General features: G+C 40.9%; 50 protein-coding genes, 1 tRNA gene and 1 pseudogene (2 of these 52 cut by a window edge). 27 read left to right on the top strand and 25 right to left on the bottom strand.

The window, feature by feature from the left end:
• On the bottom strand, window positions 1-3,667 hold the 5' portion of the coding sequence (locus tag PSYC_RS07170) for an ATP-binding protein (RefSeq protein ID WP_011280652.1). 269 nt of this gene lie to the left of the window's left edge; only the first 3,667 of its 3,936 coding nucleotides appear in the window; the start codon lies at window positions 3,665-3,667; its stop codon lies beyond the left edge, outside the window.
• Window positions 3,668-4,182: 515 nt separating this feature from the next.
• Between PSYC_RS07170 and PSYC_RS07165 the strand changes: the two genes are divergently transcribed.
• The 12 genes from PSYC_RS07165 (at window position 4,183) to PSYC_RS07110 (ending at window position 17,456) form a co-directional block, all read left to right on the top strand.
• Window positions 4,183-5,040, top strand: coding sequence for a PP2C family protein-serine/threonine phosphatase (locus PSYC_RS07165; RefSeq protein ID WP_011280651.1), 858 nt, complete (start codon window positions 4,183-4,185; stop codon window positions 5,038-5,040).
• Between the two features lie 52 nt (window positions 5,041-5,092).
• Window positions 5,093-6,184, top strand: coding sequence for a helix-turn-helix transcriptional regulator (locus tag PSYC_RS07160; protein WP_011280650.1), 1,092 nt, complete (start codon window positions 5,093-5,095; stop codon window positions 6,182-6,184).
• Between the two features lie 27 nt (window positions 6,185-6,211).
• Complete coding sequence (locus PSYC_RS07155) at window positions 6,212-6,889, top strand: hypothetical protein (RefSeq protein ID WP_011280649.1); 678 nt, start codon at window positions 6,212-6,214, stop codon at window positions 6,887-6,889.
• Between the two features lie 89 nt (window positions 6,890-6,978).
• Window positions 6,979-7,419 (top strand): DUF1810 domain-containing protein, encoded by a 441-nt coding sequence (locus PSYC_RS07150; protein ID WP_011280648.1) that lies wholly within the window; start codon window positions 6,979-6,981, stop codon window positions 7,417-7,419.
• Window positions 7,420-7,514: 95 nt separating this feature from the next.
• Window positions 7,515-8,141 carry a hypothetical protein gene (locus tag PSYC_RS07145; protein ID WP_011280647.1) on the top strand — a complete coding sequence of 209 codons (627 nt, stop codon included), beginning with the start codon at window positions 7,515-7,517 and terminating at the stop codon, window positions 8,139-8,141.
• A gap of 140 nt (window positions 8,142-8,281) precedes the next feature.
• Window positions 8,282-9,778, top strand: a complete 1,497-nt coding sequence (locus PSYC_RS07140; protein WP_011280646.1) for a DUF262 domain-containing protein — start codon at window positions 8,282-8,284, stop codon at window positions 9,776-9,778.
• A gap of 17 nt (window positions 9,779-9,795) precedes the next feature.
• Window positions 9,796-11,838 (top strand): GmrSD restriction endonuclease domain-containing protein, encoded by a 2,043-nt coding sequence (locus PSYC_RS07135; RefSeq protein WP_011280645.1) that lies wholly within the window; start codon window positions 9,796-9,798, stop codon window positions 11,836-11,838.
• 89 nt (window positions 11,839-11,927) lie between these two features.
• Window positions 11,928-12,677, top strand: coding sequence for an IS5 family transposase (locus PSYC_RS07130; RefSeq protein WP_011280644.1), 750 nt, complete (start codon window positions 11,928-11,930; stop codon window positions 12,675-12,677).
• A 157-nt stretch (window positions 12,678-12,834) separates the two neighbouring features.
• Window positions 12,835-13,935, top strand: coding sequence for a CBASS cGAMP-activated phospholipase (locus tag PSYC_RS07125; RefSeq protein WP_011280643.1), 1,101 nt, complete (start codon window positions 12,835-12,837; stop codon window positions 13,933-13,935).
• Window positions 13,932-15,236, top strand: coding sequence for a CBASS cGAMP synthase (locus PSYC_RS07120; protein ID WP_011280642.1), 1,305 nt, complete (start codon window positions 13,932-13,934; stop codon window positions 15,234-15,236). Before PSYC_RS07125 ends, PSYC_RS07120 begins: the two co-directional genes overlap by 4 nt.
• Window positions 15,236-17,005: an E2/UBC family protein gene (locus PSYC_RS07115; RefSeq protein WP_011280641.1), complete on the top strand. Its 1,770-nt coding sequence runs from the start codon at window positions 15,236-15,238 to the stop codon at window positions 17,003-17,005. Before PSYC_RS07120 ends, PSYC_RS07115 begins: the two co-directional genes overlap by 1 nt.
• On the top strand, window positions 16,995-17,456 hold the full coding sequence (locus PSYC_RS07110) for a CBASS system CD-NTase/cGAS isopeptidase Cap3 (protein ID WP_011280640.1): 462 nt from the start codon (window positions 16,995-16,997) through the stop codon (window positions 17,454-17,456). The genes PSYC_RS07115 and PSYC_RS07110 overlap by 11 nt, the downstream gene beginning before the upstream one ends.
• 204 nt (window positions 17,457-17,660) lie before the next feature.
• On the opposite strand, the gene PSYC_RS07105 is transcribed toward PSYC_RS07110, so the two are convergent.
• The 8 genes from PSYC_RS07105 to PSYC_RS07070 all read right to left on the bottom strand — a co-directional run bounded on the left by PSYC_RS07105 (window position 17,661) and on the right by PSYC_RS07070 (window position 28,499).
• Window positions 17,661-18,932, bottom strand: coding sequence for a tyrosine-type recombinase/integrase (locus PSYC_RS07105; protein ID WP_011280639.1), 1,272 nt, complete (start codon window positions 18,930-18,932; stop codon window positions 17,661-17,663).
• A 183-nt stretch (window positions 18,933-19,115) separates the two neighbouring features.
• Window positions 19,116-19,192: transfer RNA gene (locus PSYC_RS07100), tRNA-Ile, on the bottom strand.
• An 82-nt stretch (window positions 19,193-19,274) separates the two neighbouring features.
• On the bottom strand, window positions 19,275-20,078 hold the full coding sequence (locus PSYC_RS07095; protein ID WP_011280638.1) for a pteridine reductase: 804 nt from the start codon (window positions 20,076-20,078) through the stop codon (window positions 19,275-19,277).
• A 61-nt stretch (window positions 20,079-20,139) separates the two neighbouring features.
• Window positions 20,140-21,327 carry a tRNA nucleotidyltransferase gene (locus tag PSYC_RS07090; protein WP_011280637.1) on the bottom strand — a complete coding sequence of 396 codons (1,188 nt, stop codon included), beginning with the start codon at window positions 21,325-21,327 and terminating at the stop codon, window positions 20,140-20,142.
• Window positions 21,328-21,482: 155 nt separating this feature from the next.
• Window positions 21,483-23,810 carry an NADP-dependent malic enzyme gene (locus PSYC_RS07085; RefSeq protein WP_041757707.1) on the bottom strand — a complete coding sequence of 776 codons (2,328 nt, stop codon included), beginning with the start codon at window positions 23,808-23,810 and terminating at the stop codon, window positions 21,483-21,485.
• A gap of 454 nt (window positions 23,811-24,264) precedes the next feature.
• The gene (locus tag PSYC_RS07080) at window positions 24,265-25,737 is read right to left on the bottom strand and encodes a protein adenylyltransferase SelO (RefSeq protein WP_011280635.1); all 1,473 of its coding nucleotides are present in this window, start codon (window positions 25,735-25,737) and stop codon (window positions 24,265-24,267) included.
• Between the two features lie 405 nt (window positions 25,738-26,142).
• The gene (locus tag PSYC_RS07075) at window positions 26,143-27,321 is read right to left on the bottom strand and encodes an acyl-CoA desaturase (RefSeq protein WP_187147130.1); all 1,179 of its coding nucleotides are present in this window, start codon (window positions 27,319-27,321) and stop codon (window positions 26,143-26,145) included.
• A gap of 449 nt (window positions 27,322-27,770) precedes the next feature.
• Entirely contained in the window at window positions 27,771-28,499 is a 729-nt protein-coding gene (locus PSYC_RS07070) for a glycerophosphodiester phosphodiesterase (RefSeq protein WP_011280633.1), read from the bottom strand.
• Window positions 28,500-28,895: 396 nt separating this feature from the next.
• Between PSYC_RS07070 and PSYC_RS07065 the strand changes: the two genes are divergently transcribed.
• On the top strand, window positions 28,896-29,789 hold the full coding sequence (locus tag PSYC_RS07065) for a hypothetical protein (protein WP_011280632.1): 894 nt from the start codon (window positions 28,896-28,898) through the stop codon (window positions 29,787-29,789).
• A 102-nt stretch (window positions 29,790-29,891) separates the two neighbouring features.
• Here the strand turns inward: PSYC_RS07065 and PSYC_RS07060 are convergent, their stop codons facing one another.
• Window positions 29,892-30,536 carry a cob(I)yrinic acid a,c-diamide adenosyltransferase gene (locus tag PSYC_RS07060; RefSeq protein WP_011280631.1) on the bottom strand — a complete coding sequence of 215 codons (645 nt, stop codon included), beginning with the start codon at window positions 30,534-30,536 and terminating at the stop codon, window positions 29,892-29,894.
• Between the two features lie 361 nt (window positions 30,537-30,897).
• On the opposite strand from PSYC_RS07060, the gene cysS reads away from it, so the two are divergent.
• The 4 genes from cysS to pdxH all read left to right on the top strand — a co-directional run bounded on the left by cysS (window position 30,898) and on the right by pdxH (window position 36,556).
• Entirely contained in the window at window positions 30,898-32,364 is a 1,467-nt protein-coding gene (gene cysS, locus PSYC_RS07055; RefSeq protein ID WP_011280630.1) for a cysteine--tRNA ligase, read from the top strand.
• Window positions 32,365-32,776: 412 nt separating this feature from the next.
• Entirely contained in the window at window positions 32,777-34,249 is a 1,473-nt protein-coding gene (gene guaB / locus PSYC_RS07050) for an IMP dehydrogenase (protein ID WP_011280629.1), read from the top strand.
• A gap of 250 nt (window positions 34,250-34,499) precedes the next feature.
• Window positions 34,500-35,867, top strand: a complete 1,368-nt coding sequence (glmM, locus tag PSYC_RS07045; protein WP_011280628.1) for a phosphoglucosamine mutase — start codon at window positions 34,500-34,502, stop codon at window positions 35,865-35,867.
• Window positions 35,868-35,905: 38 nt separating this feature from the next.
• Window positions 35,906-36,556, top strand: coding sequence for a pyridoxamine 5'-phosphate oxidase (pdxH, locus tag PSYC_RS07040; RefSeq protein WP_011280627.1), 651 nt, complete (start codon window positions 35,906-35,908; stop codon window positions 36,554-36,556).
• Window positions 36,557-36,746: 190 nt separating this feature from the next.
• Here the strand turns inward: pdxH and PSYC_RS07035 are convergent, their stop codons facing one another.
• Window positions 36,747-38,150, bottom strand: coding sequence for an efflux RND transporter periplasmic adaptor subunit (locus PSYC_RS07035; protein ID WP_011280626.1), 1,404 nt, complete (start codon window positions 38,148-38,150; stop codon window positions 36,747-36,749).
• Window positions 38,151-38,251: 101 nt separating this feature from the next.
• Complete coding sequence (locus tag PSYC_RS07030; protein ID WP_011280625.1) at window positions 38,252-39,868, bottom strand: MFS transporter; 1,617 nt, start codon at window positions 39,866-39,868, stop codon at window positions 38,252-38,254.
• 208 nt (window positions 39,869-40,076) lie between these two features.
• On the opposite strand from PSYC_RS07030, the gene PSYC_RS07025 reads away from it, so the two are divergent.
• Entirely contained in the window at window positions 40,077-40,322 is a 246-nt protein-coding gene (locus PSYC_RS07025; protein WP_041757705.1) for a hypothetical protein, read from the top strand.
• 161 nt (window positions 40,323-40,483) lie between these two features.
• On the opposite strand, the gene PSYC_RS11425 is transcribed toward PSYC_RS07025, so the two are convergent.
• The 5 genes from PSYC_RS11425 to PSYC_RS07005 all read right to left on the bottom strand — a co-directional run bounded on the left by PSYC_RS11425 (window position 40,484) and on the right by PSYC_RS07005 (window position 43,810).
• Window positions 40,484-40,687, bottom strand: coding sequence for a hypothetical protein (locus PSYC_RS11425; protein ID WP_011280623.1), 204 nt, complete (start codon window positions 40,685-40,687; stop codon window positions 40,484-40,486).
• A gap of 8 nt (window positions 40,688-40,695) precedes the next feature.
• Window positions 40,696-40,785 carry a hypothetical protein gene (locus PSYC_RS11835; protein WP_264622154.1) on the bottom strand — a complete coding sequence of 30 codons (90 nt, stop codon included), beginning with the start codon at window positions 40,783-40,785 and terminating at the stop codon, window positions 40,696-40,698.
• Window positions 40,786-40,823: 38 nt separating this feature from the next.
• Complete coding sequence (locus PSYC_RS07015; protein WP_011280622.1) at window positions 40,824-41,501, bottom strand: type 1 glutamine amidotransferase domain-containing protein; 678 nt, start codon at window positions 41,499-41,501, stop codon at window positions 40,824-40,826.
• Window positions 41,502-41,599: 98 nt separating this feature from the next.
• Complete coding sequence (locus PSYC_RS07010; RefSeq protein WP_011280621.1) at window positions 41,600-42,832, bottom strand: iron-containing alcohol dehydrogenase; 1,233 nt, start codon at window positions 42,830-42,832, stop codon at window positions 41,600-41,602.
• Between the two features lie 339 nt (window positions 42,833-43,171).
• The gene (locus PSYC_RS07005; protein ID WP_011280620.1) at window positions 43,172-43,810 is read right to left on the bottom strand and encodes a TetR/AcrR family transcriptional regulator; all 639 of its coding nucleotides are present in this window, start codon (window positions 43,808-43,810) and stop codon (window positions 43,172-43,174) included.
• A gap of 277 nt (window positions 43,811-44,087) precedes the next feature.
• Here PSYC_RS07005 and PSYC_RS07000 point away from each other — a divergent pair, with 277 nt between their 5' ends.
• Window positions 44,088-45,578, top strand: coding sequence for an aldehyde dehydrogenase family protein (locus PSYC_RS07000; RefSeq protein WP_011280619.1), 1,491 nt, complete (start codon window positions 44,088-44,090; stop codon window positions 45,576-45,578).
• 83 nt (window positions 45,579-45,661) lie between these two features.
• On the opposite strand, the gene PSYC_RS06995 is transcribed toward PSYC_RS07000, so the two are convergent.
• On the bottom strand, window positions 45,662-45,901 hold the full coding sequence (locus PSYC_RS06995; RefSeq protein WP_011280618.1) for a hypothetical protein: 240 nt from the start codon (window positions 45,899-45,901) through the stop codon (window positions 45,662-45,664).
• Window positions 45,902-46,085: 184 nt separating this feature from the next.
• Between PSYC_RS06995 and PSYC_RS06990 the strand changes: the two genes are divergently transcribed.
• The 6 genes and pseudogenes from PSYC_RS06990 to PSYC_RS12030 all read left to right on the top strand — a co-directional run.
• Entirely contained in the window at window positions 46,086-47,339 is a 1,254-nt protein-coding gene (locus tag PSYC_RS06990; protein WP_011280617.1) for an NnrS family protein, read from the top strand.
• 194 nt (window positions 47,340-47,533) lie between these two features.
• Window positions 47,534-47,998: a UvrD-helicase domain-containing protein gene (locus PSYC_RS06985; protein WP_011280616.1), complete on the top strand. Its 465-nt coding sequence runs from the start codon at window positions 47,534-47,536 to the stop codon at window positions 47,996-47,998.
• Between the two features lie 294 nt (window positions 47,999-48,292).
• A complete protein-coding gene (locus tag PSYC_RS06980; RefSeq protein WP_011280615.1) occupies window positions 48,293-49,540 on the top strand; it encodes an NAD(P)/FAD-dependent oxidoreductase in 1,248 nt (415 codons plus the stop codon).
• Window positions 49,541-49,582: 42 nt separating this feature from the next.
• Window positions 49,583-49,921 carry a RidA family protein gene (locus PSYC_RS06975; RefSeq protein ID WP_011280614.1) on the top strand — a complete coding sequence of 113 codons (339 nt, stop codon included), beginning with the start codon at window positions 49,583-49,585 and terminating at the stop codon, window positions 49,919-49,921.
• A gap of 146 nt (window positions 49,922-50,067) precedes the next feature.
• Window positions 50,068-50,490, top strand: a complete 423-nt coding sequence (locus tag PSYC_RS11830; protein WP_011280613.1) for a hypothetical protein — start codon at window positions 50,068-50,070, stop codon at window positions 50,488-50,490.
• 3 nt (window positions 50,491-50,493) lie between these two features.
• Window positions 50,494-50,634: pseudogene (locus PSYC_RS12030) on the top strand (transposase); the annotation flags it as partial.
• A gap of 329 nt (window positions 50,635-50,963) precedes the next feature.
• On the opposite strand, the gene PSYC_RS06960 reads toward PSYC_RS12030, so the two are convergent.
• On the bottom strand, window positions 50,964-52,100 hold the full coding sequence (locus tag PSYC_RS06960) for a glycerate kinase (RefSeq protein WP_011280612.1): 1,137 nt from the start codon (window positions 52,098-52,100) through the stop codon (window positions 50,964-50,966).
• Between the two features lie 495 nt (window positions 52,101-52,595).
• Between PSYC_RS06960 and PSYC_RS12025 the strand changes: the two genes are divergently transcribed.
• Both PSYC_RS12025 and PSYC_RS11820 read left to right on the top strand, forming a co-directional pair.
• Entirely contained in the window at window positions 52,596-52,775 is a 180-nt protein-coding gene (locus PSYC_RS12025) for a histidine phosphatase family protein (RefSeq protein ID WP_406621519.1), read from the top strand.
• Window positions 52,729-52,866 (top strand): hypothetical protein, encoded by a 138-nt coding sequence (locus tag PSYC_RS11820; protein WP_227500384.1) that lies wholly within the window; start codon window positions 52,729-52,731, stop codon window positions 52,864-52,866. The genes PSYC_RS12025 and PSYC_RS11820 overlap by 47 nt, the downstream gene beginning before the upstream one ends.
• 68 nt (window positions 52,867-52,934) lie before the next feature.
• Here the strand turns inward: PSYC_RS11820 and PSYC_RS06945 are convergent, their stop codons facing one another.
• The 6 genes from PSYC_RS06945 to ppsA form a co-directional block, all read right to left on the bottom strand.
• Window positions 52,935-53,177, bottom strand: a complete 243-nt coding sequence (locus PSYC_RS06945; protein ID WP_011280611.1) for a hypothetical protein — start codon at window positions 53,175-53,177, stop codon at window positions 52,935-52,937.
• 148 nt (window positions 53,178-53,325) lie between these two features.
• Entirely contained in the window at window positions 53,326-53,826 is a 501-nt protein-coding gene (rplI, locus tag PSYC_RS06940) for a 50S ribosomal protein L9 (protein WP_011280610.1), read from the bottom strand.
• A gap of 20 nt (window positions 53,827-53,846) precedes the next feature.
• A complete protein-coding gene (gene rpsR, locus PSYC_RS06935; RefSeq protein ID WP_010198808.1) occupies window positions 53,847-54,077 on the bottom strand; it encodes a 30S ribosomal protein S18 in 231 nt (76 codons plus the stop codon).
• Between the two features lie 16 nt (window positions 54,078-54,093).
• The gene (rpsF, locus tag PSYC_RS06930) at window positions 54,094-54,492 is read right to left on the bottom strand and encodes a 30S ribosomal protein S6 (RefSeq protein ID WP_011280609.1); all 399 of its coding nucleotides are present in this window, start codon (window positions 54,490-54,492) and stop codon (window positions 54,094-54,096) included.
• Between the two features lie 290 nt (window positions 54,493-54,782).
• Window positions 54,783-55,754 carry an RDD family protein gene (locus PSYC_RS06925; RefSeq protein WP_201500643.1) on the bottom strand — a complete coding sequence of 324 codons (972 nt, stop codon included), beginning with the start codon at window positions 55,752-55,754 and terminating at the stop codon, window positions 54,783-54,785.
• 183 nt (window positions 55,755-55,937) lie between these two features.
• A protein-coding gene (ppsA, locus tag PSYC_RS06920) for a phosphoenolpyruvate synthase (protein WP_011280607.1) crosses the window boundary here: on the bottom strand, window positions 55,938-57,671 show its 3' portion. 651 nt of this gene lie beyond the right edge of the window; the window shows 1,734 of its 2,385 coding nt (coding positions 652-2,385); its start codon lies beyond the right edge, outside the window; the stop codon is at window positions 55,938-55,940.

Here is a 57,671-nt window from a genome sequence, read left to right as displayed (position 1 = left end):
TATCAGTGGTCGATATGACTGAGAGTAGGGCAATATAAATAATCAGCTGGGCAATACGCATGGTGCCATTTGAGCCGATATCAGGGAAAGATTTGGCACGGTCGGTATGCTGCTCCTCTTTACCTCTTTGTTTCACCGTCAAGCTGACAAAGAACTGTTCTGACAGTTTGATGTTCATTTTGTTTTGACCAATATAGCTTTGTACTTGGTCAAGCTTCATTAAAAGTTCTTCATCAGGCATACGATACCTGTCATGAATATCCTTGTTAACCCATTCTTCGAATGCCTCGGTAAAGGTATTGAGTACCGAATACCATTCGTTATCTCTAATACTAGAGGTTAGCGTAATCTTTAGATTCTCGATAGCCAACGCGCCCAATTTATCACAGACCTCTCTACAGCTACGATTAATACGGTTTGAGAATGTGGTTAGGCTATGATGCGCTTGGTCTAGTTTGAATTTAAAATCGCGAATTTTATGAGCTTCAACCAGATAGTGATTGATGATGACCTCTTTTCTAGTCTCATGCTCATTGTTTAAATACTCAGTAAAGATACGCGCTTGTATGAACCAGTTATAGTCATCAGGACGGCCTACTGTGCTGTCATTGGAAAGTAAGGTCTCAAACATACTCTCGTTATTGATAAATGGTGATTTTATAGCGGTAAGTATGTTGATACCTTCTTTGATAGTGTTCCTAGTCTTCTCAATAGTCTCTTTAGATTTATCGAGTACGAATAGCGCAGTATCATGTAGCTCAAATAGGGTTTTTGAGGCAAACTCTGCGGGTGGTGGCTGATTTGGTACTAATGTACTTATAAAGGTATTGTTAGCGGCTTTAAGGGTCGTTTCTAGTCGCTCAAGATCAGCATTGGCTACCGTCAAGTCTTGCTCAATGCTAGAGGCTTCCTCAGATAAACTACCAGCTTTCCTGGTTTTTTCCTCAATAATCTCATTGAAAGCTTGAGTATTGGTGATAACAATAGACTTTAGCTCACTGTGTTTTTGAGTGTAAGCACTAGCTTGTGTGTACTCTTCAGCTAAAAATTCATCATACAGGGTAACGCGCAACTGAGCAGATTCAGCACGTTTGAGCTGAGCGGTAATATCTTTGATGGTATCCCTAACACCAATTATCACATTATCATCATAGCCGTTTGCATTAATAGCATTGTCTCGACGTTGACGAGCACTAGTGCTCTGTTGTTGCGCCTTAACGGTAGCCGCTTTCTTATCTTGGTTGAGTTGCTCTTTTCTTTGAGTTTGGCTGGCTTCTAATTGCTTAAGTCTAATCTTATCCTGTTGCTTGATATCATTAATGTTTTCATGAACTCCGAGCTCTATATTAGTTAGCTCATTTTGCTTACCAGCAATTTCGGTTGCTAACGCTGCTACTTGCTGAGCAAGCTTAGTTTTTCTGTCTTCAAGATCTGCTTTGGCTCTTAGCTCTAATTGCTTGCTACTTTGATTTAAGCTTTCTATTGATTCTTTAGTTTTAGTAATATTGACGGTAGCTTGATAGCTCTCATCTCTTGCAAGTTTTATTCTTTTTTGGCTGGCAAGTAATAAAGACTCAACTTCTTTCTTTCTCTCGTTTTTACTAGATATTTGAGCATCAATGCTAAGCATCTGCTGAGTGATTTCACGGCGAGACTGACTTTTTGAGTTATCAATTTTTGCAGTATCTATGATCAGACCATACAAGGACTCACCAGTTTGGATATGGTTATCGCTACTATCTGCGTCTAGCCATGACGGTTCTAGGTCGGTACGATTAAGTAATGCGGGGTCTATGGCTCGTCTAACTTGGTCTACTGTAGCAACTAGGCTCTGATCATCTTCGCTTTGTACCAAAAAGCTAAATAGGGTATCGCCTTTTAATAAGTCCTGAAGCTTTTTATAATCTGCTTGAAACCTCTCTATACTTCGTGAATTTTCGATAAGCTCGTTTTGAAGGTTGCTATTTTCTGCTTGCGCGGCACGGCTTTGCTCTTTAGCTATGCTTTCGTTTTCTATATCTCGGCTTAACTGCTTTTGTTTAGCACGTATCTCGCCAGCAACTTGCTCCAAGTCTTGCTTATATTTAAGGCTGATATCAATACTAGTGACAGATTGATCAAGAAGGGCTTTATCTATTTTTAGCTGTTGTAGCTTGTCACGAATATTATCTATCTGAATTTTGGCACTATCGCGAATAGATTCTATATGAGCGTATTGTGATTTCATTAATTCAGAATAAGCATGCTCGTATACACCGTCTGCCTTAGTTATCTCATGTTCAATGCTGGCAAGTTTCTGAGTTAGACTGTTTTCAATTGCCAGCAATTCTTTTTGAAGTATGGATTCTATTTGTTTGATGACTGCAGCAGCCTCACGCTCTTTATCTTCATAGTCATTTAAAAGGCTTTCTTGATGGTCTTTTTGAGTGTTGAGAGCTTGTATCTGTGATGACAGCTCTTTTAATTCATTCACGGGTTTATGCTTGCCAGCAATACCATTTTCAAACTCAAATTTACGCGCCTCAAGCTTATCAATATCAAGAGTCAGACGACTTAATTGAGCGTCTAAGTCACCTTGGTCTCGTCTCCATTGAGCAGATACTTCATTGATATCACTTTTAAGTAGATTGATAGAGTTTTGATATTGGTTCAGTAAGTCCTTGTTGTTTCTTATTTTGTTCTTCAGCTCAATCAGTAGACCACCTATGATGCTAATGTCTGTAGATAATTCATTTTGATTAGAGGCATTCATTTTGACTGCTAAAGATAAACGATCAAACTGTGGTCGTAACACTTCAATCTTGCCCCAAGTATCCCGTTGACGTACCCACTTAGCGGTATCGACCCCTTTAGAGTCGATAATAATCTCATTGTCTCTAACCTTATTCTCCGCCTTCATCGCCTCTACTAAGAACTCGCATATCTCATTAAATTCAAGCTTTGTCTGTAATATGTTGCTAGCGATTGAAGCAAAACCATAGAAACTCCCTTTCCCTGTCGCTAATGAAAAGTCATGACGTAGTGCAGAGATACTTCTGAGGCTATCTGTTGAGCGTATAGATGCTTTAACACGATGAGGAGGGCAGTTACTAATAATAGCCTCGTATGACAACTGGCGCACATTGTTAGAAATGTATAACCCGTCTGACTCAATGTTCGCTTTTACCGCCTCAAACTGATGAAAAGAGCGCTTACCCTGCAAGTCCATACTGACAAACCACTTCTCTTTATATTCTGAATCAATGAAGTTGAAAACTTGAACACCACCACTATTCCTGATCAAGACGCACTTTTTTTGACCCTCTCTTATGTATTCATAAACGATATAGCTGTTTGCATAAGGGAGGTAGAACTCTACAAAACTCTTATGTACTTCAGATTTTTTGGAAATACTACTTAGCTTGGTGCCAAAAAACGGCACGATAGCGCCCATTAACGTTGTTTTACCGGCACTATTACGACCAGTAAGAATAGTATTGCTATCTACCTCAATAAGGTGGCTTTGTCCTTTCAGGTAACTATTTAATAGAGCTACTCTTAATAGTTTATTTTTCTTTTTAGCTGCTTCTAGTGGTTGGTTGTTGGAAACTAATTCATTACTTATATTTAGACCATGCTCTGCAGTCGACATACTGTCGAGATTTTGGTCGTCGCGCATTTCTAGCATAACTTGTATCCTGTGTGAGTACGTCAAATTTTATCATTTTATCCACAGTTCAAACTGGAATATCAGCGTGGTTTTTTAGTACCAAGCTTAAAAACTTTGAAGTGAGGTATCATTGATTTGTACATCAGATTTTATCTATTCAAGTGCAAACATTCACAATTAAAGTCTATATAACTCGAATTTGAGTTTAATAACAAGAAATATAGCACGAGTGATGAGAATTAGAGTCAAGGTTATAAGATTCGAGCTTGTTCATGAATACTAAAGAGCTTTTTGAGTTGTTTAGTCTACGGAAATATTTTCTGATGTAACGGGGGATATTACCTATTTTTAGACTATGAATGTGAGCGAGTTGATAATTTTTTAACCATGTTATGCAGTTTAGGTAGCAGGTAATTAATGGAAATAAGTTATTCACTATTACTATAAAATTTAAAATAATATAAAACCTAGAAAATAAAATGCTAGGTTGTCCGCTATACTTGTTTATAGAATAAGAATATAGGCAAGTTGTCATGACAATTTATCATAATAATAACAATCCAAATCCTACTCAAGCGATAGCGCAAGCCTGTGTAATTACCTTTCAAGGCAATGCAAGTAATAACCTGCAACAAGATGCCTTTTTCTTTTTAGATAATTGGTATCAAGAAGATTTAGGTGTGATGGCAGTGACACCAGTTGCATTACCATTTTGTTTAGCAGTGTCTGATGGCGTGGCAAGCTCTCATCACTCGCAGCACTGCTCAAAGGCGGTGGTAAAAGCAATCAGACGGTTATGGAACGATCAGAAGAGTATCAGCTCAAATAGTATTCATCAGCTGATTAATCAAACCAAGCATCCATCCAAGCGTCATGGTGCCGCGGCAACACTAGCTATGGTTATCGGAGAGTTAAATAGTGATGGCACAGTAAAGGCGACGATAACGCATGTAGGTGACAGTCGTGTTTATCGACTGTCTAAAGGTGCGTCACAATGGCAGTGCCTGACTCGAGATCATAATCTATTGAATGAACTCATTGACCAGCAGGCACAAGAACAAGGTCGGCAAGCGGCGTTTGCAGACTATAACCGAGAAGGGATGGCGGGTAGTTTATATATCATTACTGAATGCTTTGCGTTAACCGCCGATGACGGTTATCTAAGCTGTGAAGCACCAGAAAGTATTTCGCGTAAGGTCGATATTAACAGTGGCGACTGTATCGTGGTTTGTACAGATGGTATCCATGACTTAGTACCGAGTCATAAATGGCAACCTGTCAAGGCTGAGACAAATTTACAGGATTGGCTAATTGCTCTTAAGAACCAAGTTTATGACTCCGATGGCAATGCCTATGATAATGGCACAGCAATATTGGTTCGTTTTGATTGAATGTTTGTTTTAATAATGAAGTTATAAATTATCACTTAATAGAGCAACCAATATGCCCACATATCCCATTGCCAGCTATACAAAGTCAGCACGTCTATTTGCTTTATATCAATGTTTACCTCGGAGTGAAGCTGATGCTGTTTCACTGACAGAGCTTATGCAAAACTACGGTGATGATCCTGATAATTATACAAATGAGCGTAAAAACTTAGAGAACGATCTGATTGGCTTAAATCAAATCTTTAACGATATCTTCTATAGTAATGCATTAATCCGGGTGCCAGCATGGGGCAAGAATATCAGCGGCAAGACGGCACGGTTTTACATTGAACCCAGCTTTAGTATCGATATCATTAACGAGCAAACAGTGTTCTTTTGGGAGATGCTGGATAAATATACCGCAAACTATTTGCCAGTGTCTTTTAAGCAAAGTATCACAGATCAGCTCACTCAACTACGTCGACAAGACAAAGATAAATTTCACCAAAGTCCGTTAGGGCAATGGCAAGATCATCTCATAACCTTACCTAGTATCGTGCAAGCACCAAAGCTTGATAGTGACGTGCTTTCTAGTATCCATCAAGCTTTGCTACAGAGTCGTCCATTACAAATACGCTATCAAAACAAATGGGAAGGACAGCCAACTCAAAGAGTGGTATATCCCAAAGGACTGATTTTTATTGACAATATGGTCTACCTCACAGGTTTTAATTCAGTAGATGATCATATGGATGATAATAAACTGTTAGAGGAGCATCGCAATTTTGCAGTCAACCGTATTACCGAGGCAGTAGTCATAGATGAGCCAATACCAGACTGGGTAGGGCGTGACGTTTTTACATTAGATAGCTTACAGAAGCTGGGCAAGCTAGAGTTTGGTAAAAATATTGAAATCAACTTGGTTTTAAAAGTACAGAAATACGCCTGTCAGCATCTTTATGAGCGTCCACTATCGAAAGATCAACAGATTACTATTGTAGATGATACTTGGAATCAAGTCAGCGCTACGGTTGCTAATACTCAGCGCTTACAAGACTGGCTGGTGAGTATGTCACAGCTGTCTGTCGTGATTGAACCCTTGGCGTTAAAAAAAATTATTTTTGAGCGTCTAGAGAGTGGGATGCAGCTTTATAACAGTAATTAATGATTTCACTTTAAAGAGGAACCAGGTATGACAGTAGATAGTATCTTTGAAGATAAACAGACTCTAAAAAACGATATTAACGAAGAGTGTAATGATGAGCTTCAGATAAAGCCCATACCTTTAACTACTTTATATAGGCCACAAGCAGATAGCTATCGCCTGTCTGAGGTTGGGTTTATTGTTATAGAAAATGGCTGGGATGAACAGTCACTGCTAGCGTTAAAACAGCAAACAGGTTTGGGCACATTGTTTGCGCTACAAACCACAGATAAGCACATTGATAGATTCGAGGTTATAGACGGTATTATTATTTGCAAAGCGGATGAAGTCGGGCAGGTAACAACTGTATTTGAATCAGTACTATCTGATCGGGATAAAGTTGGTATAGATGTTAATGATATCAAGAAATCCTGTGGGGCTGAGAAGCCTGCCAAGTTTATACAGGCTAGGGTAACGGACATACCAGACCCAGAACAAGTAAAGAGTGCCGCTAATCATCTGCTCAATCAAATTGCTAAAGGTCTTAGTATTGAGTATATGATGCTTCATATTGAACGTAATCATAAGTTATCTCTTGATGAATTTTTTAGCGTCACAACTGCGATTGAAAGCTGGATTACTGACGATTCAGAAGTGTTTTACGGTAATAGGATGATTGACAAGTCTGACCATTGCTGGATGGGAGCGATATATGTGGCTGGTTAGCCTAGTATTGACTATACATGGATTTATTCACGCTGTGAGCGTGTCAGGTAGGCAAACGCTCATTAATTAAATCGCAAGGAGTGCAGAAAATGACAACGATAGATAAAAGTTTATTTGATGATTTTATCCAAGCTCAAGATATGATTTATCCATCGGTTATTACAGAGCTGACCCAAGGTCATAAACGTACGCATTGGATGTGGTTTATTTTTCCACAAGTGAAAGGGTTAGGGCACAGTGTAAGAGCTCGACGCTTTGGAATAGAGAGTCTGGAGCAAGCAAAAGCGTATTTGCAGCATGAGGTGCTTGGAGCACGATTAATAGAGTGTGCTGAATTACTGCTGCTGCATCCTGATAAAAGCGCTTTAGATATCTTTGGTACACCGGATAATCTAAAGCTACAATCTTCGCTAACTTTATTTGCCTTTGCAGCTGGTAACGATTGTGTTTTTGAGCAACTTTTGTATCAGTTCTACGCAGGCAGTTATGATATAAGCACTATGAAAATGCTAAAGCAACTGAGTGGTTAATAACAGCGCCAAACAAAACCGAATGAGATTTAACTAGCGCCAAAATTTAATATTTTTAACTGCATTAAAGCTATTAATTATCAGAGGATATAACTATGAAATACCAGCTTGACGACTCGTACATAGATGATATTCCCAGTGCTGTTCTATATCGACAAACTATGGATCATTATCCTAAGTCTACTATTGGTTGTTTTATTATCAGCGATAGTTGGGATGAGCAGGCGCTACTAGGGCTAAAAGAGAAATCAGGGGCTTGGTTTTTATTAGGCTTGCAGACAGACAATAATAAATTTGAGCACCTAGATATTATAGAGGGCATTATTAGATGTCAGCCAGATGAAGTAAACAATGTCATTAAACTACTTGATGTAAACTCTGCAAGCACAATTATTGGCATAGATGTTGTAGATATCAAAAATCTGTTTGAGTGTGGCAATTCATTTCAGTTCATTCAGGCAAATGCCACAGGTGAATCTGACTCAGATTTAATAAAAGTAACAACACATAAGCTAGTGAATCAACTTTCGACAGCACGCCATACTAAAGGGTTGTTTATTGGAATGGAGAGCGTTCAAAGCTTACCAATGGAAGCTTTTGCTTACGTAGCAGATGCTGTTGAAGGATTTTTATCTAATATTGGTGAATCTATATATTACCGCTCAAGTATGACTGATGAGCTCAATACTTTTCATTTAAAAGCGATTTATGCTTTGGCTTAGCTGGTACTATTTATATAAAACCATTTAATTTTAATTATTGTTACCTTTAAATATCTTAGAGTTGCACTTGAATAATAAAAAACAATATAGCTATGTAGTCTTAGTAGCAGAAAAAATTTAAATCTAATAGGTATAGATTAATGACCCCATCGAATGTTAATAGTGCAGGCTACAAAGTAATAAAAATTTCAGAATTTTTATCTAAAAAAGAGTATTTAGATAAGAAATTAGTAATACCAGTCTATCAACGACCTTATCGCTGGACAGCAAAAAACATAGTTGATTTATTGTCAGATCTGTACTACCAGTGTAAAAGAATTGGCCATAGGTTAGGCAGTCCTGATAATCCAGATAATTTTTATCGCTTAGGAACTGTGGTTTTACACCAATATGTTAATAACGGAAGTCATCAGACAAATGCTGACTTAGTTGATGGTCAGCAACGTACATTAACGTTGCTGTTAATAATGAAATCAGCTCTTGAGTCAAACAGGTTCACAGAGCAGTTTAATAGTTTTACACCTTTAGAAATAGAGCTCCCTGACTGTAGTGAAACTCAGCAAAATTTAAGTAGAAACTATGAACTTATTAGAAGACATGTGAACAGTCCAGAATTTACTTCTGAAGTTTTAGATTTTCTACTTAATCATTGTGAAGTAGTTCAAGTGACACTTCATTATTTATCAGAAGCTTTTCAGTTCTTCGACTCACAAAATGCACGTGGACTTGATTTAAACCCTCACGACTTGTTAAAAGCATTCCATTTACGCGAGTTCCCTGACTCTGAAAGTCTTTTAAAACAGAACATTGTTGAATGTTGGGAGCAGCAAAATACTAAAAGTTTAGAGGTTTTATTTGCTAACTATCTTTACCCTATTCGCCGCTGGAGTTTTGGAAAGCAAGCTGTGCACTTCTCTAAGTCTGAGGTTAATGTATTCAAAGGTATGAAATTAGATAGCGATAGTTATCCTTTTCAAGAAAACTTAAGAATAGTTCACAATACGGTCGACAGCTATAATCATCATTCACATCGGTTACTTGATCAACAAGCAATGGCATACCCATTTCAGTTAACTCAAACCTTAATTAATGGACGCCGTTTTTTTGAGTGGGTTACACATTATCAGGAGATGATCCAGCCATTATTGAATAAAACTATAGATAGCGATTCTCAGAAATGGCTCTATACCATAACAAGTTGTCATCACACTGAGACAGGCACATCTATTAAAGAAGTAGCAAAAAGACCAACAGCATTTAATATTTTTCTAGTGCTTAACACCGACTTGCCTGAGTATTCTTACAAGGGACGCTCAAGAAGAGGCGACCAATATGTACGGCGTATGTTTGATGCATTGGTCCTATGCTACTACGATCGTTTTGGAAGTCATAATTTACCGCGAGCCATAGAATATATATTTATTTGGGCTTATTCATTACGTTTAGAGAAGAAAAGTGTTTACTTAGAAAGTATTGAAAAGCATATTGGGACAGATAATTTATTTGAGCGTTTACAGCAATCATTATCTTCCGTCGATTTCTTGAGTAAACCCTTACCACAGCCTAAAAAGGTAGATGTAACGAATGTTGAGGGTATCAAAGAGCTGTTTACAAAGCTTGGCTACCTGCCAACTTAATAAAAAAGGATAAAAAAATGAGTAGTAACAAAGAATATAGCCTGACAATACAAACACTACTCAACGAAGATAATTACAGAGTTCCTGTTTATCAACGTAACTATGACTGGGAAGAGGCTCAAATTAGACAGCTCATAAATGATATTCAGGATTTTTCTTTAAAAGGTAATTCTCAAACATACTATTTAGGCAGTCTAGTAGTACACAAACGAGCAGATTATTTTGAAATACTAGATGGACAGCAACGTTTCACAACTTTAAGCTTGCTTGCGTGTTATTTAAAATATCGACTTCCCTCAATTTTTCCTGAATATAAGCGACCTAATTTATGTTTTGAAAGTCGACCAAAATCAGATTTAGCTGTAAATAGACTTTTTGAAGTATTTAATAGTCAAACCAGTACTGATAATATATTTTCGAATTTGATTGAAACTAGCTATAGTAAGGAGTTTAACAGCTCAATATTCAATGGTTTTAAAATTATCGAAAGAGTGATTTCAGAAACATTTAAACAGGAAAATAAATTAGAAGTTTTTGCGAGTTATCTATTAAATAATGTTCAAATTTTTAGAATAACAGTACCAAAAAATACTGATGTTACTCACTACTTTGAAGTGATGAATAATCGTGGTGAACAGTTAGAGAAGCATGAGGTTGTTAAAGCTCACCTACTGTCTATTATCCAAGAAAGTGATTTACATAACAAAGACATAGCTATGGCTACCCTCCAAAAGGTGTGGCTTGCCTGCGCAGATATGAATAGTTATGTGCAAACAGGTTTTTCAGTTGCTGAACGAAAAGCGATATTTGGTTCAAGTGCAGAAGATTTTATAATTGATAGCTTTGATAAGATTGCAATTGCCGTTTTGGGTAAAGATTATAAGAATAGTTCTGACGGAGAGAATAATAAAATTGAACCATTATCGTTAACTACCTCTATTGATAAAGGTGCAATACATAAGCCAGATAAACAACGAATAACTGATACTCGAGATATTAAACAAGAGCGTTTTGATAGTGTAATAGATTTTCCTAACTTTTTAATGCATGTACTGCGTATTTATCATAACCCTCCATCAAATTCTATTCAGGAACTTCCGGCATTAGATGATAAAAGTCTACTCTCAGCATTTGATAATTTCAAAGATCTACAAGCTATTAAAGTAAAGGAGTTTATTTTCACTTTGCTCAAAACTCGCTATCTTTTTGATCGTTATATTATTAAAAGAGATAATGCTAGTAATAGAGAAAGTTGGGCTTTAAAGCGCTATAAATTGTATGAGAGCAGCTCAAGCAATTATGTAGATAGTTTTAGTGGTGACGAAGATCATCTGAATGATAGTACGTTATCTTGCTTGATGCTTATATCAGCATTTCATGTTTCTTACCCAACCAACTCTCGCAAAAATTGGTTATCTGCAGTACTGTATTGGTTAAGCCAAGATAAGTCCTCAGTACCAATTAATGCAGAAAATTATTTAGGGTTTTTAGAAAGTCTTGCGCAAGCTTTCATGGCGAACCGATACCTGATAGCTAAACCCAATGATTATTCAAAATTTATGTATGCTGATTGTGCAGAGCTCAGTGTACTACCATATGAACTAAGCGATCCAAATCATGATTTTGAAAGTCACTTAGGGTATGACAAGGTTGCTGTTTTTGTTTTTAATTACTTAGATTATTTATTATGGAAAGACAGCAATGTTTCTATTCCGAAGAAAAAAGAATTTAGATTTAGTTTCAAGAGTTCTAAAGAGCACTTCTCACCTCAGACTTCTAGAATCAATGAGATATTACCTGAAGCTAAATTGCATAGTTTTGGCAACCTATGTTTAATGGGTAGCAGTGAGAATTCATCATTAAGTAACGATACTCCTAGACAGAAGACAGAGATACTAAACAGCCAACGTAATAGAATGGCGCCTCTGAGTCTAAAGTTAGAGTTAATGATGCAAACTGCTCAAGAAAACTGGAACATTAAGAATATCGATTCACATAGATATGATATGGTCAAAATCCTGCAGGAAGATATAGAACAAAAATTAAAACGTATAGCTTAGGGCGTGTTGAACATTGGGAATAAATTGCTGACAAAAAAATAGCAAACGAGTAATTTTTAAGTTCTCACACAAAAAAGATCTCGTTCGCTATGCCTCGTACAATACTCAAAGATGAACACTGGACAAGACTAAAACCTATCTTACTAGAACTCAATATCTATGACAAAGGGAATCTTAGAAATACGGTTGAAGGTGTGCTGTATCGGATGCGCGTTGGTTGCCCTTGGCGTGACTTACCCGAGCATTTTGGTAAGCCCAATACTGTCTACAAAGCCTACCAGCGTTGGTTTCGTAGTAATAAGCTCATTGCCCTATTTGCGTTATTAATCAAAGACTCAGACTGTGAGTGGGTCTTTATCGATGGCACTCATATTAAAGCGCATCAGCACAGCAGTATTGGTCATGAGAACATGCAAGGTATTAGTAAAAGTGTGGCAGGACGCGCGACCAAGATTCACTTAGCGGTCGATGCTCATGGCAACCCCATCACTTTTATCTTATCAGATGGCACCACTCATGATGTAAAGGTGGCACCAGACTTAATTGATAAGGATTTAAGCGATACAGACATTCTATGCGCTGATAAGGGCTATGATTCTGATGCGTTACGAACCCATATCAAACAAGCGGGTTGCTTCAATAACATCCCTCGGAGACGAAACACTAAGTCCACCAACAACCATATGGACTGGCACTTGTACAAAACTCGCCACTTAGTAGAAAATGCTTTCGCTAAGCTAAAACATTACAGAGCGGTTGCCACAAGATTTGATAAGCTCAAGCAGAGTTATGAGAATACGGTGGCACTTGCTTGTGCTTATCTTTGGTTGAAATTATGAATGTTCAACAGACCCTAATTAATTGATATTAATCCTTGATATTAATCCTTGATATTAATCCTTGATATTAATCCTTGATATTAATCCTTGATATTAATCCTTGAGATATATATTTCCGACACAATATAAAAACAAAATATATAAAAATGAGAACAATATGGCAACACTAGAAAAAACTGAGCCAGTGGATGGACTTTTAGAAATCTCAGAACCAATTAAAATTTTAGCGTTAAATGGTGGGGGTGTACGCGGGCTATTTACTATTACGTTGCTTGCCGAACTTGAATCAATCATTGAAAAGCGTGAAAAACGTGAAAATGTCAAAATTGGTGACTACTTTGACCTGATTACCGGTACATCTATTGGTGGTGTTTTGGCACTTGGATTGGCAAGTGGTAAAAGTGCGCGAGAACTAAAGGAAGTATTTGAAAAAAGTGCACCTGATATTTTCCCTGTAGGACGTTTCAGATTCAAGAAATTGATCACACTATTTTATCCAATCTACAGAAGTGATCCTTTATACGAGACTGTGAAAAGTATGATCGGTGACAATATCAAGTTCGATGACCTTGAGCGCCGAGTAATGATTACGTCATTGAACCTTTCCACTGGTAAACCAAAATTTTTCAAAACACCACATAATCCCATGTTTACGTTTGATGGCGAAATCAAATTGATTGATGCGGCAATGGCTACATCAGCTGCACCAACCTATTTTAAACCACATTTCATTAGTAAACTGAATCACTATTTCGTTGATGGTGGATTAGTTTCTAATAACCCTAGTTTTATAGGTGTTCGTGAAGTCTTGATAGATATGAAAGATGACTTCCCGAATGCAGAGCCTAAAGATGTGAAAATTCTGAATATTGGTACTTTGAGCGAGAATTACTGTATTGGTCCCAAGACGTTATCTAAAAAATGCTCGAAGGGTTACTTAGGATTATGGGGAATGGGGGAGCGTCTTGTTTTAATTACTATGACTGCTAACCAACACTTACAGCGTTTTATGTTGCTACGGGAACTAAAAGTGCTTGGTATTTCCAATAATTACGTTGAAATTGATGAAACCATTCCAAACGAAGCGTCCTCTGACATTACTTTAGATAATGCATCCCAGAGTAGCTTAAATGCCTTAAAAGGTATGGGAAAAAAATTGGGTGCTGAGAGATACAGCGAAGTTAAAGAATTACGCGATTTCTTCTTAAAAACAGCGAAACCGTTTGTCAAATCTCATAGTAATGGAGCATCAGCATGACTTGGAATTTTCACAGTTACTACACCAATCGCGAATCAGGTTTGCTGGGTCAAATCATTCTTTCTGATGGTGAAAAAGAATCCCTTAAAGCTTTGCGTCAAATTGTTCGTGTACGTATACGAGATACATTTAACGAAGCAAAACAGCTAGTGAAATTATCGAAAAACTATCTCTCAGCTGCTTCATTACTTACGGAGTTTGTAGACACTAAATTCAAGTATCTGAAACCAGAAGACCAGAAAATTTTAGCTGAATTGATGATAGGTTTGAGCGATATTCTCAAAGCAGAATTTATGAAGCTTAATCCTCGATTTTGGACTCAAGGTAGTTTCGCGTATGACACGCTAAACCGTCCATATAGAACGCCACCTCAAGAAATGGATATTGATGACGGGGCTTATCTTCCAATGATGTTCTTTGAAGATAAACCGGCAATCGGTCACAAGCTTTTATTACTGTTGGTTGACGCTTCACTTTATTCATTAGCAGCTGAACGAAGTGGTTGGTCATTTGAACCTAAAGAAATGTGTGGTCGAATAAAAATTTCTGCTCGTAACGTTCATATTGATGTACCAATGTATGCCATTCCATACGAAAAATTTCTAGAAAAAGAGGTGCTGTTAGAAAAGGCAGAAAGCCTACGAATTGCTATAGAATCATATGACAGCTTATCTGTTGCTGACCATGCTCTATATGATCAACTTGATGCTGATTGTGTGAATTTAGCTGTCCGTATCGATAACCAAAAATGGATCAAAAGCGACCCTAAAGATGTGCACCTATGGTTCCAAGATGCTTGCCAACGTAATGGTCGGCATTTGCGAAAAATCTGTCGTGTCATCAAAGCTTGGCGTGATGCCACTGATTGGCAAGAGGGTAATGGCCCATCGTCCATTTCATTAATGGCAGCAATTGTAGATATTGCTGACAGAACTGAATTGGATACTAAAGATTTCGGTTCAATGATGCTAACGGTCGCAAAAGAACTCCCAATTGTTTTCCGCAGCGGCGTTGAAAGTCCTGACTCAAACGATGAACGTCCATTATTCCCACATATTGACGATCATGAGAAAAAGCATACAGAAACTATATCGAAGTTGGAAGACCTTGCATCATCACTTGAAGCAGCATATGACGCACAAACAAAACAAGATGCCTTGAACACTCTAAATTCTGAGTATGGCAATCGTGTAACCAATAGTGATCTCATTGTATCGCAAGCAGCTGCACCGGCTTATGAAAGCGGACCTACTCAAGCGAAGTCATCTACGACTATTAGCAAATCGATGAAAAGTGCCTAATGATGTCTGAATTACATCAAACTATGCTGAGTTGCGGGTTTAAATACCTAAAAAATAGTCAACGTCAATCTATCAGTTTTTTCGATAGTATTCCTACTACTCGTCCAATTTATGTCAAAGACTATAAGACAAGTGAGGGCATTTTCAATGTTGCACTCGTATTTGGTGACGACCTATATACAACATTACCACGAGCGCAGGTCCTCAAAAAACCGAAAAAAATCGAACAGGTTTTATTACCACATATTAACAGTGGTGGGTATCTGTGCTATGTAGAAGAAAAAGAAGCGGATTGGAATCCAAATAACTTGAATGCTTTATATAGAGCAGTAGATGAGCAAGTTCAAAATACCTTAAATACTGCCATCAGTTCCTTACAAAATGGGCAAATAGATCAAGCTGAGTTTGAGGGTGAATTCGTTTCATATTGGAAGCCTGAACAAACGATATACGTCCTTACAGACTATCTATCTTTGAATGGTCACAACGCTTATCTAACCAACAATGAATATATTGATGGCTCCAAAGGGCGAGAATTAACCATACACGGCGAACATGACAAGGATATTCATCAAAAATGGTTAAACCAGAGAGGGCTATCTCAACAGAATTCTCAAACGTTGAATTCATTCATCTTAAAAATCAGACCCACTCGATTATCAGGTTTACAATGGCCACCACAGGATGCCGCACAGCTATTCCAATGGCTATCTCAAGTTGATCACAACGCTAAAACAAACTTGGTTCGATATTTTGTAGAAAATCTATCTAAACAACACTTAATCTTCTTAGATATTGATAAGCAGGATACGTTTGGGGTGGTCCTAGATTTGAATCTTAATGCAGTACAATTTAACTCATATGCGAACCATAAAAAATTAGGAAAATCAGGTCGAAAGTTTAATTTTAAACGAGCTAGTTCTGTTCTTATGGGTAAATACGCCTTCTTAAAATTTAGAAGAATTTCATTTGAGAAAGCTGATAAAGAAACAATTTTAACAAGGAATCGTTCTAAACCTGAAATTGGTGATCTCAGATCAAAAAAAATCGCTTTGATCGGCTGTGGCACAGTTGGAGGATACGCAGCTGAGCTATTGATACGAGCTGGTGCAGGTATGGGGGAGAAAGTCTTTGATCTATATGATGCAGACGAATTTGGACCTGAAAATTTCAGTCGCCACACTTTATCAAGTCGTGATTTTGGGAAAAATAAAGCTGTTGCAATGAAAGAGCGACTTGATAGCTCTACGCACTTAACAACAAATATTCAAGGTCATGCACGAAAATTTGAATTTTTACTAAATAAGCTGACTGCCTATGACATCATTATTGATGCGACAGGTCGTGCACCAATTTCAAAACGTCTAGCTTACTTATTGCGTCAATTAGGTGGAGTCAAAAAGCCTGTTATTATTCATGCTTTCAATGATGGCAATGGAGTTGCATCGAAGATATTTATAGATAGCTTGGACGGCTGTTATAATTGTCTATGCGGAGATGAAAGATTCTATAAAAATGGAAATGATAAGCGCTTCGAGAAGCTTAATGGAATACCAGAAAAAAAAGTCTCATGTGGTAATACATACACACCCTATGATGCAGCTGTGAGTGTTGTGACAGCAGCTTTGATCCAAGAAGCGGTTTTATCAACTTTGGAGCACAAAAGAGATTGGAATTATAAAGAACATATCTTCTTCATGGGCAGTCGAAGTAAAAGAACGACTTGGATTAGTAAACAAGCCTTTTGTGATATCTGCAATGGTCGATAAGGAACTTGTGTTCCAAGCTCAAGATGAATCATTAGTTGTGATTTCCATTGGCGTTGCCAATATATTGACCTCATACCGTCAATTAAGCGATTCTAGCCCCGAGAGTGCCGGGGTTCTAATTGGTGAACGTAGAGACGTTCATATCGTTATTAAAACGGTATCTGAGCCTAGTCCATGGGACATTAGGAGCCGGTTCATGGTGGATCGTGTGAGTAAGTATCACCAAAAGGTGGTTGATGACGCTTTTAAAAAGAATAATGGAGAGTGGCAATACTTAGGTGAGTGGCACACACATCCAGAAGATGTACCAAAACCATCGATGACAGATTATAGTAGTTGGCATAAAAACCTAAAATCATCAGATCCGTTAATATTGATTATTGCAGGTCGGAGAGATTTTTGGGTAGGTAAGAAAATCCAAGACAATATCGAAGTGCTAAAGCAGGTTTGAATTTTTACTAATAATATTTATTTCAAACTATTCAGTAGTCTAAAAAATGGGTCTGCTTCTAGGTTTATACTATTATCTGTAAAAGATTAAGGCGCTAAAATTTCTGCCTAGATAATAACTGGTCACCATCCAATCCATCACGGCTCGTTCTTACTAAATCAGTTGAGGATATTTTCAAAGAGCTCTTCTTGAAATTTTAGTAGGTTAGTAAAATTTAATGATTATTTCATCTTGTGTCATGCCAGCATGCTGACAATAGAAAGACTCTATTGAATTTAAAGCGTCTCTTAGTTGCCGCTGTGACACTTGAACATACTGTAGGGTAACATCATCGCTTGATTTAGCTTCACGATGATTGAGCAAGCGTTTAAGGACTGGATAGCTGATATTTAAGCTATTGGCTACCGTTCCAAAAGTACGACGCAGATCATGTGGAGTAATATATAGGTTTGCTTGATTACCTATGGCCTTATAACTACCACTTAAGTCTTTTATATGATCATCGCTGGCTTGCAAGTCACTTGGAAACACCCATTGCTTACCAGAACTCATTCTCCACCTTTCTTCGAGTAGGGCCTGTAAAATATTACTAGTAGGCATATGATAATCAGAACCGTTTTTGGTATCTTTGAATATTATCCTGCCAGCTTTAAGGTCGATGTCAGACCACTTTAAAGACTGCGCTTCGTTTAAACGCACACCAGTAAACATAAAAAATAGCATGATATCTCGTGCATTATTGCTATGGGGCGCTTGCATGTGTGAGCTTCTATCAACATAATTTAAAAGCGTTTTAAGGTACATACCTATATATTCTTCTTCGATATGTTTGGTACGTGGCTTAACTCTATTCCAGTCTTTCTTAGCATTGAGTATACGTATAGGTTGCTCTTTGATTAAAAAGTCTTCGTCATCACCTAAAAAGCTATCACGGCAATAATTCCAAACTGATCTCAGAGCTCTCATAGTTGCATTAGCCTGAGCTTCGCTATTCTTGCTTATTTCCTTATGTTTATCACTTATCATTGACTTAGTAATATCATTTAGTGAGATATTTAGCCAGTCTTTCAGCTTATGTATTATTTGACGGTCATAAGTGGTAATAGTGCCTTTAGCTAAGCCAGTCTTCGTTGATTTAAAGTAGTCATAAGCTTCTTGCAGTGTTGGCACATTATTGGTCTTATTTTTCGGATCTTCTAAGTTCTCGTGAAGACCATCGTAAACATGCATACCTTTTTTTATGTTTGCCATCATTATGCTGGCTTTTTCACGTGCTTCAGTTAGCGTAATTAGATGTGTCTCTTCTACTTCATCTCTATACAGCTTTCCATTGATGCGCTTATGCAATGTATAGCGCTTTGATTGCCTGCCTATGCGTAGCGCAAAACCAGTTAATACATCATCCATATAGATTTCAGTACCTTTAGCGGTATAGTCTACTGAATCAATAAGTTTTTTGGTAAGTTTAACTTTCATATATCACCCATGCAGCAGTACATAACCATAGTGTTAGTAGTCATCATACTTTAATTACTACAAGGGTCAAAGTATCAAGATAGTATCAAAAAATTAATTACATCAATGCGTTCACATGAATTTTAAACAATAAAAAACCCTTACAAGTCAATGACTGTAAGGGTTTTTGTTTTTCTTGATATGTGGTGGGCCCAGTAGGACTTGAACCTACGACCAAAGGATTATGAGTCCTCTGCTCTAACCAACTGAGCTATGGGCCCTTTAGACGCACAATAATACCTGATTTTTATATATTTTCAAGTAAAACTTAGCAAGAAGGGCATACTATTTGATTCATTGTCGCTAATTGCCACCAGCTAGCGTCAAACTGCGCCCACCATCTACGGTTATTATCTCACCTGTAACATAACTGGCTTGTGCCAAATAGAGCACACTATGCGCAATGTCAGCAGGTGTACCTATTCGCTGCATAGGAATGGAGTCGACAATGCTTTTTTGCTGCTGACTATCAAGTGCTTGATCACTATCCGCATCGGGTAAAATATTGACTCCAGGCGCGACACCATTAACACGTACATTAGGCGCCATATCCAGCGCTAAAGACTGCACCATCATCCGATGCGCTGCCTTTGCCATGTTGTAGACCGTATAATTGGTAAACGGCTTATCATGCGCATGAATATCAAGCAGACTAATAATACAGCCTTGCTGCATTTTTAGATAAGGGTATAGCGCTTGGCTTAATAACAATGGTGCTTTGGCATTGGTCAAGAGCAGCTCATCCCATTGGTCATGACGAATACTGCCAAGGGGAGTGGGGTAAAAGCGAGAGGCATTATGTACCAGTATGTCTAGTTGCCCAAATGCCTGCATGATAGTTTGAGTCAGGTTCTTGAGAGTGTCTCCCTGATTCACCACTGCCAAATCTGCGATAATAACCACAGCACTATGAGCGCAAGTATCATTCAGCTCATCTGCTAATGCATTTGCCTCTTGCTCACTATGATGACAATGGATAATGACGCGATAACCGTGCCGATGAGCTGCACGAACAATCGCCGCGCCAATACGCTTAGCGCTGCCTGTGACAAGCATGACAGGCGCAGATGTCGTCATAGGCTGAGTGTTTTTGAGTGTTTGAGTCATAGTAGGGTTTTAATCAGGATATGGTTTTGATTTTTTAACGAGATATTGAATCTATTTTTAGTCAGGCTGTTTGCGTTTGTAAGTGCTCAATTCTGCATTGCCGCAAGGCTTTACCAATCGCTGGACCTTTAAGGTTTTGGTCAATATCTTGCATACCAATAGCGTGGAAGCTATTCAATGCCAACATCATTTGACAGTGCTGTATGGCTAACTGCAATACTTGACTGGTGACCAATAGCTGCGATAGTTTTTCCGGCGCTTTATGGGCGCTACAAGCTTGAATAAGGTCTATTTTTTCAGCTGCCGTAATATGACTGACAATGGTTAGTTTTTCCACTTGTTGTACGAATAAACTGGCAAACTGGGTATGAGATTTTGGTACTTTAGCCATATTGCCTATGTCAATAATGCGCTTGGTAGAGATCGCTGCCTCGGAGTCTACTAAATCACTAGGTTTAATATTAAATATCGATGGTCGAAGGCTAGTCATCAATAGCGCCCAACGCTGCGATAAGTTTAATTGCATTTGACCAGAAAAATATAGCGCTGTCTGTACCATTTCTCGTATCTGAACATCATTCCAAGCCTGATGTAATGGCGTAAAGTGCTCTGTGAGGGCGCCGATATCAAATAGCTGCTGCCAGTACACCTGAGGGGAGAGCTGCATCATCGCGCGGCTCGATTCTTGCCAAATGCGCTCGCTACTTAAATGAGCAAGCTCTCCTGAATTCACCAATTCACGCATCAAGGCTAACGTATCATCAGCGATAGTAAAGCCCAAATCGTAGTAGCGGCTATAAAAGCGTGTCGTTCTCAGTACCCGTAAAGGGTCTTCGCTAAAGGCGCTTGAGACATGGCGCAAACTCTTGCTTTTTATGTCGTCCAGTCCACCATAATAATCAATCACATCACCACTTATTGGCGTATCGTCGGTTATGCTAGTAACCTCTATTGCCATGGCGTTGACGGTCAAATCGCGCCGCTGCAGATCGTCTTTTAAGCTGACATCAGAACTGGCATGAATGCTAAAACCTTGATAGCCCATACCTTGCTTGCGCTCAGTTCGTGCTAGCGCATATTCTTCGCGGCTAATCGGATGCAAAAATACAGGAAAATCAGCACCTACTTGCTGAAACCCAGCGTCAAGCATCTCAGTAATCGTTGCCCCAACGACGACGAAGTCCTTATCTTTAATAGGGCGCCCTAATAGCTGATCACGTACTGCACCGCCGACAAGATACACTTGCATAACATTCTCTTTGTATTTATTGCCAATTGACCTAAATTTTTGCCAAAAAAACCAGCCAATGCTTAATGCGTATTGGCTGGTTTTAGTATAGCAGACCGTCTTTACAAAAAACGGTAGAGACGGTCTTAATTGCGCACTTTACAGAGCGTAATCGATTACTGTTGCTTGTTTTCTAAGTCTTGAGCTTCAGTAACCGCAAGGGCAGTCATGTTGACCACACGGCGCGCTGTGGCTGATGGCGTTAGGATATGCACAGGTTTACTCGCGCCTAATAAGATAGGACCAATAGAGGCGCTACCGGTTGCTGTTTTAAGCAGGTTAAAAGCAATGTTCGATGCATCTAGTGTTGGCAAGATGAGTAGATTTGCTGAACCTTTAAGGTTGCTCGAAGGCAAATCATTGGCACGAATATGCTCATCAAGTGCCGCATCACCTTGCATCTCACCATCGAATTCAAAGTCGACATTCATCTCGGTTAGTAATTGATGTACTTTACGCATTTTCACCGCGCTGGCACGATCAGAAGTACCAAAGTTTGAATGCGACACCAAAGCCACACGCGGGGTGATGCTAAAACGGCGCAACTGCTCTGTTGCCAATACAGTCATCTCAGCCAATTGCTCAGCAGTCGGATCTTCATGGATATAGGTATCAGCAATAAAGATATTGCGATCTTGCATGAGCACAGCATTCATCGCATAAAAATCATTGATGCCTTCTTTTTTATTAATCACTCTACTGACATATTTTAAATGCAGTTGATAATGACCGAATGTACCACAAATCATACCATCGGCATCGCCATTTTCAACCAAAAGGGCACCAATTAGAGACGTCTTGCGGCGTACATCACGGCGAGCAAGCTCGATACTGACACCAGTACGTTTGTTTTTCTCGTAGTAGCCTTTCCAGTAATCGTTGTAGCGTGGGTCATCATCAACATTGACGATAGTAATGTTCTCGCCATCTTTCAAGCGTAGTGCTAGCTTGGTAATGTTATTTTCGATTACTGAAGGACGACCGACCAAGATTGGATAAGCCAATTGCTCATCGACGACCACTTGGACAGCCAACAAAACATCTCTGTCTTCACCTTCACAATAAACGATACGCTTTGGATCGGCTTTTGCACGAGCAAAGATAGGCTTCATCACAAACGCTGAGTTATAGACAAACTCAGACAGACGTTGACGATAGGCTTTCATGTCGGCGATAGGAAGCGTTGCAACGCCTGAATCCATTGCCGCTTTTGCGACTGCAGAAGCGATTTCAATGATTAGGTTTGGCTCAAGTGGTCCTGGGATTAGATAATCACGACCAAAGCTTGGCGTACTTTCAACGTTTTTGATGTTGCTTATTGGCGTCGCTTCAACATGTGCCATAGCAGCAATAGCACGTACGCACGCAACTTTCATTTCTTCGTTAACCGTCGTCGCGCCCACATCTAACGCACCGCGGAAGATATAAGGGAAACACAAAGCATTGTTTACTTGGTTAGGGTAATCAGAGCGACCAGTTGCCATGATAACGTCTGGACGGACGGCATGGGCGATTTCTGGCATAATCTCAGGCGTTGGGTTAGCAAGCGCAAAGATAATAGGGTCTTTTGCCATACGGCGAACCATATCTTCTGTCAATGTACCGGGCATAGATAAGCCTAAGAACATATCGACATCATCCATCAGCTCTTCAATAGTCGTAGCAGTGGTTTCACGAGCATAGCGCTGCTTAGTCTCATCAAGGTTTTCACGGGTAGTAGAGATAATGCCGCGTGAGTCTGATACGTAGATGTTGTTTTTATTCACACCAAGGGCGCAAATGATGTCCAAGCAAGAAATCGCTGCAGCACCAGCACCAGAACAGATGATTTTAATGTCTTCAATCTTTTTGTTAGTGATGATCAATGCATTGAGCATCGCCGCCGCAACGATGATTGAAGTACCATGTTGGTCATCATGGAATACTGGAATATTCATACGCTTACGCAATTCGCGCTCGATTTTGAAACACTCTGGTGCTTTGATGTCTTCTAAGTTGATACCACCAAAAGTAGGCTCTAAAGAGGCAACTGCTTCAATGAATTTGTCCGGATCGTTTTGTGCAATTTCAATATCAAAAACGTCGATACCAGCGAATTTTTTAAATAGAACCCCTTTACCTTCCATGACAGGCTTTGATGCCAATGGACCAATATTCCCTAAACCTAGCACTGCGGTACCATTGGTGATAACACCAACTAAGTTGCTACGTGCGGTATATTTTGCCGCAAGAGACGGATCTCTTTGAATCTCAAGACAAGGTACTGCCACACCTGGTGAGTAGGCGAGCGCCAGATCACGTTGGTTTGCCAGTTGCTTGATAGGGGTGACTGAGATTTTACCTGGGCGGGGGAACTCATGGTAATGTAAGGCAGCCTGCTCAAACTGCTCTTTTTCCGTACTAGGGGTAGGGGTGTCCGTATTCAAAGTGATATCGTCATTCATAATAATTGCCATGGTTAGGATAAATTGGAATAAATTAAATGGTGATACAAACTAATGCCTAATTCTCAAAAATCATCGAAGCTGATCATAAGTGTACATTGACTGTTATGGGGTGCTATGCGGCGCTTAGACATCAGTAAAAAAAACAATATTGCAAAATAAATATTCTACATTATCGCCAATTATTAGCCTAGCTAAGCACCATGAACCAGCTAAACAATATAATAAGTTGATATTCATTATTTAGCTAGTTGATAATGCCAAAAAAACGACCCAAATATCAACCCCAAATGCAAAATATTACAGAAGAAATATAGTCGGTGAAAAGTAATATCGATACAACACGTACTACTGGCGCAAATTTTTCTTGCTTGCTGTGCCTACGCAGACAGAGGCTGCAAAAAATTTACACCAGTAGTACTGTAGCGACTTTAAAGTATTGCAACTATATATATTAAGACGAGCAGCTGATTGGCATTTGCGGTGCATGAGGTGCAGGTGGCAAGGTATCAAGTTCAATGGCGCTGTCCTGTAGCGTATAGGGCTTAGCAAGCAAATCAAATACTCGATTTAATTCTTCAAATTGTCCTTGCTCTGCGGCGACAATAACACGCTGAGCCATACTGTTACGTAGGATATAAATCGGATTGCTGGCTTGCATCTCCTCAATCGCTTGAGTAATCGATACCTGCTGTATTTGTGCCAGATAACGCGTTGACCACACTTGCCAGACTTGCTGCGCTTCAGGGTTCAGCTCAGCCGTCATTGTGGCAAGCAATTGCTGCTCATAAAGATGCTCGTTAGGTGCGATTAATCCTAATAATGCTCGGAAACTATTGGTATAGTCGAGTAAGTTATCTTCTAATAATGTTAACCATTCGAACGCCAAACTTAGGCTCTCACGCTGATGCGGCAACCCAAGCTTACGACACAGCCCTTGCTGATAATGCTGCATAAAGGTCGCTTCATAAGGTGCCAGACAATCTGCCAACGTCTCGCGCGTCACGCCAGCTTGTGTTAAGCGCATAAAGTGTGGCAACCAAACATTTAGATTCCAATGACCAATAGCAGGTTGATTTTGATAGGCATAGCGTCCGCTATGATCAGAGTGATTATTGATCCAAGCAGGGTTAAAGCGCTCCATAAAACCAAATGGACCAAAATCCAAGGTGCTGCCAGTAATGGAAAGGTTGTCTGTATTCATAACGCCATGTGCAAAACCAATCAGTTGCCAATCGGCTATCATGCGTGCTGTGCGCTCAACCACCGCCTGTAAAAATGCTAAGACTGGCTTTTCACTATCACGGCACTCAGGGTAGTAAGTGTCAATCATATAATCTGTAAACTCAGCGAGTAAATCGGGTGCAAAGCTTGCAATCCACTCAACATGACCTAAGCGAATATGACTGTCAGCCACACGCATTAAGGCAGCGCCAGCTTCCAGTCGTTCACGGCGCACTTTGGTATCTGATACCACAAAGCCTAAGGCGTTAGAGGAAGCAATACCAAGCTGGGTCAGCGCATGACCGCATAAATATTCACGAATGGTACTGCGTAACACCGCACGCCCATCACCCATGCGTGAATAGGGTGTTAACCCTGCACCCTTTAGATGTAAGTCTTGTAGTTGATTATTTTTATCAAGTACTTGCGTCATCAATAAGCCGCGCCCATCGCCCAATTGACCCGCCCATTGCCCAAACTGATGACCAGCATACGCCATTGAAAGAGGTTGAAATTCAGCTGGAACGTACTGCCCACCGAGTATCTCAACCCAGCGTGCCATTAAGTCTGCAGCTTTCGTCCAGCCCAGCTGATCAGCAACTTGATTATTAAAATGACCGGCACGAGGATTGTCTAATGGGTTTGGCAGTTGCTCATGATAAAGGCGGGTGTCCAATTGAGCATAGGTGTTTTGATAGCGCATATGAGCCGTTCCAATTGAGAGATAAAAACTGGGAGATAAGATTTAAGATATAAACAGAATAAACTCACTATAACATAGCCTTGATATAGCAGCATTGCACTCTGTCCCTCTCTTGTAAATCATACTAATTTATCATATGACTATTTATCAATATAGTTGAAATACTTTAAAGTCGCTACCGTATTGCTGGTGTAAATTTTTTGCAGCCTCTGTCTGCGTAGGCACAGCAAGCAAGAAAAATTTGCACCAGTAGTACCTGTTGTATCGATATTACTTTTCACCGACTATATTGGTCAATAGACATGATAATTAATACCGCACAAAAAAATCCCCCTATCTTTGACAGATAGAGGGAAGGAGAAGCGTCACAATAAAAAGACTAAATAATCAAACAGTGAGCAATGCTTAAGCAGCTTTTGCGCTTTTATCGATAGAGCGAAATGCTGTTTTTAGGTTGCTATTATGCGCTAATATTTTTTCTTCAATTTTGGCATAATCATTTTTCAGCTCATCCTCAACTTCATGCAAGCGATCTGCAAATTCGGTCTTTTTCAGCTCAATGGTTTTTGCTTTTAATGCTTGCCATTCTTCGACCGTTTGCGTAAAGGCATCGTATTCAAACTTAATACGATCTTGGAAGCTTTTCATCGCATGAGGAATATCAATACCACTTGATGTTGCCGTATCAATCTGCTGCTGCGCCGCTTTGAATTGCATTTGTACTTCAGCATGCTTGATAGTGGTGTCATCAACGGTACGTAGCTCACTGGTTAAGCCCAGCTTCGATAAGCCAGCGATTAACCATTTGGTTGGATCATACTGCCACCATTTTACGCCATTACGATAATCGTACTGGAAGAAGTGATGGTAGTTGTGATAACCCTCACCCCACGTAAAGATAGCTAAGAAGAAGTTATCACGGGCAGTATTAGTGTCGGTATAAGGACGCGACCCAAACATATGACATAGCGAATTGATAAAGAAGGTAAAGTGATGCGTCAGTACCAGACGTAGCAAACCGACGATGACCAAAGTACCCCAAACATCACCCAGTAACCAGCCGATCGCGGCGACTGCACCGACGTTCAATGCAGCGACCCATAAACCGTAATATTTATGCTGAATTTGCAGCGTTCTATCTTTGGTCAGGTCAGGGATATTTTTATAGTCAAATTTGCCGCTAGGATAATTGCGTAACATCCAGCCCATATGACTAAAGAAAAAGCCACGTTTCGCTGAGTACGGGTCTTCTAAGCGATCATCGACATGACGATGATGCGTACGGTGACCAGAAACCCAATCAAACGCTGAACCTTGTACGGCAAAGGTAGAACCTAACAATAAAAAGTTTTTGACGATTGGATGCGCTTTATAAGCACGATGCGACAATAAACGGTGATAACCTGCTGTGATACTGATGCCCGTCCAAACCATAAAAGCACCAAATACACCCCAAACCGGTGCACTGACTTGATGGGTAAACAGATACCATGGCGTAATGATAGCAGCAGCAATAGGCGTGGCTACCAGAATAGTCGCTGGAATCCAGTTAATCGGTGCTTTGGTAAACTCAAACTCACGCATATCAATACTGTCTGCATTGGTAGACAGTTCAGTTTGTTCAGAGACGCTCGCGTAATTGCGTTTGGCAACTGGCATCTCATCTAATGAGTTTTTTGCTTTATTCTCATCAAAACGTGTTTTAAAACGTGTGACTTGAGTGCTGGCAGTTTTGATAAGTGTGTCACCAGATTTGATAGCGAAACGTAAGCCTTTAAGCGGTAAGCCAAGTGCTTTTTTTGCAATCATATAATATCCCTAACGGTATTAATTTAAGTGTCTATATTACCCTAAAGCAATCATAAAGTGAACACTTATACACTATAAAAATATTGCTAAATAACAATAACTTGTATGGATTATAGTAGGTGTTATGGCAAATAAGCCGTGACTTATCAGCTGTAAGGTAAAAATGTAAGTAAAACAATAAATATGTAGACCATAAACGCGAGTCTAGAAATAGGAATAATGCGCTAAGGCAACAATAAATAGCTCGGGTAATCGGTGATAATCACATCAACTTGCCAGTCTATAAGCTGTTTAATGGTCTCAATATCATTGACGGTCCATGCACTCACAGGTAAGTCGTATTGATGACAACACTGTATAACTTTATGATTCAAAAGCGGATAGTGGATACCTAATTGACCACAACCAAGTTGCAAGGCAGTATTGGGTGCCTGTTTCAATAATTCAGGTTCACGAATAAGCAGCCCACGTGGTATATGCCTCAATAAGGTACTGCGTTGTAAGCGGGCGTGTAGCGCCACATCAAAGCTGGTCAGCACAATCGGCAGGCTAGCAAGTGAGCTATCAATCAGGTCATGCATCAAGGCTTTTACGAGTTTGGCATAATCAGTGCGACTATGGGTTTTAACCTCAAGCTCAATATAAGTATAGGTATTTAGGGCAGAAGCAATATCAAGCAACGTGATGATTGGCTGACCAAATTGCCGATGACGCTGTATTTCGCTCACATTTAGCTGATCTAGGCGTGACTGCTGCGCGCACATACGTTCAAGCGTGTCATCATGAAAGACCACCAACTGTCCATCTCGACTAAGTTGTACGTCGAACTCTACGCCTGCCAAACCAGAGAGTTGCAAGTTTTGCGCATACTCAAAGCCTGATAAGGTGTTTTCTAATGCTTCACCGCGAGCGCCACGATGACCGAGTAGCAAGGTGTTCTTAATATCTATCATAACCAGTAACCATCACATATTTTAAGCATTATAATTGGAATATTATATCGTCTGTTATCAACCACATCCAACGCTATCACGTATCAAAGCGCATTTAACAAAATATCTATAAAATTTTTGTGCTGATAAAAATTTCTGTTATCATCTTAATATTTGTTCAAGCAAATATATATTTGTAGTTTTTTTGCAACCAAAGCTAGATTTTGGACACAATGTTGGACGTTATTTGTATATCAGTAGGCTACATGGATGACCATCTCACGCAAACACCGTATAATAATGTGGTTTTCAAATCTATCGCAGTGCTTGTTTCGGCTAGATTTGAGTTTTATAATTTAAATGTCAAATACTGTCCGTGAGCGACGGTACGAATCAGTGAATTGGAGCAAAAGAGATATGAGCGTAGCAAATAAAAGTGTGAGCAAGTGGTATCAAGTTGCTGGTATCGGCATGGTATGTGGTTTAGCGCTTGCTGGTTGTGATCGCTCAGAAAAAGAGAATGCTGAAACGGCAGAAGTGACCGAGCAAGAAGCACAGGTCAGTGAAAACGCCTCCGCCACGGCGGTGAGCTGTGATGATCCTATGGTACAAGACCGCCTCAAATCCGCTTTGAAAAATACGCTCAATCAACAAGCGCAAACCCTAGCGGTCGGTTATGCCAATGATGCAGAGATTGGTTTAGGCAGTGGTGTGGTCTCTACTAAAGTCAATGGTATCGTCATCGATGTACAAAATGCCGCCGTTTTACAAGCGACCAATGAAAATGGTCTGACAACCTGTCAGGCAAGTGTCAGTATGACCTTGCCAAGTGAAGACTTATATCAAGCCAGCCAAGTGCAAGCAGCAAACAATCAGCCAAGTTTGCAATCGCGCTTAGCCAATGACAATATTCGTATCAATAACAACATGCTCATCGATAATGCTTTTACCTATGTCGTTGGCACGCAAGGTGGTCAAGTACGTACACGTATCGCAGGACAGCCTGCATTACTGACAGTAGTATCAGAAGTGGTCGCCAGTTCAACGCTCCAGTCAGCGAAGGAAGAGCAGCGCGCTCAACGTGCCAATCAGCAACCTGAACGCCGCCGTGAACCAGCACAACCTGCTAAGCCGCCAGTTGTTAATCAAGGCAATCAAAACAGCAGTCAAAGTACGAAGACGCCAAGCAGTACTCCATCAGCGGCAGCACCTAGCACTACTACACCTGCTGCTCCAGAAGCACCAAAAGCGACACCTAAAGATGAAAGTATCGATATGGTAATTATTGAAGACAAAGAAGCGACTTATTAAGTCTACCGCTACTAAATATCGATAATCATCGTTTCAATATTTCAATTCAAAAACGCCCGCAATAGATACGTTGCAGGCGTTTTTTATTGTTCATTAAATGGCTCAGCTATCAGAGAATTTTTGTAATACTTGGCTGTCCCATAGTACTTCAGAGACTTGCTCAGGATCTGTACAAAAACGTGCCGCCACAAACAGCCAGTCGGATAAGCGATTGATAAAGCTGACTGCTGTATGACGAATGGCTTGCTGCTGCTCTTGTTTTAGCAACACAGCTTGGCGCTCAGCGCGGCGACAAACAGTACGTGCCACGTGCAATTGGCTGACCAATAGTGAGCCTGTCGGTAAAATAAAGTCTTTAAGCGGCGGCAAAGTAGTATTCATTGCATCGATCTGCTGCTCAAGCCAATCAATATGAATCGCATTCACCCCTTCATATTCCGGCATAGCAAGCTCGCCGCCGATATTAAATAATAAGTGTTGAATAATCACCAAAGCTTGTGCAAAGTCTACTTCTTGCTCTGTTTGCAAGCGCTCAGGTAGCTGTTGGCAGTTACTTGAGTTGTTGGTTGCTGTACTTAACGCTTGAGTAAGCTGCGCGCGTACCAAACCAATATGTGAGTTCAACTCATCAATATCACCCATCACACTAAATAGGTTGTCCGCCTTGCTAACGCGGCTGCCATCTGCCATGCCAGTACTACCATCATCGCCAGTACGGGTGTAAATTTTGCTTAAACGATTGCCCATATTTTTGTCCTTAACTATAGTCGGTAAAAAGTAATATCGATACAACACGTACTACTGGTGCAAATTTTTCTTGCTTGCTGTGCCTACGCAGACAGAGGCTTCAAAAAATTTACACCACAATACGGTAGCGACTTTAAAGTATTTCAACTATATCAGTGTTTTTATCATTACAGAGTCTTACTTGCGCGCTCATTGTAGTATTTTACGAGCATTTTCGCTAAGATAATGGGTTAAGTTTTATATTGGTTTTCTTGTTACCTCTCATTTAGGCATTATTTGTTTATATAAGCGCGTTTTTATTTCCTAAACGGGCATTATCGTTAGACTTGTTTTCCTCTTATAATTTTAATTTAAAGGCTTTATGATTATGACCACACCTCTTGCAGACGCGATGTCTCAGCTCGTCATCTACGATTCACTTACTGGACGCAAGCAATCATTTAAACCGCTTGTTGAGGGCAAAGTTGGCATGTATGTGTGCGGGATGACGGTTTATGATTATTGTCATATCGGTCATGCACGGGTGATGGTTGGCTTTGATATGGCAGTACGTTGGCTTGCGCAGCTAGGCTATGATGTGAATTACGTACGTAATATCACGGATATCGATGACAAAATCATCGCTCGTGCTGCCGAAAATGGTGAAGAGATTGGTGCATTGACGCAGCGTTTTATTACTGCTATGCATGAAGATGCGACAGCACTTGGCTGCCAATCACCGAATGCAGAACCGCGTGCGACGGATTATATCGATGAAATGCAGCAGATGATTGAGACGTTGGTCAGCAATGACTATGCCTACGCAGGCGACAATGGCGACGTCTACTATGCAGTCGATAGCTTCGCTGATTATGGTAAATTATCTAAGCGTAACCTTGATGATATGCAGGCAGGCTCACGGGTTGAAGTCGAAAACGACAAGCGTAATCCATTTGATTTTGTCTTATGGAAGGCAGCGAAACCTGATGAGCCCCAATGGGTGTCATCTTGGGGTCAAGGACGTCCAGGTTGGCATATTGAATGCTCGGCGATGTCGACCAAATGCCTTGGTAATACCTTTGATATCCATGGTGGTGGTCATGATTTGCAGTTCCCGCATCATGAAAACGAGATTGCCCAATCTGAAGCGGCGACCGGCTGTGAATACGCGCGCAACTGGATGCATGTTGGCTTCATCAATGTCGATGGTGAAAAAATGTCTAAGTCATTGGGTAACTTTTTCACCATTCGCGATGTGATGGCAAAATACCTGCCAGAAACGGTACGTTTTTTCTTATTGTCGAGTCACTATCGTAGCCAAGTGAATTTCTCTGATAGTGCATTGGACGAAGCGCATAATAGCCTAAGCAGATTATATCAAGCCCTCAAAGTTGTTGAACAGCAAAAAGGTCAAACGCTTATTGTCGATGACGCATTGATTAATAATGCTTATGCAAGTGCGCCTGGACAAGACTTTATCAAAGCCATGAATGATGACTTTAATAGCTCAACGGCTATTAGTGTGCTGTTTGGATTGGCGCGTGATATTAACAAAGCCAGCAAAGTAGAAGATATAGAGAGTGCATGGCAGTTGGCGCAACAATTAAAGGCGTTGGCGCAAACGCTAAATATTTTGCAGCAGCCTGTACAGCAGTTCTTGCAAGCCGTCATCGGTGAAGCAGCTGAAGACGGTTTAACAGATGAGGCTATTGATAGTTTAATTATTGAGCGCGCTGATGCCAAGACCAATAAAAACTTTGCCCGTGCTGATGAGATACGTATACAGTTAAAAGACGCCGGTATTGAGCTTGAAGACAGTCGTGCTGGCACCACTTGGCGCCGTGCTTAATTTGAGCATACATTTTTGCGCTTGCTCATTCACAAACAGTAACGCTTTTATTTTTAGGATACGATGTTAGTATCAAGGCATAAAATAAGCTGACAAATATGTTATGCGAATGGTCGTATTATTTGTTATAATATGGCGTTATTTTTAAGGGATAATTCAGTTATTAAGCATTGTGTCATCAGATTTTTGGACAGTTAGAGGCGCTGTATTAGCGAGTCTATTGAACCAATGATTTAATTAGCAATGATAAATTGATGATGTGCCGAGCGAATGTTTGTATTTAGTATTTGTTCCCCACGGTTTTATTATTTTCTGCTAGGTTTTGATAACCTGATGATTGTGATAAAACGTTCGTTGATTGTCTTGATGCTGCATTGCCCACCCATCAAAATAACCACTACTAGGGGTCTGTATGTTGCGAATTGTCGATGAAGCCTTAACCTTTGATGACGTTTTATTATTGCCAGCTTATTCTGAGATTTTACCGAAAGCTGCTAATCTAACGACCCGCCTAACAAAAAGTATCACGCTAAATTTACCATTAATTTCTGCTGCTATGGATACAGTCACTGAGTCTGAGATGGCCATTACCATGGCACAGCTTGGTGGTTTAGGTATCTTGCATAAAAGCATGGATATCGATAAGCAGGCGATGCAAGTGCGCCGCGTCAAAAAATTCGAAGCGGGTACGGTGGTAGATCCTATTACTGTGCATCCAGAGATGACAATCGGTGAGTTACTAAGACTGACCCAAGACAATAATATTTCAGGTGTACCAGTAGTTGAAAAAGGCACTGATAAAGTAGTTGGTATTGTTACTCATCGTGACTGGCGCTTTGAAACCAATTTATCATTGCCTGTCAGTCATATCATGACGCCAAAAGAGCAGCTCGTCACCGTTAAAGAAGGTGAGAGCAATGAAAACATTAAAAGACTGCTACATGAGCACCGTATCGAAAAAGTCATTGTGATCAATGATGATTTCCGTTTGCGCGGTTTGATTACGGTTAATGACTTTGCCAAAGCAGAAAATAACCCTAATGCTTGTAAAGATGAGCAGGGTCGTTTACGTGTTGGCGCAGCAGTTGGTACTGGCGCTGATACCCAAGCACGCGTTGAAGCATTAATTGCCGCTGACGTCGATATTATCGTTGTTGATACGGCGCATGGCCATTCAAAAGGCGTGATTGATAAAGTATCTTGGATCAAAAAGCACTTCCCGCACGTACAAGTAATTGGTGGTAACATCGCGACAGGCGACGCTGCTAAAGCCTTACGTGATGCCGGTGCTGATGCCGTAAAAGTCGGTATTGGTCCAGGATCTATCTGTACCACGCGTATCATCGCCGGTATTGGTGTACCGCAAATCTCTGCGATTGATAGTGTTGCAAGCGCTTTGCAAGACAGTATTCCATTGATTGCTGATGGTGGTATTCGCTACTCAGGCGATATGGCAAAAGCCATTGCCGCTGGTGCATCATGCATCATGGTTGGCTCGCTTATGGCAGGTACGGAAGAAGCGCCAGGTGAAGTTGAGCTGTTCCAAGGTCGCTACTATAAAGCCTATCGCGGTATGGGTAGTTTGGGCGCGATGTCAGGTCAAAACGGCTCCTCAGATCGCTATTTCCAAGATGCCAAAGACGGTGTTGAAAAGTTGGTGCCAGAAGGTATCGAAGGTCGTGTACCCTATAAAGGTCCAGTCGCTGGTATCGTCAATCAATTGGTTGGTGGTTTACGTTCATCTATGGGTTATACCGGCTGTGCCACGATTGAAGATATGCGCAGTAAGCCGCAGTTCATCAAAGTTACTTCTGCTGGTATGAAAGAATCACACGTCCACGATGTGCAGATTACTAAAGAAGCGCCTAACTATCGAGTCGACTAATTACATTTTTGCCGCTGTAGGATGCAATAACTGGCAGTCTGACCGCGTCAAGTGACATCAAGATACAAACAGCCAACAATGCCTTGTTATTGTTGGCTGTTTTTTTTTGTAAAATACGATAATAGATTATTCTAATAATAAGTGATAACTGCTTGTCTTATCAAAACCATTGATAACAGTGAATGATTGAAATTACTTAACCCTGCGTCCGCGTCGGGTCTTTTACTTTTAGATTTAAGGAACAATAAGAATGAGCTATTTTGGCACTGATGGTATTCGCGGTAAATTTGGTGAGCTGCCAATTACGCCAGATTTTATCTTAAAGCTCGGCTATGTCACAGGACTCGTCCTAATAGAAAACAGTCAAAATTCGGCGCGTAAGCCGAGTGTGGTAATTGGTAAAGACACGCGATTATCAGGCTATGTGATTGAAGGCGCACTACAAGCAGGCTTTAACGCCGCGGGTGTGGACGTGCATATGCTTGGACCATTACCAACGCCCGCTATTGCTCATTTAACGCGTAGCTTTAATGCCGATGCAGGTGTGGTTATTTCTGCCTCACACAATCCATACTATGATAATGGCATCAAATTCTTTTCAGGTGATGGCAAAAAACTGACCGATGAGATGCAAAATGCCATCAATGATAAGTTAGACACCATCATGGCTGCTACGGGCAGTAATGATGCTCTGATGCCTATTCTTGACCCTGCGCAATTGGGTAAAAACAATCGTATCGATGATGCAAAAGGGCGCTATATTGAATTCTGTAAGGGCAGCTTTCCTTATCAGTATGATCTGGATCATTTGACCGTGGTTGTCGATTGTGCAAATGGTGCTGGTTATAGCGTAGCGCCGCGAGTGATGCGTGAGTTGGGTGCCAATGTCATTGCTATTAACCATAAGCCTGATGGCATCAATATCAATGCACATTGCGGTTCTACCCATCCTGAAGGTCTACAAGCAGCCGTTCTTAAATATGAAGCCGATGTGGGCATTGCTTTAGATGGTGATGGCGACCGTATCGTGATGGTTGATGAAGCCGGTCATTTGGTTGATGGTGATGGTATCTTGTATGTGCTTGCCACCCAAGGTCAGACAAAGGTGGCAGGTGTCGTTGGCACCCTGATGAGCAATATGGGTTTAGAGTTGGCGTTAAAAGCGGCTGATATTGAGTTTACGCGTGCAAAAGTAGGCGATCGTTATGTGATGCAAGAGCTTGAAGCAAACGGTTGGATATTGGGCGGTGAGCCATCAGGTCATATTTTATGCTTGGATAAAAGCCGAACCGGCGATGCCATTATCGCAAGTTTGCAGATACTTGCAGTCATGCAAGCAAGAGGCAAAGCGCTGAGTGATTTGACAGAAGGGTTTGAAGTATTGCCACAAAAACTGGTCAATGTGCGCTTGTCGCAAATGCAAGATCCATTTGAGCATGAAGAACTGGTTGCCGCTTTTGATAAAGCACGTGCTACTTTAGAAGGTCGCGGTCGCTTGCTTATTCGCCAATCGGGTACAGAACCGATGATTCGAGTCATGGTTGAGTCAGATGATGAGATAGAGTGTGATGTGATGGCGAATGATTTGGCAGATAAAATCAAAGATACACTGGGTTAATAGTCTTTAATAAAAATATACCAAAATAAGGGACAACCATGAATATGGACTTTACCGATCAGCGTTTGTCATATGAAAAAGGTCAACTTGACCAACAGTCAGTACCAATATCGCCGTTTGAGCTGCTAAAGGCTTGGATGCATGAGGCAATAGAAGAGCAAGTGCAAGAGCCGTACGCGATGAGTCTGGCGACTTGCGGAGCGGACGATAAACCCAGCGTGCGTATTGTTCTATTGCGTGAAATTACGGATAAAGGTATCGTTTTTTATACCAATTACGAAAGTGCCAAGGGTCAAGATATTGCTGAAAACCCTAATGCAGAAGCGCTATTCTTTTGGCATAAACTTGAGCGCCAAATCCGTATTAGCGGCAGTATCGCTAAAATTGATGCTGATAAATCTGCTGCTTACTTTCAAAAACGCCCGCACGATAGCCAAGTGGGCACGTGGGTCAGTCAACCGCAAAGCGGTGAAGTTGCCAGTCGCGACGTGATGGAGCAGACGTTTGAGCAATTGCAAACAGACTATCCAGATGGTGCAGCAGTACCGACGCCAGGGTTTTGGGGTGGTTACGAAATTACCGTCAGTGAGATTGAGTTTTGGCAAGGTCGCGCCAATCGTATGCACGACCGCATTGTTTATCATAAAGAGGTAGATGGTAGCTTTAGCACCAAACGCTTATTGCCTTAAGCGCATGATATAGTTGAAATACTTTAAAGTCGCACCAGTAGTACGGGTTGTATCGATATTACTTTTCACCGACTATAGCTGATGATATGAACTTATAAGAAGTTTATATCTATCAAAAAGCCACTTTAAATGTCATATTCATATGGCAAATAAAGTGGCTTTTTATATTAACTATCTTCTTACCGTTTATCTATTTAGTATCCACATCTACCGACACGGACATACCAGGACGTAGGCGGGCAAGCTCTGGCTGGTTGGGGTCTAAGTCAATACGGACTGGAATACGCTGAGCGATTTTAATATAGTTACCTGTTGCAGGATTGGCAGCGCCAGCACTGAATTCACTGCCTGTTGCGGGTGAGATATTGCTGACACGTCCGCTAAACTGCGTGCCACCCAAGGCATCCACATGAATAGTGGCAGCTTCACCAATCGTCATATTGGCCACTTGTGTCTCTTTAAAGTTGGCAATAATCCATACGCCTTTTGGCACAATATACATAAGCTGCGTACCAGCAGTGACATATTGTCCTGTTTGGACAGTTAATTGGCTCAATTGTCCTGATTCAGGGGCGCGAATTATGGTGTTGTCTAAGTTAATCTGTGCTTGTTTCGCGGCAGCTTCAGCATTTTTGATATTGGCATCTAATGAAGAGCGGCTAGCAGTCATTTTTTTGCTACCTTCTTTTGCCACTTGTAAATTGGCTTCCGCTTGTTGGACACCGGCTTGTGCTTTTGCTAATTGAGCTTCAGCATGAGCAACATCTGCTCTCGATACTGCGCCAATGGCAACTAAGCCCTGATAACGGTTAACGTCCTCGCGGGCACTGTCAACACTTACTTTAGCGCTATAAACATCTGCCTCGCGCGCCTGAATCTGTGCTTGGCTGGTGCCCGTATCTTGCGCATTACTAGAGCGATTGGTCAACGCAATATCGATATTCGCCTGTGCTTGTTCTAGCTGCTGCTGAAAAATTCGATCATCTATTTTTACCAACAAATCACCCGCTGCAACATTCGCAAAATCTTCTACCGCCACTTCTGTCACATAACCTGACACTTGCGGGCTGATAATGGTTGTTTGTCCTTTAACAAAAGCATTGTTGGTTTGTTGCATGGTTGGTGTAAAAGGTGGCAGCTTCCACGCATAGAGAATGAGTGCCACGCCAATAACAATCAGAGCAATCAGTAAACCTAAATTAAAAAACGACTTCTTTTTAGGTGACCAACCTGCCGGTGCAGGAATAGATTCAGTGGGTGGCATCGGAGTGGCATCTTTGCCATCACCTGCCTCAGTGCTGCCTATTTTATCAGTGCCAGTATCAGGGGTATTTATAGGCTCATTGGCATTAGTAGGTAAGTCATCAGAAGGGTCAGTTTGAACCCGAGTTTCAGGCATAGTAGGTTCAGGTTGAATGGCTGCTATATTGGTATTTGCGTCATTATTGGAAGCCACTTGTGACTGTGACTGTGATGGTGTATCCACAACTGCTTGATTTGATAATGATTCACTAGCTTGAGCATTTTCAACGGGTTTAGCCGCTTTGTTAGGTGTACTTGCGTCATCAAAGCGGTTCGGTTTGTCTTCGTTCATGACGCGCTCCTAAAGGGTTTTATAAACATAATAGAGAACTTTAAAATAATAATCAGAGAGAATAATACGTATAGAATACACAATAAAAATTGCACTATCTGCTATTTTTTTCCCATGATTTTTGCTAACGCGGCAAGCTCTTTACCAAGTGGGTTGCGCTTATGATACAAATAATAGAAATAAACCATTAATAAATAGATCGCGGTAATCGTAGCGCTCACTGCCATTAAAAAGAATAAATCGTCATAAGCGGCAACGGTCGCTTGGCGCTGAATCCCTTGCAGCATTTGGGTCATCTGAGCAGGATTGCCAGCAGTCATCGAGCTGACCATATTTGCATAGTGCATCTGCGTGCGAATAGTGGTAAAGGCTTGAATGCCGGCGGCACCTGCCAAACCGCCAACCGTTTGTGAAATACCAAAAATGACTGAGAAGCTAATAATATAGGCAGGTCCATTGGCAATGGCACGAAACATCCCTTCAAATACCATCGGTCCCATAAAGTATACGGCAGCAAACGCAATGATAAACTGGCTAAAATAAAACATGACAGGTGTAGAATTAAGTGACACACCCGTATCTATCCAAGCACCAATAGCAATCAGTGCCACGGCAAAAATTACTGGTCGACGCAGATCCATCGCATTGGTCGTAAAAATACTAAGCACCAATGCTAGTGCACTGGCTGCTAAAATAATGGCATAAAAGACAATCAGCTGATCGTTACCATAGCCAAGGTTTTCCAATAATCCAGCCGCGCCAACGCTTTGCTCAGACAGCAAAATACGCATCACAGCGCCCGTTATCATAAAGGCGATAATCGTCCGGCTGCGCATCCAGCGTACTTGCAGCATCGGGTTTTTACGGTGGGTTTCAATCCACAACGCAATAGAAATGGTGACGACGGAAATAATCAGCGGATAACTGAGCCCAGGCGTTGTCCACCATAAGATACGACCTTGCACCAAAAACACCGCCAATGCTGCGAGACCAGTCGCAAAGAAAGCAAAGCTGATAATATCTAGATTTTCAAAGACTTTTTCCATATTGCCGCGTGGCAGCTCAAGAATATTAATCAACCCAAAGCATATCAATGCTAAGCCTACTTGGAACAAAAATAAGCCTTCAAGTTGACCGTCGGCAGCTAGATAAGGCGAGATGATACGCGATAGAGGTACCCCAAACTGTACCAATCCAAAGCCCAAGATTAGCCCGCTAATCCGCCGAGCTGCTGGCATGCCTTGCAAACAATAAAAGATAGACAATACCGTCATGGCACTGGCAACCACGCCGCTAAAACCACGGGCAATTAACTCTAAATAATAAGGATTAATGCTAATACCGGTGGTTGAGCTGAGCAGATGACTACTGACTAACCACTGCATACTGGTCGCTGACAGCAAAAAGAACAAAGTGATTTTGCTAAATAGCGACATACCAAACTGTTGGCGAATTTTATAGAGCAGTACCGTGACACAGGCATTGGTCATATTGTAAGCGACCGATATCCAGCCACCTTCAACAGGGGTTAAGCCCATCTGCCCTTGAATTTGAGAGAGGTTAGCTACCAATAGACCGTTTTGAAAACTGGCAGTAATACCGATAAAAATACCGATCAGTAAGTAAAATACTTTTCGATAAGTAGGATGATCGGGTGTGGCAGGCGAGCCCAGCATGAACGGCTGTTCATGAGGCTTAAATTGATAGTCGGTACTCATAAGGCAGGGTCGATCTGTATAGGGGGATTGATTAACATAGAACAGCTCCTAAACAAGACTTGCGACAGTTGGAGGGGCATCCATTAAGCTCAATGCTATGTAATAGAGTGATATAACCAAAAGAACCGCCTAAAAGCTGCTTGAGATATTTTATCATGATTTTTGCTGAGGGTTTAATATCTGTTTTTATTAACTGTAGAGAATGAGAATGGTCGCTCCTCTATATTCAGGTCAAAATACGCCGCCAAAAATACCCAGTACATGGCTCGATATGGATGCACTTGATCACAATATTCAGCTGGTCAATCAAAAAACCCAGCCAACCAATCTACGTTTGGCGACCAAGTCTATGCGCTCAATCGATGTTCTACGCTATATTCAAGCGCGCTCGCCAAATTTTATCGGTCTGATGTCTTATGCTGCTGATGAATCAGTGTATTTACTAAAAAAATAGTTTTGATATCGCTGGCTTGAAGAAAAGTTTGCCATTTCTTAAAGTTATCAAATTATACGTAAAAAAGCAGCCTATCACGTAGGCTGCTTTTTCGTTATCACTGATACAGTCATTATTCTTTAAAATTGATACAAGATTACACTGACTACATGATAGATTTATTACTCAGTGCTTGTTTTATCATAATTTGCTTCCAAACGCATGGCGCGCTGATAGCTATCAAGGCTAGCAAGCTGTAGCGCATACTGTCGGATATGAGGATAATTCTCTAACGCCTTACGCTTGACAAGCATCATTAAATCAAACGACAACATAAAATCTGCACCGCTTAGCTTATTACCCACGATAAATGATTTGCCTGCCACCTCATCATTTAGATAGCAGGGCGCAGATTATCAGGTGCAAACCGCTCAATCAATAGCTCAGTAATCGCACCTGACTCTGCATAAAGTTCGCCATCCATCTCAATAACCGGAGACTTACCAAGAGAATGTGTTGCTATTAAGCCTGTATCTTAGCAATTAAGCGCTTGGCGGCTTCTTCTGATGACGCTGGATTTTGACCAGTGATCAACAAGCCGTCTTCGACCACAAACGACTCCCAATCAGTACCTTTTTCATAGTTACCACCATTGGCTTTTAGCACGTCCTCTAATAAGAAAGGCACGACATCAGTAAGCTGAACCGCTTCTTCTTCAGTATTACTAAAGCCTGTGACCGTTTTTCCTTTGACCAGATACTCGCCATCGATTTTAACGTTTTTAAGGGCGGCAGGAGAATGGCAGACAAAAGCTACTGGTTTGTCTTGTTTGATGAATGTCTCAATTAATTCAATCGAGTTTTTGTCAACGGCTAAATCCCACATTGGACCATGACCACCAGGATAGAATACTGAATCAAAATCTTCCGCTTTCATATCAGCAAGTTTTTTGGTCGTTGCTAGGTGTTCTTGTGCTTCAGAGTCTTCTTTAAAGCGTTTGGTATCTTTGGTTTGAGCATCTGGTGTGTCACTACTTGGGTCAAGTGGTGGTTGACCGCCCGCAGGAGAGGCAAGCGTGATATTGACACCAGCATCTAAAAAAGCATAGTAAGGTGCGGCAAATTCTTCTAGCCAAAAGCCTGTCTTCTTACCAGTATCGCCCAATTTATCGTGTGAAGTTAGTACCATTAAAATATTCATAATTGTCCCTGTTTATTGTTGAAAGTTATTATTGAAGTTTATTATTGACGCTTATACTTGCTGTTTGTTATTGAAACCTATTAGTGATATGCCGCATTTTATTTATTTTTGATTGTTTTGCTAGTAATGGCACGCTCTAGGATACGACGTGATACCGCTAAGTCGTTTTTGCCATGCTCGCCCAATTTCACCATACCATGTACTTCTAACTGCTTAATGATAGGATCAATAGCGGTTGCATCTAACTCTGCATCTTCTAAACTGACCGGCAGTCCAAGCTCACGGAAGAAGTTTTCAGTCTGTTTGATAGCCGCTTCAATGATCGCATCATCATTTAGCTCAGTACCATTATCATCGGCTTTAATGTGCCATACGTTACGTGCATATTGAAGCAACTTGTCTTTTTTGCTGTCTTTAAGCTCACGCATCACTGATGGCAATACGATGGTCAGCGTACGCGCATGGTCAATCGCGTGCAATGAAGTCAATTCATGACCGATCATATGCGTCGTCCAATCTTGCGGTACACCAGTACCAATCAAACCATTTAGCGCCATGGTCGCCGTCCACATGATGTTTTTACGCGTCTCTAAATTCTCTGGATCGGCTTTAACCGCTGCGCCTTCTTCAATCAGAATTTTTAACAGGCTCTCAGCAAAGGCATCTTGAACTTTTGCATTGACCGGATAGGTCAGATACTGTTCCATTACATGAACAAAGGCGTCAGCCACACCATTCATTACTTGGCGTTCAGGTAAGGTCATGGTTTTGGTTGGATCTAAAATTGAAAATTTAGGGAAGGCAAGTGGGTTACCAAACGGCAGTTTTGCTTGACGTTCACTAAAGTTAATCACGCCGCCTGAATTCATCTCAGAGCCAGTGGCTGGAATGGTCAATACTGCGCCCAAATCAACTGCTGAATCGATATCTCTGCAATAACTGGTTAGCGCATCCCATGCCTTATCGCGTGATACCGTACCGTCTTGTTCGGTCAATGACGATACGAGCGCGACAAACTTACTGCCGTCAATCACAGAGCCACCGCCAACGGCTAGTAAAAAGTCAATATTGTGCTCATTGACCATATCCGCAGCTTTTAGCAAAGTGGTAAATTCTGGATTGGCTTCAATACCACCAAACTCAAATACTTCACGACTGCCACTGGCGGCCAATGCCGTTTTGACTTCATCTAACGTACCAGTACGCTGCGCTGAACCGCCACCATAGGTAATCAGTACACGGGCATCTGTCGGTACAAGATTCGCTAACTTTTCGATTTGACCTTCACCAAAGATGATACGGACGGGATTGTAATATTGAAAGTTATTCATAAGATTCCTAATATATTTTCTGAGTATGAAAAGAGTATTTAATATTGAAAATAAAGTCTGTAACTTATTTGCATCTGTCCGCATTATATACTAATTAGACCGGTCGTCTAGTGGTTATGCTCGATGGTTACAAAACTATCGCATAAGCATGTCAGCCGATATTAATTTAATCGTATTATTCGATTGGATTTTTGATAGTAGTGCTTAATATTTTTCTTAATATTAAGATATTCTTGTTTAACAATAGCTTACGATAAGTTAAACAAGAATGAGTAAGGCAGAAAGATAGATAAGGTGACATATAAAAACTGTGAGAAGAGCAATTATAAAATGAAAAAACTAGCGCCCCATGGCGGTAGTAGTCATCAGCCATGCTTCTGCTAATGGCGTATCCGTTTGACTAATCTTGGTAACTAAACTGGCACCAAGCCATGCAAAATACCAACGCTTTGCCATACTCTCAGCAGCCACGTTAGCGGGATGAGGTACAGAACCGTCCACCCAGCCTGCTTTGATTTGGGTCGCAAGCCAAGTAATCGTTTGTTGGTAGCCAGTATGTAATACTTTACGCATCGGCTCCGACATATCCGAAACTTCAGCGCTAAGCTTTACGACCAAGCATTTCTCATGATCGCAGCCACTCTGCTGCGTGTCATACCAGTTTTGAAAATAGTCATATAATTTTTGCTGAGCGCTAACATCTTGTGACCCAATAATATTCAAGCGCTGCTTATACTGGGTAAAGTAGTGACTAATAATCGCCTCACCAAAGGCTTCTTTTGACGCAAAATAATGATAAAAAGAACCTTTCGGTACACCCGCGGTATCTAATATTTGCTTAATACCTACCGCAGTAAAACCTTTTTGTGCGATGAGCTTATAGCCAGTCGTTAACAGATGGTCTCTGGTGTTTGATAACGCAATATTAGATAGCGCACTATCGGTTTGGGTATGTTTTATAGCATTGGGTATAGACATGTTACTTATGTTCTCCTTAGAGAGAATAATTATTTAATATGGTTTAGTAAATTTATAAATATTGATTGGTAAGTTACGTTTGTTCAACAAAGAATAGGGGGTAAAAGATTCTTATTTTTATACCGTCTATGTTAGCATTAGACCAGTCGTCTAGCAAGTTACGTTTGTTATCGTATGCTGTAAATACTTATTAAACGTGTTACGGAACTTGATAGACGGTAATGATATGGTCTAACCACACTCTAATAATATTTTTAAATAAAAAATAGGAATAATTATGTCAACAGCAGCCAAAAATACGCAGGCAAATACTTATACAGATTTTCATTTGCAATATATCGCAGGTGAATGGAAAAAGGGCGATGACGATAGTATCAATACCAACACCAACCCGTTTAATGGTGAAACTTTGGTTGAGATTCAACAAGCAACGGATAAACAACTTGATGAGGCTTATCAAGCTGCAAGTGACGCTCAAAAACAGTGGGCGAAGCAAACCCCGAACGAACGTGCCGCTATCCTTTATAAAGTAGTCAGCATCTTTGATCAGCGTCAAGATGAGATTGTTGATTGGCTAATCAAAGAGTCGGGTAGTACCCGTATTAAAGCGATGGTCGAGTTTAGCAGTGCGCGGGCGATTACCCTTGAAGCTGCAAGCTTTCCTAATCGTGTACATGGCGAGATTCGCCCGTCGAATACGCCGGGTAAAGAGAACTTTATTTATCGTGAGCCGATGGGCGTGATTGCGGTGATTAGCCCATGGAACTTCCCGCTACATCTAACCCAGCGCTCGATTGCGCCAGCATTAGCATTGGGGAATGCAGTAGTGTTAAAGCCTGCTAGTGATACACCGATTACCGGTGGGTTGCTGCTTGCAAAAATATTTGAAGAAGCTGGTTTGCCTAAAGGTTTGCTCAATGTCGTTGTTGGTAGCGGCAGCGAGATAGGCGATGCAATGGTTACCCATCATGTCCCGAGTTTGGTTTCCTTTACTGGATCAACCTCTGTGGGTAAGCATATCGGTGAGTTGGCAAATGGCGGTGAATATATCAAACAAGTGGCGCTAGAGCTGGGCGGCAACAGTCCATTTGTGGTGCTAAAAGATGCTGATATTGAGCAAGCTGTGAAGGCTGCAGCTTTTGGTAAGTTCTTACATCAAGGTCAGATATGTATTGCGATTAACCGTATCATTGTCGAAGATGAGATTTATGACGATTTCGTTACGCGTTTTGTGGCGCACGTTAAGACCTTAAATGTTGGCGATCCTAACAAAGCAGATACCGCAGTCGGTCCTATTATCAATAAAAAACAAGTTGCATCGCTAAAAGAAAAAATTGTCAAAGCGAAAGATGAAGGCGCAAAAATGCTATTAAGTGGTGAGATAAAAGGTCAAGTCGTGCCACCACATGTCTTTAGTGACGTCACTCGTGAGATGGATTTGTCTTGCAACGAAGTATTTGGTCCTTTGGTTGGTATTATTCGCGCCAAAGATGAAGACGATGCGCTGTCGATTGCCAATGACTCTATGTATGGCTTATCGAGTGCAGTATTTACTCAAGATATGGCAAAAGGCTTGCGCTTTGCTCGCGGTATCAAAGCAGGCATGACTCATATTAATGATATTTCGGTGAATGACGAAAGCAATGCGCCCTTTGGCGGAGAGAAGAACTCGGGTATCGGACGCTTTAACGGTGAATGGATACTAGAAGAATTTACCACGTTACATTGGATTTCGATGCAGCATACACCGCGTGATTATCCTTTCTAAATAATTTAGATTAAATTTTTACTATAAAAAAAGACTGCCTTTAGACGGTCTTTTTTTTATGAAATCAGAGTGGATTTATTTTATCATTTAACATGAAAACCTAATAGCCCTTGTATTTCTTCAATGGTCATATGTCTGATAAGTGCTTGCTCCTCAATCGTCAAGCGGTTGGTATGTTCTTTTAACATGCTATAGAGACTACGGGCTATCTCAGATGTCGTAGCGTAATACATCTGCGGTTCTTCTTTGGTCAGTTTTATCAAAAATTTATCAATCAATTTACGTTTGTGAGTAGCAGCGTTTTCTTCGGTTTTTTCAGTCATGATATTCTCCTAGGGATAAATCATTTAAGCAGTCGGCTTGACTATAGTCAATGAGTGTATTGAAAGTGGTGAAGCATGAAGTAGGGTTGAACCTATCCACAAGTTATCGTTGAATAGCTTATAAAATTCACTTAATATGAATCTTTAAGGTAAGATTTCCTATCTTTATTATAAGCAGGCAACGATGCAAGCTATCAATTTACCCAGTAAACCACCAAACTCTCCACATCCTATCCTTAATTTAAGTTTTCGGATATTTTTTAGTGCTGGGGCATTGTTTGCCATAATAACGATGACGTTATGGGCATGTGTCTTTACCGGACATACGGCTATCGATGCGCAAACGTTGAATCCACTATATTGGCACGGTCATGAGATGATTTATGGCTATGCGTTAGCCATCGTTGCAGGGTTTTTGCTAACAGCGGTAAAGACGTGGACCGGCGTCATGATGCCATACGGCTATAAACTGTTAGGCATTTTTATGTGCTGGTTGCTGGCGCGTTTGGGCTGGATAGCGTTTGGTTTAGGGATTGATATTGGTCTTGAACAAAGTGCTTGGTTATATATCGCTGCGGTGTTTGATTTGTTGTTTTTTGGCTCAATGGCTTTTGTGATTTTTAGGGCAGTGTGGCAAGTTAAACAGTATAAGCAGATGGGTATTTTAGCAAAGCTTACGCTACTGACGCTCGGCAATGGATTATGCTATTGGGGCATTATTAGCGCCAATACGACGATGACAAAAATTGGTGTTTATTTGGGTTTTTATCTTATCATTGGCTTGGTATTGACTATGGGTCGCCGCGTCGTGCCGTTCTTTATTGAGCGCGGTTTGAGTATTCCGAATGCAGCGGGCGTGGCAGAAACGGTGACGGTACGAAATAGTAAGGCGCAAGATATCGCAAGTTTGCTATTTTTCTTCACCTTTTTTATCACTGATTTATTTTATCCCAATAAATATTTGCTGACCATCAGCGCCCTTGGCGTGGCAGTCGTCAATATCGTACGCTTAATGGGTTGGTACCATCACGGTATTTGGCACAAGCCTTTATTATGGTCGCTGTTTGTTGCGTTTTTCGGGATGTGTGTGAGCTTTATATTGTACGCGCTACAGCCGTGGTTCGGTTACAATCATAGTATTGGCGTACATGGATTGGCAATTGCCGGTGTTGGTATGACGACGGTGGCAATGATGGCACGTGTGTCGCTTGGGCATACAGGACGTAGCATTCATGAGCCACCCAAAACGGTCACTGTCATGTTTGCATTGATGGTATTGGTATTTATCAGCCGTGTACTGTTGCCATTAGTAGATAACAGCCATTATTTATGGTGGATAATGGTCGCGCAAGGAGCTTGGATTTCCTGCTTTGTATTATTTTGCAGCAGCTATCTGCGTATTCTAACAAACCCGCGTCCAGATGGTTTATTTGGTTAAAATGTAGAGATTTTAAACCTTTTCCGTTGGTCATTGCGTAAGACATGCCATCTTTTTATTTTGTACCTATTTAACCTGCTCTTTCTCATTAAGCTACCCAAGATTGTTTTACTTATCTAAGACAGCCTCTAAAGATTATTATCTTACTTTATAATGAATGGCGCGCCAAACCATATCAAAGGTAATATCCTATAATGACTACGACCATTTTTGCTACACACCATTATAATTATCCGCAAAATTTCATTGAGATGAAACCAAAGCTTACTCGGCTTGAACAGGCGATCAAAAAGCTCGAAGCCAATTTATTGGATGCAGATATTGAGGTGTTAGAGAAGCGGCTTGCCAGTCATTTAGGGTTGCAAGTAGATTATGCCAGCGAGCTTATTAATGCCAATCAGTTATTGGCCGCCACGACTATTGAGGGCAAGGTATTGGTGATTGCCGGCGCGGGTTCTGGTAAAACCAAAACTTTGACCTATAGAACCAGCTATTTGATAGAAAATGGCGTGTCGCCAAAAGAGATTTTATTATTAACCTTTACTCGTAAAGCCGCCAATGAAATCAAGAGTCGTGCTAAAAAATTGCTGGCAAGCATACCCTCTTTTACCCAAAGGTTAGATGAGGATTTGGAAGAGCGTAAGCTGCCGATAAGATAACAGTGGTAACGGGCAAAGAGCCCTTAGAAGAGAGTGATGATCCGGTTTGGTGGTGATAAAAAATACTATAAAATTTGGCAAAATAGCTTAAAAAATGACTTTTGTTTTATAGTAGCTTGTCATTATTCCTATCAAAAATACCTTAGGTAAAATCGCATAACAAAAAGTATGGAATAGGAGAAATATTTATTAGATAAGGGTTTAAAAAATCTTTCAATGCGTTACTATGACTACCTTGTCCGTTATATTCATCTATTCGACACTCTGTATCAAAGCCATAAAAAAGGATATGTTATGCGTCATGAAGTTATCGTTATCGGTGCAGGTATGGTTGGCACATCGGTTGCTTGGCATCTACAAAAAAACAATGCTGAAGTTTTGCTTATAGACAAAAAGCTACCGGGCTCAGAGACTTCATACGGCAATGCTGGCTTGATTCAGCGCGAGGCGATTCATACGCATCCGTTTCCGCGCCAGCTGACTGAGATGATACGTGTATTGCCGAACCAAGGTACTGATATTCGCTATCGTATACCAGCGATTCTTCGTTATCATCAAGCGCTGCTACAATATTGGAAATACTCTACACCTGCTTCAGTCAAAAAAATTGAAGGCGAGTGGCAAACGCTGATTGAGCATTGCACAAGCGAACATCAAACCATGATTAGCGCCTCTGGCGCGGATGAGCTGATTACGCGCGATGGCTGGTTGCAACTACATCGCTCTGAAGACACCTTTAAAGAAGCCGTTGCGCTCGCTATCGATGCGCGTAATCAGGGTGTTGAGCACAATGTATTGACGGTAGCCGAATTAAAAGTAATGGAGCCGAGTGCCAATTTTGATGAGTTTGTCGGTGCGATTCATTGGTTGAATTCTTGGCAGGTCTCAAACCCAAGCTTGTTGGTTAAAGCCTATGCAAAAAACTTCCAAGAAATGGGTGGCATAATTAAAGAGACTGGCGTTCAAGAAATCGTACAAGAAGATGGCGGCTGGAAAGTCATCACCGATACTGATACCTTCTATAGTGATAAGTTAGTCATCGCAGCAGGACCTTGGTCTAATGATCTCATCAAGCCGCTTGGTTATGATTTACCATTATTCCCGATGCGTGGCTATCATCAGCATTTTAAAGTCAATGAAAAAAACACCATTCATCATAGTATGTTTGATATGGACAAAGGCTTTGTCATGGGACCGATGCAGCAAGGTATCCGTATTACCACCGGTGCTGAGATGACTACCATGAATGCGCCAAAGAATTTTGGACAATTAAAGACCGTGCTCAAATTGGCGCGAAAAATATTGCCATTAGAAGATGCAGTTGAGAGCGAAGCATGGGCAGGCTCACGTCCTTGTATGCCGGATATGAAGCCAGTTATTGGTTCTGCAAATAAACATGAAAAATTGTGGTTTGCCTTTGGTCATAGCCATCAAGGCTTCACTTTAGGACCGATGACCGGTCGTCTAGTTGAAGAGATGATTCATGAAAAGCCGCTACTGGTCAACATTGAGCCATTTAGCGCCGATCGCTTTTCTAAATAACGCACGTAGCCTGTAAATACACACATCTAAGGATAAAGAGTAATGAAAAAGCTTCATAGTAGTGAGCGCATGAGTAAGATTGTGGTACACAACAACACCGTTTATCTATGTGGTCAAGTGGGTAACGCTGAAGATGACATCAAAGCCCAAACCTTAACTTGCCTAGAGAAGATCGAAAGCTTGCTGCAAGAAGTCGGTAGCGACAAATCAAAGCTGCTAATGGCGACCGTCTGGGTGAAGAGTATGTCGGATTTTGCTGCGATGAATGAAGTATGGGATAAGTGGTTTGAGGGTGTACAGCCACCAGCCCGTGCTTGCGGTGAATCTGCCTTGGCACGTCCTGAGCTGTTGGTTGAGATTACGGCTATCGCGGCTGAATAAATACCGGCGTTTAAGATTAAAAAACTAAGTAATATTTAAAGGGCGTGATATGACTATCATGCCCTTTTTGATGAGCAACTCATGCAAATAGTCTATAATCAACCTCATTGACAGTTATCTGGTAAGCAGCAAAAGGGTTATAAAGAATGATTAATACTAAAATATATCACTCAACTTATGTATTGGCAGAAAAGCTATTAGATGCTGATAGTGCTGATGATAAAAAGACATTTGATATGCTGTATGTTCAGCTAACAGACTTGTGCATTGAAAATGAGAAAGCTAATAAGGATCATCCAGAGCAGTGGGAGACATTGGCAGATTTTACGGAAGATTTGGATGAGGCGTTAGTTATCTACCAGAAAGCCTTGGATAAAGCGTCAGCGATTCAATCAAAAGAGCATTTATCGTCGATTGCCTTTTCAATGGCTGAGTTACAGAGCGAGCTTGGACAGACAGAGGCAGCGATTAAGAGCTTACAGAGTGCTAAAATAACTGCTAGTAAACTTGACAATAAAGCGTTTAAAGTTGAGATAAATCAGAGGCTTACTAAATTATTAGCAGAGTAAGCTGACAACCTCTTAGAGGATATCAGCGCTTGGCAGAACAGGCCCTTAAGCTTAAGCAGCGTCTATCCTATCGTCTATTTGGACTGCATCGTCGTTAAAGTACGTCAAGACAAACAAATCATCAATAAGGTGATTTATCTGGCAACCCAGCAGGCGTCTAAAAAATGGTCGATGCCCATCCGTAACTGGACTGCTGCACTTAATCGTTTTATGATTATGTTTGATGACCGTATCAGTAAGCATTTAATCTATAGTTGAAATACTTTAAAGTCGCTACCGTATTGCTGGTGTAAATTTTTTGCAGCCTCTGTCTGCGTAGGCACAGCAAGCAAGAAAAATTTGCACCAGTAGTACGTGTTGTATCGATATTACTTTTCACCGACTATAAATGGCAGTTACACAGAATTCGGGATGCTCTCGGTTAAAGCAATAGGTCAGTGATACTGATCATGCCTTACGACAAACGCTTCTTTTTATTTTATGCTTTGACCTAGTTTAATCGCCGCAGCAATATTGGTAGCGGTGGTTTCAATATTGCGATAAGCGCTTTTAAAGACGTTATCGATGGTATCTAGCTTTTGTATACTGGGCATAATGACATCGAACTGACTGGTCTGAGTCGGTTCTAGGCTATCAACACTACCGCAAATAGCAATCACTGGTATATGGCTCAGTTTGGCAAGGTGGCTAACACCACCAGCCACTTTTCCCATAGCAGACTGAGCATCAAGCTTGCCTTCACCAGTAATGACTAAATCTGCATCAGCGATGTGCTGTGATAAGTTGGCAACTTCTGCAATCGTATCAAAACCTGATTTTAACTCAGCTTGGCAAAAGCTCATTAACGCATAGCCAAGTCCACCTGCTGCACCAGCGCCTGCTATCTCTTGATAATCTTGGTAGCCATGCTGCTCGCATACACTAGCAAAATGACTTAATGCTTGATCTAGAGTATTGACTTGCTGTGAGCTAGCACCTTTTTGAGGGCCAAATATCGCACTAGCACCCAACTCGCCGCATAGAGGATTGGTCACATCACAAGCCACTTCAAATACTGTCTCTAATAAGCTGGCATGGAAGCTTGTCGCATCTAAACGCTGTAAGTTGGTAAGCGCGCCGCCGCCTTGGGCTAACGTATTATCATCACTATCATGAAACGTCATGCCAAGTGCCGTTAGCATACCAAGCCCCGCGTCATTGGTAGCACTACCACCAAGACCAATGATGATGCGTTTAACCCCTTCATTTAAAGCATCCGTAATCAGCTCGCCGACACCATAGCTGCTCGCGACGACAGGATTGCGCTCTGCTATAGTCAATAGGTGTAAGCCACAAGCTTGGGAGATTTCGATGACAGCGGTCGCATCAGGTAGTAATAAATATTTTGCGCTAATGGGTCGCATCAAGGGATCATTGACTACCACTTCTTTCCAGTATCCACCCAATACATAGGACAACACTGTAGATGTGCCTTCACCGCCATCTGCCATAGGCAGTAGCTTATAGTCAGCGTCAGGAAATACTTGACTGAATCCAGATTGGATAGCGTGGCAGACATCCAATGCCTCTAAGCTTTCTTTAAACGAGTCGGGGGCGATTAAAATTTTCATGAAATACTCTTTAAGTGTGTCTCGCAGTGTGTTTGAACGCAGTGTTCAAACATCTTCTTGATGAGTCAACTAAGTCGTTATATAAATACCAAGTCCCAAGGCGGATAAAGTCGTGCCCAAATCATCGCCAATTGGTGTAACTTTGAGTATATATAGTTTAAATACTTTAAAGTCGCTACCGTATTGCTGGTGTAAATTTTTTGCAGCCTCTGTCTGCGTAGGCACAGCAAGCAAGAAAAATTTGCAACAGTAGTACGTGTTGTATCGATATTACTTTTCACCGACTATATCTGTTATTGAGCTTGTACTAAATGGTGCACTAGGCAAATTGGCAACAGACGATAAGCAAATCAATAGGATAGACATGGTAAAAGTAGGGAAGCGCGGTCCTAAAATTTTGATGACCGTTTCTGCCATTACAATAGCAGCACCCGTTTTTTTAAGGATTAAACCGATACGCTTATTATGCATTAGCTTACTGACGCTACTGCCTTATTGCGCAGATTGGCACAGCGCGGCTTTCGATACAAGGTTGCACCTGAGCTTGCTGAGATTAATTTTGGGGAATGGGAAGGTAAGTCTTGGCAGCAGATAGAGAAACAACAAATTGATCAATGGTGCGAGAACTTTGCCTATATTAGCCATTGGTCATGCTGGATGGATCAATGCCGCTAAGATAATTGCTGCTGGTCAAGAGGCGCCGAATCTGGCGATTAAATGGCCACGCTCTGTAGCATATCTGTCTTGTAACCGTATTGATAGTTAATCAAAAAAATGGTCATTATATTGACCGTTTTTAATATTTGACGACAGTTTAAACGCCTTGAGATGCTACTAACAATCATTTGATAACTCATTGATCTTCTCAAAACACGCTCTCTTAGTGTCTGCTACCTCGGAATCAAAGCTCACATAAATGCCTTTATCGTCTAATGTCGCATACCAATGGTCAGTATTATTATCAGTCAATATTTGGAAGTGTTTATTATTAACGATTCTACCGACCTTATAAATTTTGCCTTCAGTATAAAAGTCATTGCCTTGAGTACATCGTAAAGTATCGTCAGTATTTATCATGGTGTCCTAGATTTCATTCATAAAATAGATATCGTCAGCATAGTGACTATAGCAGGATTAAAATACAAAGTCCAAATCCAACACAAAAAAAACTAGCAACCCAGGGTTGCTAGTTTTTTATTGCGACTAAAACTCAGTATACTAAAGATTACTCTTCGTTTTCGTCTGTAGCGTCGTTTTCGTCTAAATCTTCGTTGTCGCCATCTTCAGAAAGAATGGTAACTAGAATAGTAGCAGTAACGTCATGATGTAGTTGAATATCAACATTGTATTCACCAATTTGACGCAAAGTGCCTTCAGGTAGCTTGATTTCAGCACGGTCAACTTCTAAACCTGAGTTAGTCAATGCTTCAGCGATATCGCGAGTACCGATAGAGCCGAATAGCTTGCCTTCGTCACCTGATTTAGCACGCATGATAACATTAACGTCAGCTAATGCGTCAGCACGTTCTTGAGCAACAGCTACTTCTTTTGCTTCTTCAGCTTCAAGCTCAGCACGACGTGCTTCGAACTTTTCAATGTTAGCTTTAGTAGCAGGTAGTGCTTTACCCAAAGGGATAAGAAAGTTACGTCCGTAACCTGGTTTCACATCGACAGTTTCACCGAGTTTACCAAGGTTGACGATACGCTGTAACAAAATAATTTGCATGAGTCATTCCTAGTTAACGGTTAACCCTGATGGTTATCAGTGTATGGGAGTAGCGATAAATAACGAGCTTGCTTGATAGCAGTCGCTAGTTGACGCTGATATTTAGTAGATGTACCGGTAATGCGGCTTGGTACGATTTTACCATTATCACTGATATACTGTTTTAGCAATTCAACATCTTTATAATCGATGTGAGTGATGCCTTCAGCAGTGAAACGGCAGAATTTGCGACGGCGATAGAAACGTGCCATGAGTATTCTCCTTTAATTAGTCTTCACTGTGGTCGTTGTCGTCGCTATCATCACGATCTGGACGACGAGTAGTTGCTTTGCGTGCACGTTTTTCATCGGCATTCTTAGCTAACTGCGACTCTTCAGTGACAGCGTCGTCACGGCGCATAACTAGACTACGAATGATCGCGTCGTTATAACGGAATAATTCTTCAAGTTCAGCTAAAGTCTCGCCGTCAGTTTCGATGTTGAAAAGAACGTAATGAGCTTTGTGAATCTTGTTAATTGGGTAAGCCAGTTGACGACGACCCCAATCTTCTAGACGATGGATGGTGCCGTTGTTGTCTTGAACCAACTTGATATAGCGTTCAACCATGCCGACCACTTGGTCGCTTTGGTCTGGGTGTACAAGTAACACCAGTTCGTAATGTCGCATTATGACTCCTTACGGATTAGTAGCTATTAACCCTATGTTAATAGCAAGGAGATTTATAAGGTAAGCTCAAATCCTACCCATTATTATAAATAATTAACAGAGAATAAGCTTAGTTTATAAAGCGCCGTATTATAACAGTAGTCACTGATGAACACAAAGGTTAATCAATGCGCGGCTGTTAATAAAAAATATTAATGGAATACATTGTTGTGTTATCAATAAAAAAGCAACGCTGATACGCTGCTTTTGATGACAAACATAAGAGGTATTATTAATAACCAAAAATTAAGTTATTTTATTTTTGGCTCTTTTACCAATTGACTGCTATCAGCTTTGACCACCAAAGTTTTGGCCAATTTATCATGCCAACCGATATTTTTAGAGCTTTTAGAGGCCAAATAATAATTCACTGCTAACAACAGAGCGGCTATAAAGGTAGTAAAAAAAGGTAAATAGATAAGTATTAATAAAATAGTACGCATGACTACTAGTCTAAAAAAAGAAGGTAAATGGTGCGTAGTTTGATCGACTATCCGAATACCTGTAATAACTTTACCTATCGACTGTCCCCGTAAAATAATAAATACTAGTTGTATAATAACAAAGCCAAACAACATAACATTCGATATCAGCTGTGTGCTTTGCGGTATTTTTTCGGCTAAGTTTACAGAGAAAGCGAGCATTTGATCTATACTCGCTAAGTCTGTAGGAAAACCACCCAGCTTATTTATAGCCATAAATAAAGGTAAAAATGCAATAATCAGTAATAGCCAGTCAATAGCTGTGGCTAATAGGCGTGACATGATCGGAGCCAGTACCACATTACCCACTACCTTATCTTTCGCTGAAGTAGCATTAGCAGCACCAGACTTATTCAATGAGACATTGCTATTTGGCTTATAGTGACGATTGGTCGTCATGTCTGCTTTGGTATTTTTAGCAGTGTCTATTGAACGTTCAGGCTTGCCATATAGACGATCTAGCGATACTGATTGGTTACCTTTATTAGCATCTGTTTCAGCGTCTTCTGGAAACACAGTGACGTTGTTAATGATAGAGTCATTAACTTCAGGCATTGCTACATGAGTTGGGCGATAAAAGGGTTGATTGTTAGTCAAGTTGCCCACGCGCTGCCACTGATCTAAACCTTCATGCCAGACCAAATCATCTAATAGCACCTCACCAGAGGTGAGCATGATGTTGAGCTGATCCAAGGTATATGGACCGGCTTGTACGTTATTTCGAGCAAGGAAAATCTGCATAATTGCCTGCATAGTTAGTCATGTTTCAAGTCACTGTTTTTAAAAAAACTGTTTTTAAAAAACTGTTTTTAAGCCACTTTCAGTAATACATTATATTAGGGTCTATTTGAAAAAATCAAATAGACCCTAATGGTTATATCTTACATGACGGTGTGAATTAACGCTGTGACTTAACGTTACGGCTTACTTCGCTTCTTCACCCGCTAAGAAGAACCAAGTATCTAGTACTGAGTCAGGGTTTAATGACACTGAGCTGATGCCTTGTTCCATAAGCCAGTAAGCAAGATCTGGATGGTCTGAAGGACCTTGACCACAGATACCGACATACTTGTTTTGCTTGCGACAAGCATCAATCGCCATAGACAACAGCTTTTTAACCGCAGGATCACGCTCATCAAATAGATGTGAGACGATACCTGAGTCACGGTCAAGACCTAAGGTCAACTGTGTCAAATCGTTTGAACCGATTGAGAAACCATCAAAGTGCTCTAGGAACTCTTCTGCAAGTAAGCAGTTGGTTGGTAGCTCACACATCATGATAATGCGTAGACCGTTTTCACCACGTTTTAGACCATTTTTCTCAAGTAACTCGATGACTTGTTTGGCTTCGCCCACGGTACGTACGAATGGAATCATGATCTCGACGTTGGTCAAGCCCATCTCATCGCGTACACGCTTTAGCGCTTTACACTCAAGCTCAAAGCAGTCACGGAAATTGTCAGACACATAACGGCTAGCACCGCGGAAACCAAGCATTGGGTTTTCTTCTGATGGCTCGTACAGCTTACCACCTAGCAAGTTAGCATATTCGTTAGATTTGAAATCCGACATACGAACGATTACTGGCTGATCCATAAAGGCAACGGCTAGGGTTGAGATACCTTCAACCAATTTATCAACATAAAAATCAACTGGTGAGGCATAACCCGCGATACGCTCATTGATGGCTTGCGCAATTTCACGCGGCAAGCTGTTCATGTTCAGTAGCGCTTTTGGATGCACACCAATCATACGGTTAATGATGAATTCAAGACGGGCAAGACCGATACCTTCGTTTGGCATTTGAGTAAATGAGAAGGCGCGATCTGGATTACCGACGTTCATCATCACTTTAAAGGCAAGCTCTGGCATAGACTCAACAGAGTTGGTCTGTATTTCAAAGTCGATTTGACTTTCATAAATGAAGCCAGTATCACCTTCAGCACAAGAAGCAGTCACGTCTTGACCATCAACCAATAGCTCAGTAGCATTACCACAACCAACGATTGCTGGAACACCTAGCTCACGAGCGATAATCGCCGCGTGACAAGTACGACCGCCACGGTTAGTAATGATAGCAGAAGCACGCTTCATGACTGGTTCCCAATCTGGATCCGTCATGTCTGATACCAATACATCGCCTTCTTGTACTTTGTCCATCTCATTTAGGTTGCTAACGATACGGACTTTACCTGAACCGATACGTTGACCAATTGAGCGACCTTCGCACAACACTTTAGCGTTAGTCGTGTCGATGATATAACGTTCCATGACATTACTGTCTTGACGACTCTTAACCGTTTCAGGACGGGCTTGAACGATAAAGATTTCATTGGTATCGCCGTCTTTTGCCCACTCAATATCCATCGCTTGACCATAATGTTTTTCAATGGTCATCGCTTGCTTGGCAAGTGAAGTCAGCTCTTCAGTCGATAAAGAGAACTGCATACGATCTTGTTTTTCGACGTCAATGACTTTTACAGATTTAGTGGTACTACCTTCATCACCATAAATCATTTTCTTATGCTTGCTACCTAGGTTGCGACGAATAATCGCAGGTTTGCCGTTAGCAAGTAATTGCTTTGACACATAGAATTCATCAGGGTTTACCGCGCCTTGCACGACCATCTCACCCAAGCCATAGCTTGAGGTGATGAA

The sequence above is a fragment of the Psychrobacter arcticus 273-4 genome, from assembly GCF_000012305.1.
GTDB classification, from domain to species: domain Bacteria; phylum Pseudomonadota; class Gammaproteobacteria; order Pseudomonadales; family Moraxellaceae; genus Psychrobacter; species Psychrobacter arcticus.
This window is presented reverse-complemented; position numbering and strand designations above follow the sequence as displayed.

What these genes read in the sequence shown, in the direction of transcription:
- PSYC_RS07165 (WP_011280651.1), top strand. Translation starts at nt 4,183, where the DNA reads ATGACAATTTATCATAATAATAACAATCCAAATCCTACTCAAGCGATA.
- PSYC_RS07160 (WP_011280650.1), top strand. Translation starts at nt 5,093, where the DNA reads ATGCCCACATATCCCATTGCCAGCTATACAAAGTCAGCACGTCTATTT.
- PSYC_RS07155 (WP_011280649.1), top strand. Translation starts at nt 6,212, where the DNA reads ATGACAGTAGATAGTATCTTTGAAGATAAACAGACTCTAAAAAACGAT.
- PSYC_RS07150 (WP_011280648.1), top strand. Translation starts at nt 6,979, where the DNA reads ATGACAACGATAGATAAAAGTTTATTTGATGATTTTATCCAAGCTCAA.
- PSYC_RS07145 (WP_011280647.1), top strand. Translation starts at nt 7,515, where the DNA reads ATGAAATACCAGCTTGACGACTCGTACATAGATGATATTCCCAGTGCT.
- PSYC_RS07140 (WP_011280646.1), top strand. Translation starts at nt 8,282, where the DNA reads ATGACCCCATCGAATGTTAATAGTGCAGGCTACAAAGTAATAAAAATT.
- PSYC_RS07135 (WP_011280645.1), top strand. Translation starts at nt 9,796, where the DNA reads ATGAGTAGTAACAAAGAATATAGCCTGACAATACAAACACTACTCAAC.
- PSYC_RS07130 (WP_011280644.1), top strand. Translation starts at nt 11,928, where the DNA reads ATGCCTCGTACAATACTCAAAGATGAACACTGGACAAGACTAAAACCT.
- PSYC_RS07125 (WP_011280643.1), top strand. Translation starts at nt 12,835, where the DNA reads ATGGCAACACTAGAAAAAACTGAGCCAGTGGATGGACTTTTAGAAATC.
- PSYC_RS07120 (WP_011280642.1), top strand. Translation starts at nt 13,932, where the DNA reads ATGACTTGGAATTTTCACAGTTACTACACCAATCGCGAATCAGGTTTG.
- PSYC_RS07115 (WP_011280641.1), top strand. Translation starts at nt 15,236, where the DNA reads ATGATGTCTGAATTACATCAAACTATGCTGAGTTGCGGGTTTAAATAC.
- PSYC_RS07110 (WP_011280640.1), top strand. Translation starts at nt 16,995, where the DNA reads ATGGTCGATAAGGAACTTGTGTTCCAAGCTCAAGATGAATCATTAGTT.
- PSYC_RS07105 (WP_011280639.1), bottom strand. Translation starts at nt 18,932, where the DNA reads ATGAAAGTTAAACTTACCAAAAAACTTATTGATTCAGTAGACTATACC.
- PSYC_RS07095 (WP_011280638.1), bottom strand. Translation starts at nt 20,078, where the DNA reads ATGACTCAAACACTCAAAAACACTCAGCCTATGACGACATCTGCGCCT.
- PSYC_RS07090 (WP_011280637.1), bottom strand. Translation starts at nt 21,327, where the DNA reads ATGCAAGTGTATCTTGTCGGCGGTGCAGTACGTGATCAGCTATTAGGG.
- PSYC_RS07085 (WP_041757707.1), bottom strand. Translation starts at nt 23,810, where the DNA reads ATGAATGACGATATCACTTTGAATACGGACACCCCTACCCCTAGTACG.
- PSYC_RS07080 (WP_011280635.1), bottom strand. Translation starts at nt 25,737, where the DNA reads ATGCGCTATCAAAACACCTATGCTCAATTGGACACCCGCCTTTATCAT.
- PSYC_RS07075 (WP_187147130.1), bottom strand. Translation starts at nt 27,321, where the DNA reads ATGCGTGAGTTTGAGTTTACCAAAGCACCGATTAACTGGATTCCAGCG.
- PSYC_RS07070 (WP_011280633.1), bottom strand. Translation starts at nt 28,499, where the DNA reads ATGATAGATATTAAGAACACCTTGCTACTCGGTCATCGTGGCGCTCGC.
- PSYC_RS07065 (WP_011280632.1), top strand. Translation starts at nt 28,896, where the DNA reads ATGAGCGTAGCAAATAAAAGTGTGAGCAAGTGGTATCAAGTTGCTGGT.
- PSYC_RS07060 (WP_011280631.1), bottom strand. Translation starts at nt 30,536, where the DNA reads ATGGGCAATCGTTTAAGCAAAATTTACACCCGTACTGGCGATGATGGT.
- cysS (WP_011280630.1), top strand. Translation starts at nt 30,898, where the DNA reads ATGATTATGACCACACCTCTTGCAGACGCGATGTCTCAGCTCGTCATC.
- guaB (WP_011280629.1), top strand. Translation starts at nt 32,777, where the DNA reads ATGTTGCGAATTGTCGATGAAGCCTTAACCTTTGATGACGTTTTATTA.
- glmM (WP_011280628.1), top strand. Translation starts at nt 34,500, where the DNA reads ATGAGCTATTTTGGCACTGATGGTATTCGCGGTAAATTTGGTGAGCTG.
- pdxH (WP_011280627.1), top strand. Translation starts at nt 35,906, where the DNA reads ATGAATATGGACTTTACCGATCAGCGTTTGTCATATGAAAAAGGTCAA.
- PSYC_RS07035 (WP_011280626.1), bottom strand. Translation starts at nt 38,150, where the DNA reads ATGAACGAAGACAAACCGAACCGCTTTGATGACGCAAGTACACCTAAC.
- PSYC_RS07030 (WP_011280625.1), bottom strand. Translation starts at nt 39,868, where the DNA reads ATGAGTACCGACTATCAATTTAAGCCTCATGAACAGCCGTTCATGCTG.
- PSYC_RS07025 (WP_041757705.1), top strand. Translation starts at nt 40,077, where the DNA reads ATGGTCGCTCCTCTATATTCAGGTCAAAATACGCCGCCAAAAATACCC.
- PSYC_RS11835 (WP_264622154.1), bottom strand. Translation starts at nt 40,785, where the DNA reads ATGGATGGCGAACTTTATGCAGAGTCAGGTGCGATTACTGAGCTATTG.
- PSYC_RS07015 (WP_011280622.1), bottom strand. Translation starts at nt 41,501, where the DNA reads ATGAATATTTTAATGGTACTAACTTCACACGATAAATTGGGCGATACT.
- PSYC_RS07010 (WP_011280621.1), bottom strand. Translation starts at nt 42,832, where the DNA reads ATGAATAACTTTCAATATTACAATCCCGTCCGTATCATCTTTGGTGAA.
- PSYC_RS07005 (WP_011280620.1), bottom strand. Translation starts at nt 43,810, where the DNA reads ATGTCTATACCCAATGCTATAAAACATACCCAAACCGATAGTGCGCTA.
- PSYC_RS07000 (WP_011280619.1), top strand. Translation starts at nt 44,088, where the DNA reads ATGTCAACAGCAGCCAAAAATACGCAGGCAAATACTTATACAGATTTT.
- PSYC_RS06995 (WP_011280618.1), bottom strand. Translation starts at nt 45,901, where the DNA reads ATGACTGAAAAAACCGAAGAAAACGCTGCTACTCACAAACGTAAATTG.
- PSYC_RS06990 (WP_011280617.1), top strand. Translation starts at nt 46,086, where the DNA reads ATGCAAGCTATCAATTTACCCAGTAAACCACCAAACTCTCCACATCCT.
- PSYC_RS06985 (WP_011280616.1), top strand. Translation starts at nt 47,534, where the DNA reads ATGACTACGACCATTTTTGCTACACACCATTATAATTATCCGCAAAAT.
- PSYC_RS06980 (WP_011280615.1), top strand. Translation starts at nt 48,293, where the DNA reads ATGCGTCATGAAGTTATCGTTATCGGTGCAGGTATGGTTGGCACATCG.
- PSYC_RS06975 (WP_011280614.1), top strand. Translation starts at nt 49,583, where the DNA reads ATGAAAAAGCTTCATAGTAGTGAGCGCATGAGTAAGATTGTGGTACAC.
- PSYC_RS11830 (WP_011280613.1), top strand. Translation starts at nt 50,068, where the DNA reads ATGATTAATACTAAAATATATCACTCAACTTATGTATTGGCAGAAAAG.
- PSYC_RS06960 (WP_011280612.1), bottom strand. Translation starts at nt 52,100, where the DNA reads ATGAAAATTTTAATCGCCCCCGACTCGTTTAAAGAAAGCTTAGAGGCA.
- PSYC_RS06945 (WP_011280611.1), bottom strand. Translation starts at nt 53,177, where the DNA reads ATGATAAATACTGACGATACTTTACGATGTACTCAAGGCAATGACTTT.
- rplI (WP_011280610.1), bottom strand. Translation starts at nt 53,826, where the DNA reads ATGCAAATTATTTTGTTACAGCGTATCGTCAACCTTGGTAAACTCGGT.
- rpsR (WP_010198808.1), bottom strand. Translation starts at nt 54,077, where the DNA reads ATGGCACGTTTCTATCGCCGTCGCAAATTCTGCCGTTTCACTGCTGAA.
- rpsF (WP_011280609.1), bottom strand. Translation starts at nt 54,492, where the DNA reads ATGCGACATTACGAACTGGTGTTACTTGTACACCCAGACCAAAGCGAC.
- PSYC_RS06925 (WP_201500643.1), bottom strand. Translation starts at nt 55,754, where the DNA reads ATGCAGATTTTCCTTGCTCGAAATAACGTACAAGCCGGTCCATATACC.